Origin of the sequence: Planosporangium mesophilum, assembly GCF_016863255.1 — a bacterium.
Taxonomy (GTDB): domain Bacteria; phylum Actinomycetota; class Actinomycetes; order Mycobacteriales; family Micromonosporaceae; genus Planosporangium; species Planosporangium mesophilum.
This window is the reverse complement of the sequence record NZ_BOON01000005.1, coordinates 226311-271781: the sequence shown is the minus strand read 5'-3', so window position 1 is coordinate 271781 and position 45471 is coordinate 226311. Positions and strand designations below refer to the sequence as shown.

General features: G+C 70.5%; 43 protein-coding genes (1 of these 43 cut by a window edge). 21 read left to right on the top strand and 22 right to left on the bottom strand.

Annotated elements, in window-relative coordinates:
- On the top strand, nucleotides 1–855 hold an 855-nt coding region (locus tag Pme01_RS03755), incomplete at its 5' end, for a serine/threonine kinase C-terminal domain-containing protein (RefSeq protein WP_505868387.1).
- A 34-nt stretch (nucleotides 856–889) separates the two neighbouring features.
- On the opposite strand, the gene Pme01_RS03750 is transcribed toward Pme01_RS03755, so the two are convergent.
- Nucleotides 890–2527 (bottom strand): acyl-CoA carboxylase subunit beta, encoded by a 1638-nt coding sequence (locus Pme01_RS03750; RefSeq protein WP_168112648.1) that lies wholly within the window; start codon nucleotides 2525–2527, stop codon nucleotides 890–892.
- A 37-nt stretch (nucleotides 2528–2564) separates the two neighbouring features.
- Here Pme01_RS03750 and Pme01_RS03745 point away from each other — a divergent pair, with 37 nt between their 5' ends.
- Together Pme01_RS03745 and Pme01_RS03740 are read left to right on the top strand one after the other, a co-directional pair.
- Nucleotides 2565–3407 carry a biotin--[acetyl-CoA-carboxylase] ligase gene (locus Pme01_RS03745; RefSeq protein WP_168112649.1) on the top strand — a complete coding sequence of 281 codons (843 nt, stop codon included), beginning with the start codon at nucleotides 2565–2567 and terminating at the stop codon, nucleotides 3405–3407.
- A gap of 112 nt (nucleotides 3408–3519) precedes the next feature.
- Complete coding sequence (locus tag Pme01_RS03740; RefSeq protein WP_168112650.1) at nucleotides 3520–4062, top strand: PH domain-containing protein; 543 nt, start codon at nucleotides 3520–3522, stop codon at nucleotides 4060–4062.
- Between the two features lie 39 nt (nucleotides 4063–4101).
- Here Pme01_RS03740 and Pme01_RS03735 read toward each other — a convergent pair whose 3' ends face one another.
- Nucleotides 4102–4632, bottom strand: coding sequence for a GtrA family protein (locus tag Pme01_RS03735; RefSeq protein WP_168112651.1), 531 nt, complete (start codon nucleotides 4630–4632; stop codon nucleotides 4102–4104).
- Between the two features lie 43 nt (nucleotides 4633–4675).
- The gene (locus tag Pme01_RS03730) at nucleotides 4676–5146 is read right to left on the bottom strand and encodes a GtrA family protein (RefSeq protein WP_275408491.1); all 471 of its coding nucleotides are present in this window, start codon (nucleotides 5144–5146) and stop codon (nucleotides 4676–4678) included.
- Nucleotides 5147–5658: 512 nt separating this feature from the next.
- Between Pme01_RS03730 and Pme01_RS03725 the strand changes: the two genes are divergently transcribed.
- Together Pme01_RS03725 and Pme01_RS03720 are read left to right on the top strand one after the other, a co-directional pair.
- On the top strand, nucleotides 5659–7497 hold the full coding sequence (locus Pme01_RS03725) for a phosphoenolpyruvate carboxykinase (GTP) (RefSeq protein ID WP_168112653.1): 1839 nt from the start codon (nucleotides 5659–5661) through the stop codon (nucleotides 7495–7497).
- Nucleotides 7498–7616: 119 nt separating this feature from the next.
- On the top strand, nucleotides 7617–8387 hold the full coding sequence (locus Pme01_RS03720) for an isoprenyl transferase (protein ID WP_168112654.1): 771 nt from the start codon (nucleotides 7617–7619) through the stop codon (nucleotides 8385–8387).
- 67 nt (nucleotides 8388–8454) lie between these two features.
- On the opposite strand, the gene otsB is transcribed toward Pme01_RS03720, so the two are convergent.
- Entirely contained in the window at nucleotides 8455–9273 is an 819-nt protein-coding gene (gene otsB, locus Pme01_RS03715; RefSeq protein ID WP_373315443.1) for a trehalose-phosphatase, read from the bottom strand.
- A gap of 253 nt (nucleotides 9274–9526) precedes the next feature.
- Between otsB and phoH2 the strand changes: the two genes are divergently transcribed.
- The 4 genes from phoH2 (at nucleotide 9527) to Pme01_RS03695 (ending at nucleotide 13692) form a co-directional block, all read left to right on the top strand.
- Entirely contained in the window at nucleotides 9527–10951 is a 1425-nt protein-coding gene (phoH2, locus tag Pme01_RS03710) for an RNA 5'-3' helicase PhoH2 (RefSeq protein WP_168112656.1), read from the top strand.
- 258 nt (nucleotides 10952–11209) lie between these two features.
- Complete coding sequence (locus Pme01_RS03705; RefSeq protein ID WP_168112657.1) at nucleotides 11210–11887, top strand: aggregation-promoting factor C-terminal-like domain-containing protein; 678 nt, start codon at nucleotides 11210–11212, stop codon at nucleotides 11885–11887.
- Between the two features lie 80 nt (nucleotides 11888–11967).
- On the top strand, nucleotides 11968–12630 hold the full coding sequence (locus tag Pme01_RS03700; protein WP_168113368.1) for a rhomboid family intramembrane serine protease: 663 nt from the start codon (nucleotides 11968–11970) through the stop codon (nucleotides 12628–12630).
- 93 nt (nucleotides 12631–12723) lie between these two features.
- Complete coding sequence (locus tag Pme01_RS03695; protein WP_168112658.1) at nucleotides 12724–13692, top strand: NAD(P)/FAD-dependent oxidoreductase; 969 nt, start codon at nucleotides 12724–12726, stop codon at nucleotides 13690–13692.
- A gap of 28 nt (nucleotides 13693–13720) precedes the next feature.
- Here Pme01_RS03695 and Pme01_RS03690 read toward each other — a convergent pair whose 3' ends face one another.
- Nucleotides 13721–14413 (bottom strand): TetR/AcrR family transcriptional regulator, encoded by a 693-nt coding sequence (locus Pme01_RS03690; protein ID WP_168112659.1) that lies wholly within the window; start codon nucleotides 14411–14413, stop codon nucleotides 13721–13723.
- Nucleotides 14414–14535: 122 nt separating this feature from the next.
- Here Pme01_RS03690 and Pme01_RS03685 point away from each other — a divergent pair, with 122 nt between their 5' ends.
- Nucleotides 14536–15468, top strand: a complete 933-nt coding sequence (locus Pme01_RS03685) for an NAD-dependent epimerase/dehydratase family protein (RefSeq protein WP_168112660.1) — start codon at nucleotides 14536–14538, stop codon at nucleotides 15466–15468.
- A gap of 47 nt (nucleotides 15469–15515) precedes the next feature.
- Here Pme01_RS03685 and Pme01_RS03680 read toward each other — a convergent pair whose 3' ends face one another.
- The gene (locus Pme01_RS03680; protein WP_168113369.1) at nucleotides 15516–16472 is read right to left on the bottom strand and encodes a DMT family transporter; all 957 of its coding nucleotides are present in this window, start codon (nucleotides 16470–16472) and stop codon (nucleotides 15516–15518) included.
- Nucleotides 16473–16616: 144 nt separating this feature from the next.
- Nucleotides 16617–17654 (bottom strand): class II fructose-bisphosphatase, encoded by a 1038-nt coding sequence (glpX, locus tag Pme01_RS03675; RefSeq protein ID WP_168112661.1) that lies wholly within the window; start codon nucleotides 17652–17654, stop codon nucleotides 16617–16619.
- Between the two features lie 112 nt (nucleotides 17655–17766).
- On the opposite strand from glpX, the gene Pme01_RS03670 reads away from it, so the two are divergent.
- Complete coding sequence (locus Pme01_RS03670; RefSeq protein WP_275408489.1) at nucleotides 17767–18309, top strand: DUF4245 family protein; 543 nt, start codon at nucleotides 17767–17769, stop codon at nucleotides 18307–18309.
- A 52-nt stretch (nucleotides 18310–18361) separates the two neighbouring features.
- On the opposite strand, the gene Pme01_RS03665 is transcribed toward Pme01_RS03670, so the two are convergent.
- Together Pme01_RS03665 and xseA are read right to left on the bottom strand one after the other, a co-directional pair.
- Nucleotides 18362–18559, bottom strand: a complete 198-nt coding sequence (locus tag Pme01_RS03665) for an exodeoxyribonuclease VII small subunit (protein WP_168112663.1) — start codon at nucleotides 18557–18559, stop codon at nucleotides 18362–18364.
- A 128-nt stretch (nucleotides 18560–18687) separates the two neighbouring features.
- Nucleotides 18688–19914 carry an exodeoxyribonuclease VII large subunit gene (gene xseA, locus Pme01_RS03660; RefSeq protein WP_168112664.1) on the bottom strand — a complete coding sequence of 409 codons (1227 nt, stop codon included), beginning with the start codon at nucleotides 19912–19914 and terminating at the stop codon, nucleotides 18688–18690.
- A 64-nt stretch (nucleotides 19915–19978) separates the two neighbouring features.
- Here xseA and Pme01_RS03655 point away from each other — a divergent pair, with 64 nt between their 5' ends.
- Nucleotides 19979–20989 carry a 4-hydroxy-3-methylbut-2-enyl diphosphate reductase gene (locus Pme01_RS03655; RefSeq protein WP_203935407.1) on the top strand — a complete coding sequence of 337 codons (1011 nt, stop codon included), beginning with the start codon at nucleotides 19979–19981 and terminating at the stop codon, nucleotides 20987–20989.
- Nucleotides 20990–21086: 97 nt separating this feature from the next.
- Here Pme01_RS03655 and Pme01_RS03650 read toward each other — a convergent pair whose 3' ends face one another.
- Entirely contained in the window at nucleotides 21087–22268 is a 1182-nt protein-coding gene (locus Pme01_RS03650; protein WP_168112666.1) for a DNA recombination protein RmuC, read from the bottom strand.
- Nucleotides 22269–22343: 75 nt separating this feature from the next.
- Between Pme01_RS03650 and Pme01_RS03645 the strand changes: the two genes are divergently transcribed.
- Both Pme01_RS03645 and Pme01_RS03640 read left to right on the top strand, forming a co-directional pair.
- Nucleotides 22344–23078, top strand: a complete 735-nt coding sequence (locus tag Pme01_RS03645; RefSeq protein WP_168112667.1) for a hypothetical protein — start codon at nucleotides 22344–22346, stop codon at nucleotides 23076–23078.
- 94 nt (nucleotides 23079–23172) lie between these two features.
- On the top strand, nucleotides 23173–23724 hold the full coding sequence (locus Pme01_RS03640; RefSeq protein WP_168112668.1) for a hypothetical protein: 552 nt from the start codon (nucleotides 23173–23175) through the stop codon (nucleotides 23722–23724).
- Here Pme01_RS03640 and Pme01_RS03635 read toward each other — a convergent pair.
- From Pme01_RS03635 to Pme01_RS03610, 6 genes are all read right to left on the bottom strand, one after another.
- Nucleotides 23719–24339 (bottom strand): GtrA family protein, encoded by a 621-nt coding sequence (locus Pme01_RS03635; RefSeq protein WP_168112669.1) that lies wholly within the window; start codon nucleotides 24337–24339, stop codon nucleotides 23719–23721. The two genes, Pme01_RS03640 and Pme01_RS03635, sit on opposite strands and share 6 nt — an antisense overlap.
- Before the next feature lie 81 nt (nucleotides 24340–24420).
- Nucleotides 24421–26931, bottom strand: a complete 2511-nt coding sequence (gene valS, locus Pme01_RS03630; protein WP_168112670.1) for a valine--tRNA ligase — start codon at nucleotides 26929–26931, stop codon at nucleotides 24421–24423.
- A gap of 140 nt (nucleotides 26932–27071) precedes the next feature.
- Nucleotides 27072–28916, bottom strand: coding sequence for an ABC transporter ATP-binding protein (locus Pme01_RS03625; RefSeq protein WP_168112671.1), 1845 nt, complete (start codon nucleotides 28914–28916; stop codon nucleotides 27072–27074).
- The gene (locus tag Pme01_RS03620) at nucleotides 28913–30625 is read right to left on the bottom strand and encodes an ABC transporter ATP-binding protein (protein ID WP_168113370.1); all 1713 of its coding nucleotides are present in this window, start codon (nucleotides 30623–30625) and stop codon (nucleotides 28913–28915) included. The genes Pme01_RS03625 and Pme01_RS03620 overlap by 4 nt, the downstream gene beginning before the upstream one ends.
- A gap of 202 nt (nucleotides 30626–30827) precedes the next feature.
- Nucleotides 30828–31319, bottom strand: coding sequence for a methylated-DNA--[protein]-cysteine S-methyltransferase (locus tag Pme01_RS03615; RefSeq protein WP_168112672.1), 492 nt, complete (start codon nucleotides 31317–31319; stop codon nucleotides 30828–30830).
- Nucleotides 31316–32740, bottom strand: coding sequence for a DNA-3-methyladenine glycosylase 2 (locus Pme01_RS03610; RefSeq protein WP_168113371.1), 1425 nt, complete (start codon nucleotides 32738–32740; stop codon nucleotides 31316–31318). The genes Pme01_RS03615 and Pme01_RS03610 overlap by 4 nt, the downstream gene beginning before the upstream one ends.
- Nucleotides 32741–32848: 108 nt before the next feature.
- Between Pme01_RS03610 and Pme01_RS03605 the strand changes: the two genes are divergently transcribed.
- Both Pme01_RS03605 and ychF read left to right on the top strand, forming a co-directional pair.
- Nucleotides 32849–33589: a maleylpyruvate isomerase family mycothiol-dependent enzyme gene (locus Pme01_RS03605; RefSeq protein ID WP_168112673.1), complete on the top strand. Its 741-nt coding sequence runs from the start codon at nucleotides 32849–32851 to the stop codon at nucleotides 33587–33589.
- Nucleotides 33590–33641: 52 nt separating this feature from the next.
- Nucleotides 33642–34727, top strand: a complete 1086-nt coding sequence (ychF, locus tag Pme01_RS03600; RefSeq protein ID WP_168112674.1) for a redox-regulated ATPase YchF — start codon at nucleotides 33642–33644, stop codon at nucleotides 34725–34727.
- Between the two features lie 52 nt (nucleotides 34728–34779).
- Here ychF and Pme01_RS03595 read toward each other — a convergent pair whose 3' ends face one another.
- Nucleotides 34780–35931 carry a hypothetical protein gene (locus Pme01_RS03595; RefSeq protein WP_168112675.1) on the bottom strand — a complete coding sequence of 384 codons (1152 nt, stop codon included), beginning with the start codon at nucleotides 35929–35931 and terminating at the stop codon, nucleotides 34780–34782.
- Nucleotides 35932–36276: 345 nt separating this feature from the next.
- On the opposite strand from Pme01_RS03595, the gene Pme01_RS03590 reads away from it, so the two are divergent.
- Complete coding sequence (locus tag Pme01_RS03590) at nucleotides 36277–36792, top strand: hypothetical protein (protein ID WP_168112676.1); 516 nt, start codon at nucleotides 36277–36279, stop codon at nucleotides 36790–36792.
- 374 nt (nucleotides 36793–37166) lie between these two features.
- A complete protein-coding gene (locus Pme01_RS03585; RefSeq protein WP_168112677.1) occupies nucleotides 37167–38033 on the top strand; it encodes an FAD-dependent thymidylate synthase in 867 nt (288 codons plus the stop codon).
- Nucleotides 38034–38135: 102 nt separating this feature from the next.
- Here the strand turns inward: Pme01_RS03585 and Pme01_RS03580 are convergent, their stop codons facing one another.
- Nucleotides 38136–39209, bottom strand: a complete 1074-nt coding sequence (locus Pme01_RS03580; protein WP_168112678.1) for an alkene reductase — start codon at nucleotides 39207–39209, stop codon at nucleotides 38136–38138.
- A 295-nt stretch (nucleotides 39210–39504) separates the two neighbouring features.
- Between Pme01_RS03580 and Pme01_RS03575 the strand changes: the two genes are divergently transcribed.
- Complete coding sequence (locus Pme01_RS03575; RefSeq protein WP_168112679.1) at nucleotides 39505–40401, top strand: formate/nitrite transporter family protein; 897 nt, start codon at nucleotides 39505–39507, stop codon at nucleotides 40399–40401.
- A 7-nt stretch (nucleotides 40402–40408) separates the two neighbouring features.
- Here Pme01_RS03575 and Pme01_RS03570 read toward each other — a convergent pair whose 3' ends face one another.
- From Pme01_RS03570 to Pme01_RS03560, 3 genes are all read right to left on the bottom strand, one after another.
- Nucleotides 40409–42916: an NACHT domain-containing protein gene (locus tag Pme01_RS03570; protein ID WP_168112680.1), complete on the bottom strand. Its 2508-nt coding sequence runs from the start codon at nucleotides 42914–42916 to the stop codon at nucleotides 40409–40411.
- Nucleotides 42917–42925: 9 nt separating this feature from the next.
- On the bottom strand, nucleotides 42926–43309 hold the full coding sequence (locus Pme01_RS03565) for a hypothetical protein (protein WP_168112681.1): 384 nt from the start codon (nucleotides 43307–43309) through the stop codon (nucleotides 42926–42928).
- 323 nt (nucleotides 43310–43632) lie between these two features.
- A complete protein-coding gene (locus tag Pme01_RS03560) occupies nucleotides 43633–43941 on the bottom strand; it encodes a 4a-hydroxytetrahydrobiopterin dehydratase (protein ID WP_168112682.1) in 309 nt (102 codons plus the stop codon).
- 200 nt (nucleotides 43942–44141) lie between these two features.
- On the opposite strand from Pme01_RS03560, the gene Pme01_RS03555 reads away from it, so the two are divergent.
- A complete protein-coding gene (locus tag Pme01_RS03555; RefSeq protein ID WP_239087996.1) occupies nucleotides 44142–44552 on the top strand; it encodes a (deoxy)nucleoside triphosphate pyrophosphohydrolase in 411 nt (136 codons plus the stop codon).
- Nucleotides 44553–44621: 69 nt separating this feature from the next.
- Nucleotides 44622–45122, top strand: coding sequence for a DUF1990 domain-containing protein (locus tag Pme01_RS03550; RefSeq protein ID WP_168112684.1), 501 nt, complete (start codon nucleotides 44622–44624; stop codon nucleotides 45120–45122).
- A gap of 71 nt (nucleotides 45123–45193) precedes the next feature.
- On the opposite strand, the gene Pme01_RS03545 is transcribed toward Pme01_RS03550, so the two are convergent.
- Nucleotides 45194–45471, bottom strand: partial view of a succinate dehydrogenase/fumarate reductase iron-sulfur subunit gene (locus Pme01_RS03545; RefSeq protein WP_168112685.1) — the final stretch only. Its footprint extends 781 nt past the window's final position; 278 of the gene's 1059 nt are visible here — the last part of the coding sequence; its start codon lies off the right edge, out of view; the stop codon is at nucleotides 45194–45196.

The following is a 45471-nucleotide window of genomic DNA, read 5'->3' as shown; positions in this document are numbered from 1 at the left end:
CAGGCCGAGCCCGCCAAGCAGGCCGAGCCCGCCAAGCAGGCCGAGCCTGCCAAGGAGGCCGAGGCCACCGCCGTGATCAGGCCGACCGGGAGCGCGTCGGTGCCGGTCACCGGCGAGGCGAGCGCCCCGGCGGTGTCGGGCGGGCAGCGGCCGCGCGCTCTCGTACCGGCGCTGGGGCGCCGGCCGTGGCTGCTCGCCGCCGCTGCCGTACTGGCGCTGCTCCTCGTCGCCGGGGCGGTCACGCTGTGGCCCGACTCCGGATCCAACAGGGCGCAGAACCCGCCCGCCCCGACGCCGACCGCGGGTGCGACCGGCGGCGCCGCGACGCCGTCCGGCGGGTCGTCCCCCGGCGGTGCCGCGCCGGCGCCGGCTACGTCGGCTGCGCCGGAGCAGCCCGCGCCGGCCACCCCGGTGATTCCCGCCGGCTGGCACCTTCACAACGACCCGACGGGCTTCAGCGTCGCCGTGCCGGACGGTTGGTCGATCTCGCACGAGGGCACGATGATCTACTTCCGGGACGGTGCCGGCCGGGCGCTCGGCATCGACCAGACCAACGACCCGAACATGGATCCGGTCAAGGACTGGCAGGACCAGGAGCAGCAGCGGGCGAACAATCCCAGGTGGTACCCCGCCTACCAGCGCATCCGGATCGAGCCGGTGCAGTACTTCGTCGCCTGCGCCGACTGGGAGTTCGTCTACGACCAGAGCGGCACCCGTACGCACGTGATCAACCGTGGGTTCGTGACCTCGGACCACCAGGCGTACGCGATCTGGTGGGCCACGCCGGACTCCCGCTGGCAGGAGAGCCTGCAGTACTTCCAGATCATCACGGCGTCGTTCAAGCCGAAGCCCTGAGAGGGTCCGCCGACCCCCTCAGGGCTTCACCCGCTCACAGCGGGATGTTGCCGTGCTTCTTCGGCGGCAGCGTCTCGCGCTTCGTCCGCAGTACCCGCAGGCCCTTGATGATGTGCGCCCGCGTACCCGACGGCGCGATGACCGCGTCCACGTACCCGCGCTCCGCCGCCACGTACGGGTTGGCCAGGGTGTCCTCGTACTCCTGGACCAGCTCGGCCCGCATCGCCACCGGGTCCTCGGCGTCCTTGAGCTCGGACCGGTACAGGATGTTGACCGCTCCCTGCGCGCCCATGACGGCGATCTGCGCGGTCGGCCAGGCGAAGTTGAGGTCGGCGCCGAGGTGCTTGGAGCCCATGACGTCGTACGCCCCGCCGTACGCCTTGCGGGTGATGACGGTGACCTTGGGGACCGTGGCCTCCGCGTACGCGTAGATCAGCTTGGCGCCCCGGCGGATGATGCCGTCCCACTCCTGGCCGGTGCCGGGCAGGAAGCCGGGCACGTCGACGAAGGTCAGGATCGGCAGGTTGAACGCGTCACAGGTACGTACGAACCGGGCCGCCTTCTCCGAGGCCGCGATGTCCAGGCAGCCGGCGAAGTGCATGGGCTGGTTGGCCACGACGCCGACCGGTCGGCCTTCGACGCGGCCGAAGCCGACCACGATGTTCTGCGCGTACAGCGGCTGCACCTCGAGGAAGTCGTCGACGACCGACTCGATCACGGTGTGCATGTCGTACGGCTGGTTGGCAGAGTCGGGGATGATCGTGTCGAGCGCCAGATCCTCCTCCGTCACCTCCAGGTCGGCCGCCTCGTCGACCACCGGCGGCTCGTCGAGGTTGTTCGACGGCAGGTACGACAGCAGCGCCTTGACGTACTCGATCGCGTCGTCCTCATCGGACGCCATGTAGTGCGCGTTGCCGCTCTTGCTGTTGTGGGTACGCGCCCCGCCCAGGTCCTCCATGGCGACGTCTTCGCCGGTGACGGTCTTGATGACGTCCGGGCCGGTGATGAACATGTGGCTGGTCTGGTCGACCATCACGGTGAAGTCGGTCACCGCGGGTGAGTAGACCGCGCCACCGGCGCAGGGGCCCATGATCAGTGAGATCTGGGGGATCACGCCGGAGGCACGCACGTTGCGGAAGAAGATCTCGCCGTACAGGCCGAGGGAGACCACGCCCTCCTGGATGCGGGCTCCACCGGAGTCGTTGATGCCGATGATGGGGCAGCCGGTCTTCATCGCCAGGTCCATGACCTTGACGATCTTCTCGCCGAAGACCTCCCCGAGCGACCCGCCGAAGACGGTGAAGTCCTGGGCGAATACGCACACCTGCCGCCCGTCGACCGTGCCGTACCCGGTGACGACGCCGTCACCGTACGGTCTGGTCTGCTCCAGGCCGAAGTTGGTGCTGCGGTGTCTGGCGAACTCGTCCAGCTCCACGAACGAGCCCTCGTCCAGCAGCATCTCGATCCGCTCGCGCGCGGTCTTCTTCCCGCGCGCGTGCTGCTTCTCGACGGCCCGGGCGGATCCTGCGTGCACCGCCTCTTCGATGCGCCGGTTGAGGTCGGCGACCTTGCCGGCGGTGGTGTGGATGTCAGCGGTCAGCTCTGCGGTCACGTCGCGATCGTAACTAGTGCCCGGACCGGCGCGCTGTGATGTACACCAGCGATACGCCATTGACATACCGACGGAGCCGGCCACCTAGGCTGTCGGGGTGGGAGAAGGGCCGTACAGCGACCTCGAGCGCCCGCCGCTGCGCGAGGCGGCGCTGCGCCGGGCCCTGCTGGTACCCGACGGCCTCTGGACCGACGTACGGGTGGTGGCCGAGACGGGCTCCACCAACTCCGACGTCGCGGTGCTCGCCCGCAGCGGTACGCCGGAGGGGCTGGTGCTCGTCGCGGAGCGCCAGGCGTCCGGGCGGGGCCGGCTCGGGCGGGTCTGGTCCTCACCGCCGCGCGCCGGCCTCACCCTGAGCGTGCTGCTGCGCCCGTCCGACGTCGACCCCACCCGCTTCGGCTGGCTGCCGCTGCTCACGGGCGCCGCGCTGGTCGAGGCGGTCCGCCGGATCGCCGAGGTGGACGCGGTCCTCAAGTGGCCGAACGACCTCATGATCGATGAGCGGAAGTGCGCCGGGATCCTGGCCGAGGTGATCCCGCCGCCGCCCGGCGCGACCACGGGGTCGGCCGTGGTGATCGGGGTCGGGCTGAACACCACGCTGCGCGAACATGAGCTTCCCCGCCCGGACGCCACGTCGCTGGCCCTCGCCGGCGCGGCCTGTACCGACCGGGCCCCGATCCTCAACGCGTTCCTGCGCTCGCTCGCGGACTGGTACGGCCGGTGGCGCGCGGCAGGCGGCGATCCGGACACGAGTGGCCTGCGCGAGTCGTACGCGTTCCACTGCGCGACGCTGGGCCGCGACGTGCGAGTCCAGCTGCCCGACGGCTCTGAGCTGCGCGGACGCGCCGACGGGGTGGACGCCGACGGTCGCATCGTGGTCGACGGCAGGGTCCTGGCCGCCGCCGACGTGACACACCTGCGAAGCGACCGAAGCGGCTGACAAGAAGCGATCGGCCCAGCTGACCGAGAGCGATCGAGGCCGCTCACTACCCGTGCGCTCCGGTACCCACTAACCTCGCTCCGAATTCGCGATGGATTTCTAGGAGGCTGGGGTGGGTTTTCCGGAGAGTGTGCTCACCAGTGACGAGCAGGTGGTCGCCCACCTGCACCCGCATTGGAAGGCGCTGATCCGCCCGATATTCGTGGCACTGGTCGCGATCGCGGCGGTGGTCGTGGCGGCGGTTTTCCTGCCGGCCACCTGGTCGATGGTGGGGCTGTACATAGTCGGCGCGCTGGCGCTTCTGGCCGTCATCACGCTGGCGTTCTGGCCGTGGCTGGTATGGCGTACGACGCACTACGTTCTCACGAACGAGCGGGTGATCCTGCGTACCGGCGTCTTCTCGCGCTCCGGCCGGGACATCCCGCTCGGCCGGGTCAACGACGTGTCGTTCTCGCACGGCATCGTCGACCGGATGCTGGGCTGCGGCACGCTGACCATCGAGTCGGCGGGGGAGCGAGGTCAGGTCGTGCTGACCGACATCCCGCGGGTGGAGAAGACCCAGAGCACGCTGTACGAGCTGGTCGAGGCCGACCGGGCCAAGCACACCTTCGACGACGAGGATCGGGACGCGATCGTCAAGAAGATCGAGGGTTGATCTCCGCGGTCCTGGACACCTGGCCGGCCGATGGGCCGGTCAGGTGTCCAGGATCTGCGCGAGCCGGGCGGACTCGTCGGCCTCGACCGGCGGGCGGTGTCCGGGTACCGGCACCGGCATGCCCTCGGCGGGAGCGATGGCCGGCGCGGGCTCGGGAGCCACCACCTTCGTGGTCGCCGGCTCGTCCTTGAACACGAAGGTGCGGTACGTCCAGAACCGGAACAGCGTCGCGGCGCAGATGCACACGGTGGTGGTGATGTTGAACGCCAGCCGATCCTGCCGCTCGCTCATCCCGAAGCCGTACTTGAGCAGGCCGGTGCCGGCCGACTGCATCAACAGCCCGACCATGTTGACCGCGAAGAACAACGTGTACTCGCGGCGCATGGCGCGACGGGGCCGGTCCTTGTAGGTCCAGTGCCGGTTGGCCAGGTACGCCAGGTACGTCGTCACCAGCGTGGCAATGATCGTCGCCTTCACGGCACCGATGAAGATCAGCGCGTTGAAGATCAGAAAGTAGAGAACCAGATTGCCAAGGCCGATGGCGGCGAAGGCTATGGCTTCAGGCGCCACGTGCTGCAAGCGCTGTGGCAGAAATCGGACGAGGCGCACCACGTCACCTTACGTCACGCGTCAAGGGGTCGTGTCGGGCGTCATTATCGGAGCTCGTCAACTTATTTGTCATCAACTCCGGCGCCGCTGCGATTACGCTGTGTGTCCGAAATACGAACCTGCGGTAAGACCAGAAGCGGAAAAGTGTGCCACCGGCCATACCGACCACGTTGGCGCTGATCACATCGGCAAGCTGGGTGGTGAACACCGGCCACACCCGTCCCAGGACGTAGTGGCTGATCCCCAGGCACCCCAGACCGATACCCAGTCCGACGACGTTGAACACGAAGTAGAGGACGTACTCCCGATGAAGACCGGAGCGGGCCCGGTCGCGCCAGGTCCAGTACCGGTTGCCGACGAACGCCGCGGTCGCGGCGACCGCGGTCGAGAGGGTCTTGGCCAGTAGCGGGTTGACCCCGGCGGACAGCGCGAGGTTGAGGATCGTGGTGTCCAGCACGTACGTGACGGCGCCCACCGTCCCGAACTTCCCCAGCTCGTGGACGAGTCCTCCGAGGCGGGCGCGAAGGGCGCGCAGCCCGCGGGGCTGCGTCCCCGGGGATACGTAGGATCCGGTGGCTGGCTGGTCGGGTTGTACGCGAGATGCGCCGGACACCGGCCGAGCGTACGACACCCTCCGCCGTCCCGAGTGTCCGACGACGCGATCACCCTCCCGCCGTACATCGATCTACTTCGATGGATTTGATCGGGCGGTTCGGGCGCCCCAGCGGGTGGCTCGGCGCCATTCCTTTGAACTATTGCGTGAAACTGCTTAATGACGGGGATTAACGCGCCGCAGTGCGCGCGACCCCGGAAAATTTCGATTGCTTGTGCAGTTTTTCACAAGGCACCGCGATGCTCCGGCCTGCCAGGCGGTTTAACCTGAGGTCAACTTCCCGTACCCAATTCTTCGCATCGGACCGTCGCCTCCCGTGGTCACCGGTGCCCTATTCGGGTACGTGGGCAGAGTCGACCGCAAGGAGATGAGTGATGAGCGCTCCGGCCACCGTCCCGGGGCTCGACCGGGCCCCGACCTCCCACCCCCGACTGCTGCGCTGGGTTCGCGAGGTAGCCGAGCTGACGACTCCCGACCGGGTGGTCTGGTGTGACGGCTCCGACGCGGAGTGGCAGCGCCTGACCGACGAACTGGTCGAGGCCGGCACCCTGGTACGCCTCAACGACGAACGCAAGCCGAACTCGTTCTGGGCCCGCACGGACCCGTCGGACGTGGCCCGGGTCGAGGAGCGGACGTTCATCTGCTCGGTTGACGAGGCCGACGCCGGACCGACCAACAACTGGATGGCCCCGGCCGAGATGAAGCGCACCATGACCGAGCTGTACCGGGGGTGCATGCGCGGTCGCACGATGTACGTCATCCCGTTCTGTATGGGCCCCCTCAACGCCGAGAGCCCGATGTTCGGCGTCGAGCTCACCGACAGCCCGTACGTCGTCGCGAGCATGAAGATCATGACCCGGATGGGCACCAAGGTGCTCGAGGTCATGGGCGACGACGTCGACTTCGTGCCGGCGCTGCACTCGATCGGCGCGCCGCTGGAGCCCGGCCAGTCCGACGTCGCCTGGCCGTGCAGCGAGACCAAGTACATCTCGCACTTCCCGGAGACCCGCGAGATCTGGAGCTACGGCTCCGGGTACGGCGGCAACTCGCTGCTGGGCAAGAAGTGCTACTCACTGCGCATCGCCAGCGTGATGGCCCGCGACGAGGGCTGGCTCGCCGAGCACATGCTCATCCTCAAGCTCACCAGCCCCGAGGAGAAGGTCTACTACGTCGCGGCGGCGTTCCCGAGCGCCTGCGGCAAGACCAACCTCGCCATGCTGGAGCCCACCATCCCGGGCTGGAAGGTCGAGACGCTCGGCGACGACATCGCCTGGATGCGGTTCGGCTCCGACGGCCGGCTGTACGCGGTCAACCCGGAGTACGGACTGTTCGGCGTCGCTCCCGGTACCGACTGGAAGACCAACCCCAACGCCATGCGCACCCTCGACCAGGGCAACTCGGTCTTCACCAACGTCGCGCTGACCGACGACGGTGACATCTGGTGGGAGGGCATGGGCGAGCCGCCGGCGCACCTGACCGACTGGAAGGGCCGCGACTGGACGCCCGACTCGGGCGAACTGTCGTCGCACCCGAACAGCCGCTTCTGCACCCCGATCACGCAGTGCCCGATCCTCGCCGACGAGTACGAGGACCCGAAGGGCGTGCCGATCTCCGCGATCCTGTTCGGCGGGCGCCGCAAGACCACGATCCCGCTGGTGACCGAGGCCCGCGACTGGACGCACGGCGTGTACATGGGCGCCACCCTGTCGTCGGAGACCACCGCCGCCGCGGTCGGCCAGGTCGGCGTGGTCCGCCGCGACCCGATGGCGATGCTGCCGTTCATCGGCTACCACGGCGGCGACTACTTCGCGCACTGGATCGAGATGGGCAAGGGCGCCGACGGAGCCGGCGACCCGTCGCTGCTTCCGAAGATCTTCTACGTCAACTGGTTCCGCCGTGGCGACGACGGCCGCTTCCTGTGGCCGGGCTTCGGGGAGAACTCCCGCGTCCTGAAGTGGGTCGTGGAGCGCCTGGAGGGCCGGGGCGGGGCGGTGGAGACCCCGATCGGCTACGTGCCGACGCCGGACGCCATCGACGTGGACGGGCTGGACATGCCCGCCGACGACCTCGCCGAGGTGCTGAGGGTCGACGCCGAGGAGTGGAAGGGCGAGGTGCCGCAGGTCACCGAGTGGTTCGAGAAGTTCGGCGACAAGCTTCCCGGCGTACTCTGGGCTGAGTTGGACGCGCTGAAAGCTCGTCTCGGCATGGACTAGCCGCGAGCATCTGCGGCCGTGACAGGCGTCCGGCGCGTCGCGAAGGCGACGTGTCGGACGCCTGTTCACTTCGTGGTGGGGGCTCGTGTTCGTAAGGGAAGGTGGCTACTCTGCTCGCCGTGGGCCTGCGTGACCTGATCTACTCCCTGTACGAACGTCGCCTGGCGGCCAAGCTGGTCGGCACGCCACACCCCCGACACGTCGGGGTGATGTGCGACGGCAACCGGCGATGGGCTCGGGAGATGGGCTACATCGACCCCAACGACGGCCACCGGGTCGGCGCCGCCCGCATCCGCGAACTGCTGCGCTGGTGCGACCAGGCGGGGGTCGAGCACGTCACGCTGTGGCTGCTGTCCACCGACAACCTGAGCCGGCCGGCGAGCGAGCTGGACCCGCTGCTGGAGATCATCGAGAACCTCGCCACCGAGCTGGCCGAGGACGGTAACCCGTGGCGGCTGCACATGGTCGGGGCGGTGGACGTGCTGCCCGCGTCGCTCGTCGCGGCGCTCAAGGCCGCCGAGGAGCGCACCATCGACCGTACCGGCGGGGTGCAGGTCAACATCGCGGTCGGGTACGGGGGCCGCCGGGAGATCGCCGACGCGGTCCGCTCGCTGCTGTTCGAGGCGGCGAAGGCCGGCAAGTCGATGGAGGAGCTGGCCGAGACGCTCGAGGTCGACGACATCGCCGAGCACCTGTACACGAAGGGCCAGCCAGACCCCGACCTGCTCATCCGTACCAGCGGGGAGCAGCGGCTGTCGGGCTTCATGCTGTGGCAGAGCGCGCACTCGGAGTACTACTTCTGCGACGCGTACTGGCCGGGCTTCCGCCGGGTCGACTTCCTGCGGGCGCTGCGCGAGTACGCCAACCGCCAGCGCCGCTTCGGCGCCTGACCCTCTCCGCGATCTTGGACACCTAGCGGGGCTGTCGCACCGTCAGGTGTCCAAGATCGCGGACGGTTCAGAGTGCCGTGACTGCCTTCTGCAGGAACGGGGGCACCGCCGAGGGGCCCTCGAGGTGCAGATCGGCGGCGGCGGCCACCTCGGCGCCCGTCTCCGGGTTGCGGACGGCCACCCGTACGCCCAGGAAGTCGGGGTGCGTGGTGCGGCGGTCGGCCAGCGCCCGGAACGCGGCCAGGTCGCCGAGGTCGTCCCCGAAGTACCAGGCGCAGGAGAACCCCTCGATCTCCTCGGCCACGACGCTGCCCTTGTCCCGCTGAACCGACGGCTTCAGCTCGATCACCATCCGGCCCTCCTGCTCGCGCAGGCCGTGCCGGCCGGCCTGCTCCTGCGCCCAGGCGTGGACGGTGTCGCGCAGTTCCGGGGCCGAGCGGTAGTGCAGCGCCACCGACAGCCGCTTGTACTCCACCAGGACGTCGTCGGGCAGTTCCCGCTCCGCCCGGCGGGCCAGCTCGGCGATCACATCGGCGTAGGGCAGCGCCGGCGGGTAGGTGACGGTCTCGCCCGCCCCGTACTGGCTCTCCAGTCCGTACAGGCCGTGGAGCGTCAGCGGTACTCCTGGAAAGCGGCTGCGCAGGAAGTCCACCGGTCGGGCGGAGACCAGGCTCACCCGCTTCACCCGGGCGGCGAGGTCGGTGATGGCCCCCAGGACGCCCGGCGCCAGCTGTACGGCGTCCGGATCGTCCTGGATCGGTGCCAGGGTGCCGTCGAAGTCGAAGAAGAACACGCATCTGTCCGCGCGAGCCGCGGTGGTCGAGAGCGCCTCGGCCAGTGACAGGTCGCAGGGATCATCGGCCGTTTCGAGGGGGGGGCATACCACTCAGCGTAGAGGTGCATATCGGGCCGACAGCGCCCATCCCGGGTGAGTGAGAGATGAACCCTTCGAGTGTCAACGCTAGCCGAAATGGACTGGGCCGCATACCTTCTCAGGTGTGGGCCGGGGTCTTCCCGGGCCACCCGGGAGGCCCGGAACTGCGCGTGAGCTGCCACGGGGCCAACACCCGCCCCCGTGCCGGGCATACGGACGGCTGCCGAATGTGGGCGCCGGGGTGACGCCCGCCGGGAGTTGCCTCGTGACCGATCGTCCCCGCTCCACCAAGACCCCGTCCGCCTCGTCGACCGGCCGCAGGTCGGAATCGACGGGGCGATCCCGTACCTCCCGCCGGGCCGGCGCGGCCGCTCCGGACGGTGACAGACAGCCGGTACGCCGAACCTTCGTTCTCGACACCTCCGTCCTGCTCTCCGACCCCGGCGCGTACCAGCGCTTCGCCGAGCACGAGGTGGTCATACCGCTGGTCGTGATCTCGGAGTTGGAGGGCAAGCGTCACCACCCGGAGCTCGGCTACTTCGCCCGCCGGTCGCTGCGCTTCCTCGACGAGCTGCGCGTCAAGCACGGACGGCTGGACGAGGCGCTGCCGGTGACCGACGTGGGCGGCACGCTGCGGGTGGAGCTCAACCACGCCGACCACAACATCCTGCCGCACGGCTTCCGGGCGGAGACCAACGACGCCCGGATCCTGTCCGTCGCGCTCGGCCTGTCCCGGGAGGGCTCCGATGTGACCTTGGTCACGAAGGACATGCCGCTGCGGGTCAAGGCGGCCTCGATCGGGCTGGCGACCGACGAGTACCGCCACGGCCAGGCCGCCGATCCCACCTGGACCGGCATGGCCGAGCTGGAGATCGCCGCCGCGCAGGTGGCGCAACTGTACGCGGGGGAGACGCTCGAGCTGGACGGCGCCGGTGACCTGCCCTGCCACACCGGCCTGGTGCTGCACTCGAGCAACGGTTCGGCGCTGGGTCGGGTCGGTCCGGACAAGTCCGTCCGGCTGGTGCGCGGTGACCGCGAGGCGTTCGGGGTACGCGGGCGCTCGGCGGAGCAGCGGATCGCGCTGGACGTCCTGCTGGACGATTCGGTGGGGATCGTGTCGCTGGGTGGACGCGCCGGTACCGGCAAGTCGGCGCTGGCCCTCTGCGCCGGCCTGGAGCAGGTCATGGAGCGCCGCAAGCACAAGAAGGTGATCGTCTTCCGTCCGCTGTACGCCGTGGGCGGGCAGGACCTCGGCTACCTGCCGGGCAACGAGGCGGAGAAGATGTCGCCATGGGGGCAGGCGGTCTACGACACCCTCGGGGCGCTGGTGCACGAGAACGTCATGGAGGAGGTCGCCGCCAGGGGCATGCTCGAGGTGCTCCCGCTGACCCACATCCGCGGCCGGAGCCTGCACGACGCGTTCGTCATCGTGGACGAGGCGCAGTCGTTGGAGCGGGGCGTACTGCTGACGGTTCTCTCCCGGATCGGCCAGAACTCCCGGGTGGTGCTCACGCATGATGTGGCGCAGCGGGACAACCTGCGGGTCGGGCGCCACGACGGCGTCGCCGCGGTCATCGAGGTACTGAAGGGGCACCCGATGTTCGCCCACGTGACCCTGACCCGCTCCGAGCGCTCACCCATCGCCGAGGTGGTCACGGATCTCCTGGAGGACGTGCCCTTTTCGAGCTGATTAGCATGTCTTTTTCCGTGAACTAGCTCACAAGGCTACGGTACGGATTAGCCCTCCGCGCCCATCTACGCGAGGGTAGCCGTCGGCGCGTGACATCGAACGTCGGTGATTGCGACTCCGGCGGGGGTCGCCCGATCGGTTGCGGAACGGGTCCTCCCTGGTTGCCAGACGGACCCACCCGGCCGATCGGGACGAGGCCCCGCGGCAACCCGGCGACGGTAGCGTGCCGGTACCTGTCCCCGAGGAAGGGAACCGCTCGTGGCTGGACTGTGGCACCGCGTCGGCATCTTTCGGATCCTCTCCGTCGCACTGCTCGCTCTCGGTGTGGCGGCGGCGGCCGGTCTGAGCGCCACGCGCCAGTCCCAGCAGCGGGAAATGCGGCCGGCCGGCCAGGCCATCCAGGATGACCAGCGGGTGGACGCCGCGGAGCGTGAGCGGGTCTCCGCCGTCTCGCGGAACGCCCAGCGCGAGGTGCAGGCCAAGGCCGACGCCGCCGCATCGGCGGCCGCCGACCAGGCGAGGGTCGCCGAGGAGGCCGCGCGCCGCAAGGCGCAGGCCAAGCCGAGCGCGAGCGCCAGTGCGAGCCCCTCCGCCAAGCCGCCGGCGTTCGGGCCGATCCCCGCCTCCTGCTCCGAGTACACCGGCAACGTCGCGATCGGCTGTGCGCTCATGCTGGAGGCCGGCTACGGCCTCGACCAGATGCCGTGCCTGCGGAACCTCTGGATGAAGGAGAGCGGCTGGCGGACCACCGCGGGCAGCACCGGACGCGCCTACGGCATCCCACAGGCCAACCCCGGCTCGAAGATGGCCGTGTACGGATCCGACTGGCAGACCAACCCGGCCACCCAGATCAAATGGGGTCTCAGCTACATCAAGGGCAAGTACAAGACCCCCTGCGGCGCCTGGTCGAACTTCCAGTCCAAGGGCTACTACTGATTTCTCTGCCTCGACCGGTGGCGGCCGGAGGGTGGAGCTGGTAACACGGGTACGTGACTTCGAACGGCGCACCCACGTCGATGTTGCCGGCTGCGGAGCCTGACTCCGCACGGTTCGGCAGCGACGCGTTCTACTCCGCGATCGGCCGCGCGTTCGTGGCGCTGTGCGCCTTCGTACCCCTGCTGTTCCTGGTCCAACTGATCGACAACCTCACCGGCCAGGTCCTCCAGCGCGACGGCGGCATCCAGCCACACGTCGTACAGGGGCTCGACGGGGTGGTGCTGGCGCCGTTCCTGCACGCCAACTTCGAGCACGTGATGGCCAACAGCGTGCCGCTGATCCTGCTCGGCACGTTCGTCCTGGCCGCGGGGGCCCGGCGGTTCCTGGCAGCGACGGCGTTCATCGCGGTGGTCAGCGGCGCAGGGGTCTGGCTCATCGGCGACCCCCGAACCGTCGTGGTGGGCGCCAGCGGCGTCATCTTCGGGTACTTCGGACTGCTCGTGGTGCGCGGTGTGGTCGAGCGGTCCTGGTGGAACATCGCGGTCGCGCTGCTGATCGGTCTGCTGTACGGCTGGCAGCTCGTCGGCGTACTGCCGGTGGTCGACTCGAACATCTCCTGGCAGGGCCACCTGTGCGGGCTCGTCGCCGGCATGATCGCGGCCGTGCTCTTCCGCCGCCGACGGTCGGGCGCACCGGTGGCGGAGACCTCGACCGGCGACGAGCGGACCCTGCCCGTTTCCTGAAATCCCGCTAATGCGGGTGTGACCTCCATTGCGAGCGGGGAAGGGTGGCCGTACGTTCTACAGCATCGACCACGCCTTGCGAGGAGCCGTCCGATGCGCGAGATCGACGTGGCCATTGTCGGCGCCGGTCCCACCGGTCTGTTCGCGGCCTACTACGCCGGATTCCGCGGCCTGTCGGTGGCGGTGATCGACGCGCTGCCCGAGCCCGGTGGACAGGTCTCGGCGATGTACCCGGAGAAGGTGATCTACGACGTCGCCGGCTTCCCCGCCATCAAGGGTCGTGAACTGGTTGCCAACCTCGTGGAGCAGGCCGCACAGGCCGATCCGGAGTACCTGCTCGGTACCCGCGCCGAGGAACTGTCCTATGTCGACAGCAAGCCGGTGCTCCGGCTGTCGACCGGCGAATCGCTGCACTGTGGCGCCGTCATCATCACCGGTGGCATGGGCAGCTTCACGGCCCGCCCGCTGCCCTCGGCCGCCGAGTTCACCGGGGAGGGCGTGCTCTACTTCGTGCCGCGCCTGGCCGAACTCGCCGGGCACGACGTCGTCATCGTCGGCGGCGGCGACTCCGCCTTCGACTGGGCACTGTCGCTGCACCCGATCGCCAAGTCGGTCACCCTCGTGCATCGCCGGGACAAGTTCCGCGCCCACGCCGGTACGGTCGCGAAGGTCCAGGCGCTGGACATCCCGATCATCGTCAACGCGGAGGTGTCCAAGCTTCGCGGCGGCGAACGGGTCGAGGGCGTCGAGGTGACCCTCCGTGGCGGCGAGGCCCGGGAACTGCCCGCCGACACTGTGGTGGCGGCGCTCGGCTTCACCGCCGACCTGGGCCCGCTCGGCGCCTGGGGGCTGGACCTCGACCGGCGGCACATCCTGGTGGACTCCACCACGGCCACGAACCTGCCGCGCGTCTTCGCCGCCGGAGACATCAGCGAGTACCCGGGGAAGGTCCGCCTGATCGCCACCGGTTTCGGCGAGGCGGCGATCGCCGTCAACAACGCGGCCGTCGCGATCGATCCGGGCGCCCACCTGTTCCCCGGTCACTCCTCCGACAACGGCTGAGCCTCCCGCGGTACGGCGGCCATGCCGGTCAGCCTTCCAGGCCGACCACCCGTGCCGCTGTCCTCATCTGGTACTCGAAGAACGTCCCGCGGTCTTCGATCATGTTGTTGAGCTGGCCGAACAGCTCGAAGCTCACCGCGCCGAAGAGCTGGATCCAGGCGGTCATGCCGCGGGCCAGCAGCGGCTCGGGCACGCCCGGTACCAGCTGGCCGACGAGGGCCGCGAGCTCCGGCCGCAGCGGCTGCGGCACCGGCTGTCCCTGCTCGGCCGCCAGCTTCCCGGCCGCGAAGCCGTCGGCCAGGATGGCGGTGATGAGCAACCCGACCCGGCTGGCCGGCGGGACGGTGTCCGGGGGAGCGGCGTACCCGGGGACCGGGCTGCCGTAGATCAGCGCGTACTCGTGCGGGTTCGCCAACGCCCACTCCCGTACCGCCCGGCAGGCGGCCAACCACCGACCCAGCAGGTCGGCCCGGTCCACGCCCGCCTCGGCCCGTTCGGCGGCCGCGCCGACCGCGTCGTACGCGTCGACGATGAGGGCGGTGAGCAGCTCGTCCCGGCTGGCGAAGTACCGGTAGATCGCGGACGAGACCATGCCCAGCTCGCGGGCGACCGCGCGCAGCGACAGGTTGGCGCCGTCGGTGGCGAGGTGGCGCCGGGCGGCGGCCTTGATCTCCTCTGTCATCTCGGCGCGGACCCGGGCGCGGATGGAGGCGGCGGTCATGGTCCAAGTTTTGCACACAATTCGGAGCGTCGCCATTTTTAGAGAGCACTGCTCTTGACTTTTGTGGCGGCGCGTGGGACGGTGTCTCCAACAGAGAGCACTGCTCTAGAAGGAGAACAGAGATGTCGCTTCACGTGGTCGTCGGCGCCGGACCGGTCGGGACCGGGGTCGCCAGGATCCTCGCCGAGCAGGGCGAGTTGGTCCGGATCGTCACCCGTCGCGGTGGCGGCCCGGCGCACCCCGCGATCGAGCGGGTCGCCGCCGACGCGGCCGACGCCGGTCGGCTGCGCGAACTGAGCGCGGGCGCGGTCGCCCTGTACAACTGCGCCAACCCGCCGTACCACCGCTGGCCCACGGACTGGCCGCCGATCGCGAACGCGATGCTCGGTGCCGCCGAGGCCAGCGGTGCGGTGCTGACGATCACCGGCACCCTGTACGGGTACGGGCCGGTGAACGGACCGATGACGGAGGAGACCCCGCTCGCCGCGACGAGCCGCAAGGGCCGGGTACGGATCGGCATGTGGCGCGACGCCCTCACCGCCCACCGGGCCGGGCGGGTACGGGTGACCGAGGTGCGTGGCTCGGACTACATCGGCGCGGGGGCCGCGTCCATCTTCTCCGCGATCATCCTGCCCGCGATGGCCAAGGGGCGAACCGCCCGGGTACCGGCCGACGTCGACGCGCCACACAGCTTCACCTACACCGGCGACATGGCACGAATGCTGGTCACCGCGGCCCGCGACGAGCGCGCCTGGGGCCGGGCGTGGCACGCGCCGACCAGCCCGGCGCTGTCGGTCCGCGACCTGGCGCAGCGGTACTTCCGGGTGGCCGGGCACCCCGGGGTGAAGGTCACCGCCCTGCCGCGCGCCGCGCTGTACCTGGCGGCTCCGTTCAACCCGTTCGTCCGGGAGCTGATCGAGATGGACTACCAGTTCCGGGCGCCGTTCGTACTGGACTCATCGGCCGCGACCGGGACCTTCGGGCTGACCGCGACCCCGCTCGACGAGACGCTCGCCGAAATTGCGACGGCCGCCCGGTCTCGCCCTCGTTCATGATCACCGAGAGTTGTGGCCGTCATAGCGCCCACAACTCTCGGTGATCATCAGGAAGGTCGGCGCCGGGTGGGCAGCGCGGCGATGCCCACGGCGACCAGTGTGAGCGCGATGCCGAGCAGCGTGTTGGCCCCCGGTCCGCCGGCGCTGCCGGGGGCCAGGAAGTCGATCAGGGTGGCCATGAGCAGTTGACCGGCGATCGTGGCCAGGCCGAGCAGCAGCACGCCGGTCCAGCGCACGACCGACGCGGAGACCGCGATGAACAGGACCCCGATCAACCCACCCACGTACAGCCAGGGCTGGTGCGGCAGGGCGCCGGTCGGCCAGCCGCGTACGGCCACATCGACGGAGAACGTGATCAGGAGCGCGGCCATCCCGGCGGCGAAGTTGACCAGCGTCGCGGGCAGGGCCGAGCCGGCCCACTGCCGTACCCGCCCGTTGACCGCCTGCTGCCAGGAGGTGCCGATGCCGGCGAGCGCCGGCAGCGCGGCCAGGGCCAGCAGGCCCGGCCGGCCGACCTGGTTGGAGACGGCCACCAGGACCGCCCCGACGGTGAGCACCGCCCCGATCACCCGGGCCGGGGTGAGCGGATGGTGGCCGGTGGGGCCGATGCCGAGCCGGTCGACGGCCAGGCTGCTGACCGACTGGCCGGCGACGATCGCGACGCTGAACACCGCGACGCCGATGACCGGTACCGTCACGCCCTGGCTCAGTACGAGCAGTGCGCCGCAGGCGCCGCCCAGCAGGTGCCACCAGCGCAGACGGCCGGTGCTGACGGCGTCGCGGACCGACGCGAGGCCCGACCGTACCGACGGGAGCACGGCCGCCGCGACCGCGAGGACGATCAGGCCGATGCCGAACGAGATCACGGCGGCGGCGATGCCGTCATGCAGCCGGGCGGCGAGGTCGCCGTTGACCCGCGACTGGACCGCGACGAGCGCACCGCACCCCAGCGCCGCGGCCAGGCCGGTCGCGCGCTGGGCCGGGGTGGCGGCCGCGGTCCCCACGGTGGCGGCGTTCGTGTCGGTAGCGTTCGTGTCGCTGGCGGGCGGGCACTGCGAAGTGGTCACACCGAAGTCTTTCCCGCGACCGGCGCCCGGTGCCGCGATTCGTCGTCGAACCCGGGGTGACGCCTGTCTCAGGCGCCCGCCTCAGGCGTGGTCGATCGGCGAACCGTCGAAGTCGACCACCGAGTACAGGTTGAGCTTCTCCAGCCGGTGGTAGGAGTCGATCACGCGGATCGTCCCGCTCTTGGAGCGCATCACGATCGACTGGGTGTAGGCGCCTCCGGAACGGTAACGCACACCCTTGAGCAGGTCACCGCTGGTGACACCGGTCGCGCAGAAGAAGATGTTCTCGCCCTTGACCAGGTCGTCCGTGGTCAGTACCCGGTCCAGGTCGTGCCCGGCGGCGAGCGCCTTCTCCCGCTCCGCCTCGTCGCGCGGCCACAGCTTGGCCTGCATCGCACCGCCCATGCACTTGAGCGCGCACGCGGCGATGATCCCTTCAGGGGTACCGCCGATGCCGACCAGCAGGTCCACCTCGCTGGCCTCGCGGGCGGCGCTGATGGCGCCCGCGACGTCGCCGTCGGAGATGAACCGGATCCGGGCGCCGGTCTGGCGGATCTCGTGGATGAGCTTCTCGTGGCGCGGCCGGTCGAGGACGCAGACGGTGACATCCGACACATTGCCGCGCTTGGCCTTCGCCACCCGGCGGAGGTTCTCGGCGATGGGCGCGTTGATGTCGATCACGTCCGCGGCCTCCGGTCCGACCGCGAGCTTCTCCATGTAGAAGACCGCGCTCGGGTCGAACATGGCGCCGCGCTCGGTCACGGCCAGGACGGCCAGGGCGTTGGGCATGCCCTTGCTCATCAGGGTCGTACCGTCGATCGGGTCGACCGCGACGTCGACCTCGGCGCCGGTGCCGTCGCCCACCTTCTCGCCGTTGTACAGCATCGGGGCGTTGTCTTTCTCACCCTCGCCGATCACGACGACACCGCGCATCGGCACCGAGTTGATCAGGCGTCGCATCGCGTCGACGGCGGCGCCGTCGCCGCCCTCCTTGTCGCCGCGGCCGACCCAACGCCCCGCGGCCATGGCCGCGGCCTCGGTGACGCGCACCAGGTCAAGGGCTAGGTTGCGGTCGGGCTCCTGCGGCGTGCGGACTGGTGGGACATTTGTTCCGGTCATGCGGCGCCTCCTGGTCCGTGGGCGGCAGCGATGCCGCAATCCTGGCAGATCGTGGGAGTGAACGGTCGTTCGGGTGGCCTGGGTCCGCCATTGATGTCTTCGATCGGGGAGTATGGGGAGCGTGCAGACAGCCAGCCCCACCGCAGCGCCCCGGCGTCTTGGCCGGTCACCCCGTGACATGGCGCTGTCCCTGCTTGTCCTTCTGGTGCCGATCGTAGTCCTGCTGGGGATGTACAGGTTTCTCGGCGGCGAGAGCCCGACGGTGGTCGACCCCTCCACCGCGTACGCGGACGCCCGCGCCGCCCGCGCCTTCCCGGTGGCAGAGCCCGCCGTGCCCGCCGGCTGGCAGCCGGTCAGCTCGGCGTTCCGTCGCGGCGACGCCGGTTCGGTGCTGCGGGTCGGTTTCCGAAGCCCCAGCGGCGGCACCGCCCAGCTCGTGGAGAGCAACGTGAGCGCGGGCGCCCTGCTCACCGCGGAGCTGGGTGCCGGAGCGCGCGACGAGGGCCCGGCCGGGCTGGTCGGCCAGGAGTGGCGCCGCTACACCGCGACCCAGGGCGACCGCGCGTACGTGCTCAGCCAGCAGGACCGGACGGTGATCGTGATGGGCCGCGCCGCCGACGCGGAGCTGACGCAGCTCGCGACCTCGCTGCGCTGACAGCGTCCTCGCTGAGACGGTGTCCTCGCCCCGCCGGGCGAGGACACCGGTGCTACTCGGACTCGGTCCGCGCGGCGTCCAGCCGGGCTCGGGCACCGTCGAGCCACTGTTGACACACGGTCGCGAGGCGCTCGCCACGCTCCCACAGCGCCAGGGACTCCTCGAGGGTGCTGCCGCCCGCCTCGAGCTTCTCCACCACCGTGGCCAGCTCTGCGCGCGCCTGCTCGTAGCTCAGTTCAGGGGTACTCATGACGCTGTCACCCTACGGGAAAGGAAGACGATCTCGTCGATCGTGGTGAACCCGGCGCGGCGGTAGATGCCCGCCACATCCCGATTCTCGGGCGTGCCGGGTGATTCTTACATGATCACAGCGGGTCTTCAGCCCTCGACCGTCGCCGTCAGTTCCCCGCCGGCGAGCCGGACCCGCAGCCGGTCGCCCGCCCCGACCTCGTCGGGGGACCGGACCACCGCGCCGTCCGGGCGCTGCACGATCGCGTACCCGCGCTGCAGCGTCGCGGCGGGGGACAGTGCGCGGAGCCGGGCGAGAGTGTGCTCCAGCTCGCCGCCGGCGCGGTCGAGCCGGTGGCTGAGGCAGCGGGTACCCCGCTCGCGCAGCGCTCTGACCTCGGTCTCCCGCTGGTCGACCATGGCCTCGGGGCGGGCCAGGACCGGCCGGCTGCGGATCGCGTCGAGTCGCTGCTGTTCGCGGTCGAGCAGTTGGGTGACGCGGCGCCGCAACTGCTGACGGGCACCGCCGATCAGGCGTACCTCCTCGGCCAGGTCCGGGACGATGCGCTTCGCCGCGTCGGTGGGCGTGGACGCGCGCAGGTCGGCGACGTAGTCGACCAGCGGTACGTCAGTCTCGTGTCCGATCGCGGAGACGACCGGCGTACGGCAGGCGAACACCGCCCGGCACAGCGCCTCGTCGGAGAAGGGCAGCAGGTCCTCGACCGAGCCGCCGCCGCGGGCCAGCACGATCACGTCCACGCTGTCGTCGGCGTCGAGGACGGCCAGCGCGTCGAGGATCTGCGGTACGGCGCCGGGGCCCTGTACCGCGACGTTGACGATGCGGAAGTCGATCGCCGGCCAGCGACGGCGGGCGTTGTCCCGCACGTCCCGCTCGGCGGCGCTGGCCCGGCCGGTGATCAGGCCGATCCGCCGGGGCAGGAACGGCAGCGGCCGCTTACGTGCCCGGTCGAACAGCCCCTCCGCGCGCAGCAGCTTCTTGAGGTGCTCGATACGGGCCAGCAACTCGCCGATTCCGACCTGGCGGATCTCGTCGGCCCGCAGGCTCAGCGTGCCGCGGGCCGGGAAGAAGTCGGGCTTGGCGTGGACCACGACGCGGGCGCCGTCGGCCAGGTTCGGCGCGCCGGAGTCGAGCACGTCGCGGTTGGTGGTGACGGTCAGGCTCAGGTCGGCGGAGGGGTCCCGCAGCGTGAGGAAGACGGTGCTGGCCCCCGGCCGCCGGCTGATCTGCGCGATCTGCCCGTCCACCCAGATCCAGCCCAGCCTGGCGATCCACGACGCGATCTTCTGGCTGACGACCCGTACCGGCCAGGGGTTCTCGGGGGTCGTCGATGGAGGTGTCGTGGCGGCTTCAGTCACGGGCCTCAGCGTACGGTGGCCCGGCTCGCGAGGTCCGTTTACCACAGCCTCGTACCATGGGCGGGTGACCGATACCCCGAAGCGTGTCCTGCTTGCCAAGCCCCGCGGCTACTGCGCCGGCGTCGACCGCGCCGTGCAGACCGTGGAGGAGGCGTTGAAGCTGTACGGCCCGCCGATCTACGTGCGCAAGGAGATCGTGCACAACCGGCACGTCGTCGCCACGCTGCAGGCGAAGGGCGCGATCTTCGTGGAGGAGAACGAGGAGGTCCCCGAGGGCTCGACCGTCGTCTTCTCCGCGCACGGGGTGGCCCCGGAGGTCCACGAGCAGGCCAAGCAGCGCTCGCTGAAGGCGATCGACGCGACCTGCCCGCTGGTGACCAAGGTCCACCACGAGGCCCGTCGCTTCGCCGCCGAGGACTACGACATCCTGCTCATCGGTCACGAGGGGCACGAGGAGGTCATCGGTACGACCGGCGAGGCCCCCGCGCACATCCAGCTCGTCGACGGTCCGGACTCGGTCGACAAGGTGACCGTACGGGACCCGTCGAAGGTGGTCTGGCTGTCCCAGACGACCCTGTCGGTGGACGAGACCCTGGAGACCGTCGACCGGCTCAAGCGCCGGCTGCCGCTGTTGATGTCGCCGCCCAGCGACGACATCTGCTACGCCACGTCCAACCGCCAGGAGGCGGTCAAGTCGATGGCGCCCTCCTGCGACGTGGTGATCGTCGTCGGTTCGGTCAACTCGTCGAACTCCCAGCGGCTGCGGGAGGTGGCCGTCGACGCCGGTGCGCGGGCGGCGTACCTCGTCGACTACGCCAGCGAGATCCGCGAGGAGTGGCTGGAGGGCGCGTCGACCGTCGGCCTGACCTCGGGCGCGTCGGTCCCCGACGAGCTGGTCATGGAGGTCCTCGACTTCCTGGCGGAGCGCGGCTTCGGTGAGGTGGCCGAGGTGACCACGGCGGACGAGAAGCTGACCTTCTCGCTGCCGCAGGAGCTGAAGCGGGACATGAAGGCCGCCGCGGCCGCTCGGGCCGGCCATGCCGCCGTGCTCGCAGCAGGCGCCACCCAGGCCTGATCGCCCGTCTCTCAAGATCCGCGCGCTCGCCCGTCGCCGTCGCACGATCCGCAATGTCGCGCTCGTTGCTGCTTCGGAGCGCCGAGGCAGCAACGGCTCACATATTGCGCGGATCTTGAGAGAGCAGTGACGCGTACTCGCTGTCGACCAGCTCCGGTGCCTGCAACTGGCGGGGCGCGACCTCGACCTGGGCCGGGGCGTTCAGCTCCTCGGCGGAGACGCCCAGGTCACCGAGGCGCCGCGCGCTGACCAGTACCCGTGCCTCGAGCGATCCGATCGCCTTGTTGTAGGCGGTCACCGCGCCCGACAGCGAGGTGCCGACCTTCGCGAGATGGTCGCCCATGGTCGACAGCCGCGCGTACAGCTCCTTGCCCAGGGTGTGTACGGCGACCGCGTTGCGGGCCAGGGAATCCTGGCGCCACGCGTACGCGATCGTGCGCAGCAGCGCGACCAGCGTCGCCGGCGTGGCCAGCACGACGTTGCGTGCGAAGGCGTACTCCAGCAGGGCCGGGTCGCGCTGGAGGGCGACGTCGAGGAACGGGTCGGCGGGCATGAACAGCACCACGAACTCGGGCGCCTGCTCGAACGCCGACCAGTAGGCCTTGGCAGACAGGCTGTCGATGTGGGCCCGTACGTGCTTGGCGTGCGCGGCGAGGTGACCGTTGCGGATCGCGTCGTCGCGCGCCTCCATCGCGGACAGGTACGCCTCGAACGGCGCCTTGGCGTCCACGACCACGTGCCGGCCGCCGTGCAGGCGTACCACCAGGTCGGGGCGGACCCCACCGGCGTCGGTGACGCCGGCGACCTGCTCGGAGAAGTCGCAGTGCCCCAGCATCCCGGCGGCCTCCACGATGCGGCGGAGCTGGTGCTCACCCCAGCGGCCACGCACCTGCGGCGCCCGCAGCGCGGCCACCAGCTGCCGGGTCTCGGTACGCAGTTCGCTGGAGACCTCGGACATGCCCCGTACCTGCTGGCGCAGGGCCTCGTACGCGCCGACCCGGTCCCGCTCCAGCTCGGCCACGCGCTGCTCGTACCGCAGCAGCGCCTCCCGCAGCGGGGCGACCGCGTCCGCCACCGCGTCCTGGGTCTGCGCGCTCGCCTCGAAGCTGAGCGCCCGCAGCGACTGCTCCAGCCGCGCCTCGCCCTCCTTGGTGGCGCGCAGCGTGGCGTCCAGCCGCGCGATGTCCGCCGCGGATCGGTTACGGGCCGCCAGCCAGCCGAGGGCGGCACCGACGAGCAGGCCGACGATGAGAAGGAGAAGCGCCACGATCGTTAGCATGCCGTACTCGTGTACGAGACACGGGTAGGTAACGTCTAACTGATAGTCGAGTCCTCGGCGTAATGGGGGTTCCTCGTGGTTTTCTCGTTTTTCGGACGTAAGCGGCGCGAGCGGGAGCTCGCGGACGCGCGGGAGGAGGCCCTGCGCTGGTACGAGCGGCTCGGTGGCCAGGTCATGAACCTCTCCGGCGGTGACGACCCGGCAGCCAAGCAGGCCCTGGTCGACGCGGGGGAGCGGTACAACGCGGCCGGGGCACAGCTCGACCGGGCCACCAGCCCGAAGCAGTACGAGCTGGCCCGGGAGACCGCCCTGGAAGGCCTGGCCTACGTGCGTGGTGCCCGGACCGCGTTGGGGCTCGACCCCGGACCCGAGCTTCCGCCGCTGGCCGGCCAGCGCGCCGCCGGGGCGCTCACCAGGGAGCGCGAGGTGGAGGTGCAGGGCCAGCACATCAAGGCCGGCCCGCGGCCGGGCAGCGACACGCCGTACTACTACCCCGGCGGCATGGTCGGCGGCCGGCCGGTGCCCTCCGGCTGGTACTCCCAGCCGCTGTGGAAGACCGCACTGGCCGCAGGGGCCGGAGCCGTCGGCTCGATGCTGCTCTTCGACGCACTGTTCAGCCCGGCCTTTGCCGACCCCGGCTTCGAGCAGGGCCTCGACTACGCCGACCAGCACGGCTGGGACCCCGGCGGTGGCGACGGCGGCGGCGGTGACTGGGGCGGCGACGGCGGCGGCGGTGACTGGGGCGGTGGCGACTTCGGCGGTGACTGGGGCGGTGGCGATTTCGGTGGGGACTTCGGCGGCGACTTCTGACGACGCCTGCCGGTTCTGACGACGTCTGCCGGTAGTTGTCCACAGCTGCGGATTCGGTGTTGTGCGCCGCCACCGAGGCGGCGCACAGTCGATTGTGCTGCTGACACAGGACGGTCTCGTCCGCCACGACCAGTTGACCCTGCTCGGCGTCACCCGCGCCGGGCTGCGCTGGCGGCTGGATACCGGCGCCTGGCGTGAGGTGCTGCCGTCGGTGTACGCCTCGTTCGGCGACCCGCTCAGCCCTCGCCAGCGCTGGATCGCCGCCTGCCTCTACGCCGGTCGCGGAGCCGCGCTCACCGGCCGGGTGGCGCTCCAGGTCCACGGCGTCCGGAGCCTGCCCGCCGACCCGGCGGTACGGGTACTCGTGCCGCACGCCCGTCAGGTCCGGTCGGTCGAGTTCGTACGGGTGCACCGCACCCGGCGGCCCGATCCGGGCGACGAGGTGGCGCCGCCGATCCGGACCTGTTCGCTGAGCCGGGCCGTGGCCGACGCCGGCCGGTGGTGCCACGACCTCGCCGCGATCCGGGCGATGGTGGAAGAGGTGGTCCGGGAGCGCCGGGTAGGCGTCGAGGCGCTGCGGCGCGAGGTGGAGCAGGGGCCGACGGCCGGCAGCGGGCTGCTGCGACTGGCGCTGAACTCGCTATGAGGAGGCGGTGTCCGAGTCCCGGGCGCCGCCGGGCCGGGCGGAGACGGCGGAGTCGGCCGGAACCGGGTGACCGGTGACGCGGGTGTCGCCGTTCCCCGGGGCCGACGCGCGGCCGACCCGGTCGGGCCGTACGTTCTCGTGCGGGAACACCCACCGGCGGAACGCCCACAGGCGGAAGACCATGCCGAGCAGCGTGCCCAGGATCATGCCGAAGACGAAGTCGGACAGTTCCTGAACGGGTCGCGAGACCGTCGGCACCTTCAGGTCGAACACGTAGCGCGACATCAGCAACGGAATGTCGGTCAACCCCACCGCGACCGCGCTGATCAGGAAGAACAGTGTGGCCTCGTGGTGGCGGCGGCGGCCACCACGGGTCCGGAACGACCACTCGCGGTTGAGGAAGTAGGAGATGATCGCGGTGATCACGGTGGCGATCGTCAGGGCCGTGACGGGCCGGTGGGGCAGCACCGTGAACTTCAACCCATAGTTGATCAATACGGCGAGCACGTAACAGAAGCCGCCGACCATGAGGAACTTAACGGACTCGCGGCGCTTGATCAGTATCGAACGAAACGGTTGCGGCACGACGGCCAGCACGCGATCGACCAGGGACACCGGACGGACTATACCGGGCCGATGTTGCCCATGGCCGTGACCGGAGAGCGGGGCCGGTCACGGCCATGTCAACCGATACGTTCAAAATGCGCAGGCGACCACGAGCTCGTCGGTACGCCCGGGCAGCAGGTCGACCCGGCCGATCCCGCCGGCCGCACGCAGGTCCGCCTCGGCCAGCGCCAACAGGTCCAGCTGGCTCGCCGGGCCCAGCACCTCGGCCAGCGGTACCGCCGTCTTCATCGACATGCGCCTGTCCGACTTGGCCCGGCGCACCTGATGCAGCGCCGCGCTGGTGACGGTGAGCACGTCGCGGTCACCCACGGCGTCGGTCAGTTCCCGCGCCGACGGCCACGGCGCCCGGTGCACCGAGCCGTACCGCCACCACGACCAGACCTCCTCCGTCACGTACGGCAGGACCGGCGCGAACAGCCGCAACTGCACCGACAGCGCGAGCGCGAGGGTGGCCCGCGCCGACGGCGACCCGGCGTACGCGCGCTCCTTCACCAGTTCGATGTAGTCGTCGCAGAACACCCAGAAGAAGCGCTCGGCGGCCGTGAGGGCTCCCGTGTGGTCGTACCCGTCCAGGGCTGCCGTCGCCGACTCGACCGTCGTCGCGAGGTACGCGAGCAGCGACCGGTCCAGCGGCTCGGTCACGGCCGCGACGCCGTCGCGCAGCGCCGAGGCGGCACCCAGGCCGAGTACGAACCGCGACGCGTTGAGCAGCTTCGTCGCCAGCCGCCGGCCGATGCGGATCTGCGCCTCGTCGAACGTGAGGTCGGTGCCCGGGCGGCCGGTGGCGGCCCAGTACCGCACCGCGTCCGAGCCGTACCGCTCCAGCGTCTCCAGCGCCGGGTTGGCGTCGAACGCCTTGGACATCTTCTTTCGGTCCGGGTCCAGGATCCAGCCCGAGATCACCGCCGTCTGCCAGGGAAGCGAGCCGGCCTCCAGGTGCGAGCGCACCACCGTCGCGAACAGCCAGGTACGGATGATCTCGTGCGCCTGCGGCCGGTGGTCGAACGGGAACACCCGCTCGTACAGGTCCGGATCGCGTTCCCAGCCACCGGCGATCTGCGGGGTCAGCGACGAGGTGGCCCAGGTGTCCATGACGTCCGGGTCGGCGACGAAGCCGCCCGGCCGCCCGCGCTGCCACTCGTCGTACCCCTCGGGCGGCTCGGACGCGGGGTCGACCGGCAGCCGCCACTCCGGCGGGGTCAGCGGGCGCCCGTAGCTGATCGACCCGTCGACGCGCACGGGGTACCACACCGGGATCGGCACGCCGAAGAAGCGCTGCCGGCTGATCAGCCAGTCCCCGGTCAGGCCGCGCACCCAGTGCTCGTACCGGTGGTGCATGTGTTCGGGCACCCAGCGCAGCTCCTCACCGCGTTCCAGCAGCTTCTCGCGCAGCGCGAGGTCGCGGCCGCCGTTGCCGATGTACCACTGGCGCGAGGTCACGATCTCCAGCGGCAGGTCACCCTTCTCGTAGAACTTCACCGGATGGGTGATCGGGGCCGGCTGGCCGACCAGGTCGCCGCTCTCGGTGAGCAGCTCCACGATCCGCCGCCGGGCCTGGGCGATGGTTCGGCCGGCCAGCTCCGCATAAGAGGCCGCGTCCACGCCGGTTGGCGGCTCGGGCAGCAGCCGGCCGTTCCGGCCGATGACCGTACGGGTCTCCAGGTTCAGCTCGCGCCACCAGGTCACGTCGGTCACGTCGCCGAACGTGCAGACCATGGCGATGCCCGTACCCTTTCCGGGGTCCGCCAGCGGGTGCGCGTGGACCGGCACCTCCACGCCGAACAGCGGGGTACGCACGGTATGCCCGACCAGGCCGGCGAAGCGGGCGTCGTCGGGGTGGCAGACCAGCGCGACGCAGGCCGGCAGCAGCTCGGGCCGGGTGGTGTCGATCTCGACATCGGAGCCGAACCGTAGCCGGTGCATGGCGCCCGGTCGTTGCCGGTCCTCCAGCTCGGCCTGGGCCACCGCGGTCTGGTACGTCACGTCCCACAGCGTCGGCGCCTCGGTGAGGTACGCCTCACCGCGGGCGAGGTTGCGCAGGAACGCCCGCTGGCTCGCCACCCGGGCGTCGTGGCCGATCGTCGTGTACTGGTACGACCAGTCGACCGACAGGCCGAGCCGGCGCCACATCGCCTCGTACGCCTGCTCGTCCTCGGCCGTCATCCGCTCGCACAGCTCGATGAAGTTACGCCGCGAGATCGGCGTCCACTCGCCGGTCGGGATGAACGCCGGGTCGTAGGGCAGCGCCGGGTCGCAGCGGACCTTGAAGTGGTTCTGCACCCGCCGCTCGGTCGGCAATCCGTTGTCGTCCCAGCCCATCGGGTAGAACACGGCCTTGCCCCGCATCCGCTGGAAGCGGGCCACGATGTCGGTGTGGCTGTACGAGAAGACGTGCCCCATGTGCAGGGCGCCGGATACGGTCGGCGGAGGCGCGTCGATCGCGTAGACGCCCGCCCGGTTCCTCGACCGGTCGAACGCGTACGTACCCTCCTCCTGCCAGCGGCGCGACCACTTCTCCTCGAGCCCGTCCAGGGTCGGACGCTCGGGGATGCGGCGCGCGGTGCGCTCCGTATCCGTCATGGACCGATGCTAAGTAGGGCGGGCGCGCCGCGCCGCCCTATTACGAGCGGCTGCGCAGATCGGCAAGGTCATCACAACGTCCGGGAAGTCGTGGCCCCGGTCGTCACCGGAGACCACGACTTCAGGCGGGTTGTGCCGGTCTAGACGAGGCTGTCGCGCCATTCCTGGTGGAGCGTCGCGTACCGGCCGCCGTCTGCCACCAGCCCGTCCGGCGGCCCGTCCTCGACCACTCGACCGGCGTCGAGGACGAGCACCCGGTCGGCGATCTCCACCGTGGACAGCCGGTGGGCGATGACGATGGCGGTACGGTCGGCGAGGATCGTTCGCAGCGCCCGCTGCACCAGCCGCTCCGACGGGATGTCCAGAGAGGACGTTGCCTCGTCGAGGATCAGCACGGCCGGGTCGGCCAGGAACGCCCGGGCGAACGCGACGAGTTGGCGCTGGCCGGCGGAGAGCCGCCCACCCCGTTTGCGGACGTCGGTGTCGTACCCCTCGGGGAGCGCCCGGATGAACGCGTCCGCGCCGATCGCGCGGGCCGCGTCCTCGACCTCCTGGCGGCCGGCGTCCGGGCGGCCGAACCGGATGTTGTCGGCGACGGTGCCGGAGAACAGGAAGTTCTCCTGGGTCACCATGACCACGGCCCGGCGCAGGTCGTCGTCGGTGAGGTCGCGCAGGTCGACGCCGTCGAGCGTGACCGTACCCTCGCTCGGGTCGTAGAAGCGGGCGACCAGCTTGGCGATCGTGGACTTGCCGGCACCCGTCGCGCCGACGACCGCGACCGTCTGGCCGGACGGGATGTGCAGGTCGAGCCGGGAGAGTACGACCCGCTCACCGCGGTAGGCGAACCGTACGCCGTCCAGGCGCAGGTCTCCGCGGGCCGCCGGTAGCGGCTCGGGCCGGGCCGGCTCCGGTACGGACGGGGGTTCGTCCAGGACGCCGGCGAGCTTCTCCAGCGCGGCGGTCGCCGACTGCAACGAGTTGTAGAACTGGCTGAGCTCCTGCATCGGCTCGAAGAACCGGCGCAGGTAGAGCAGGAACGCGGCGAGTACGCCGACCTCGGTCTGCCCGTGCAGGGCCCGGTAGCCGCCGTAGGTGAGCACCACGGCGATCGTCACGTTGCCGACCAGCTTGATGCTGGGGGAGTAGGTCGCGATCAGGCGGTTCGCCGTCAGGTTGGCAGCCCGGTAGTCGTCGTTGACCGCGTCGAAGATCTCCTGGTTGCGAGGCTCGCGCCGGAACGCGTGCACGGCCCGCATGCCGCCCATCGACTCGACGAAGTGGACGATCACCAGGGCGACCGCCTCCCGGGTACGCCGGTAGGCCCGCGCCGAGGCGCGCTGGAACCAGCGGGACAGGATCAGCAGGAACGGGAACGACGCCATCGTGACCAGCGCCATCGGCCAGTCGAGCCAGAGCAGGATGGCGGCCACCGAGATCACCGACAGGCCGGCGAGGACGAGGTCCTCGATCCCGCCGTCGAGCAGTTCGCTGATCGAGTCCATGTCGCTGGTCAGCCGGGCCACCACCCGGCCGGAGGTGTACCGCTCGTGGAACGCGACGCTCAACCGCTGGAAGTGGTCGTACACCCGGCGCCGCAGGTCGAGCAGGATGGCCTGGCCCACCCTGCCGGACAGCGCCAGGAAGCCGCGCTTGGTCGCGAACTCGGTCACGATGGCGACGGCGAACGCGACCGCCACCGCGACGAGTACGGTCGGGTCGTCCCGCCCGCCGGACAGCGGCGGGATGCCCCGGTCGATGCCGAGCTTGACGAGGTACGGGCCGGCCATCGCGGCGGCGTTCTGGGCCAGCAACAGGGCCACGACCACCCGGAGCGCGCGGCGGTGCGGGCGCAGCAGCGAGCCGAGCAGCCGCCGGGTTCTGGCGCGCAGCCGTACCACCGACGCCTCGTCGGCGGCCTCCGCCGCCGTACGCTCGGCGTCGTCGTCCGGTGCGACCCCTCGCCAGGCCTTGAGGTCGACGCTCATGCCGCTCCCTCCTCGAGCAGGTGGCCGGACGAGACGGCGTCGGTGGAGGCGGACAGCACGGCGCGGTACTCGGGCACGGTCGCCAGTAGTTCGGAGTGCGTTCCGACGGCCGTGATCTCCCCGTCGTACAGGAGCGCCACCCGGTCGGCGAGCGCGACCGTGGACGGCCGGTGCACCACGAGCAGTGCGGTCGTCCCCTTCAGCACCCGGGCCAGGGCCTCCTCGACGAGTGCCTCGGTGTGCACGTCGAGGGCGGACAGCGGGTCGTCCAGGACCAGGACCCGCGGCTTGCCCAGCACCGCGCGGGCGAGCGCGAGGCGCTGCCGCTGGCCGCCGGAGAGCGACAGCCCCTGCTCCCCGACGCGGGTGTCCAGGCCCCACGGCAGGTCGTACACGAAGTCGGCCTGCGCCACCGCCAGCGCCTCGGTGATCTCGGCGTCGCTCGCGTCGGAGCGGCCGAGGGCGAGGTTCTCGCGCACGCTCATCGAGAACAGGGTGGGCTCCTCGAACGCGACGCCGACGATCCGGCGCAGGGAGCTGAGCCGGTAGTCGCGGACGTCGCGCCCGTCGATGGTGATCCGGCCGCCGGTCACGTCGTACAGCCGGGGCACCAGCGACACCAGTGAGGTCTTGCCCGAGCCGGTGGCGCCGACGACGGCGAGCGTCTCGCCGGGCCGTACGTCGAGGTCGACGCGGTGCAGCACCGGGGTCTGCGCACCCGGGTACGCGAACCGGACGCCCTCGAACCGGACGTGGCCCTCGACGTCGCGGGGCGTGACGACGGCCGCCGCCGGGTGGTCGACGATGGACGGCTCGGTGTCGAGCACCTCGTAGACCCGGTCGGCGGCGGTCATCGCCTCCTGGCCGTTGGCGATGATCCAGCCCAGCGCGTCGATCGGCCAGACGAGCATCACCTGCAACGACACGAACGCCACCAGGCCGCCGAGCGACAGGGCGCCGCGGGAGACCTCCAGAGCGCCGACGACCAGTACGAGCGCCAGCGTCACGTTCGGGATCAGGTCGAACTGGGACCACGTGTTGGCCAGCATGCGCGCCTTGCTGACCCCGGTGTCGTGGACCCGCCGCGCGCCGTCGGCGAACCGGGCGCCCTGGTGGCGGCGCCGGCCGAAGGACTTGATGACCCGGATGCCCTGCGCGGACTCCTCGACCTGGGTGGCCAGGTCACCCAACTGGTCCTGCATGGTGCGGGACGCCTTGAAGTACTGCTGGGTGAACCGCTTGCTCACGGAGAACAGCGGCACGGCGCTCGCCGCGACGAGCAGCCCGAGCGGCCAGTACAGATGGATCAGCAGCGCGACGACGGTGACGTAGGTCCCGGTGTTGACCACCAGGAAGATGAGGCCGAAGGAGAGGAAGCGCCGGATCACCGAGAGGTCGCTGGTGGCGCGGGACAGCAGCTGGCCGGACTGCCACCGGTCGTGGAACGCGATCGGCAGCCGCTGGAGGTGCGCGTACAGGTCGCGGCGCAGTTCGGCCTCCATGCCGAGCGCCGAGGCGGACTGGGTCCAGCGCCGGATGAAGATGAGCAGCGCTTCCACCACGCCGAGCGCGAGGGCGAGTGCGCCCAGGGTGAGCAGGCCGGTCGCGTCGCCGTGGCGCACCGGGCCGTCGACGACCCGGCGCACCACCAGCGGCACCACGATGCCCGCGCCCGTCGCCGCTCCGGCCGCGATCAGCAGCCAGACCATCTGGTTGAGGTAGGGGCGCACGTAGTGGCGGACTCGCCACAGGTTGCGTAGCCGATGGGGGACAGTCAGAGGATTGTCAGCGGTCGGCACGCCTCGAAGCTACCGGGATGGTCTGACGTTCCCCACCGCTTTTCGCCATATGATGATCTTGATTGAATCGCCCCCAGGGGAGTGATCAGCGTAGATAGGATGGGGAGCGGATTCAGGCCTCGTGGTCGAGCAGCCACCGTTTGACCGGCAGCCCCCACCGGAAGCCGCCGAGCGTCCCGTCGGTGCGCAGCACCCGGTGGCACGGCACGAACAGCGCCGCCGCGTTGCGGGCGCACGCCTGCGCCGCCGCCCGCACCGCCGCCGGCCGCCCGGCCAGCGCCGCGAACCCGGTGTACGTGACCGGGTGGCGCACCTCGCGAAGCACCTGCCACGCCTGCTCCAGGAACACCCCGGACCGCTGGCGCACCGGCACCTCGTCGACCGCCGCGAGGTCACCGTCCAGGTAGGCCAGCACGGCCTTGGTGACCGGGCCGAGGTCCGCGCGCGGCTGCGGGTCCGTGGCCGGTTTCAGGGTCGAGTGTACGAGGGGAGCCAGCACTGCCGGGTCGGTGGTCCAGCCACTCGCCAGCACCGTGTCGTCGTCGGCCAGCAGGATCGTGAACGGGCCGGCCGGGGTATCCATCGTGGACGTATACCAGTTCATGCGTGCCTCCAGAGTCTGATCAGCGCATACGAGCGCCAGGGCCGCCAGCGCGTGGCGTACGCGGCCAGCGCCGTCGGATCATCGGGCAGGCCGAGCGCCGCTGCGCCCCGGCGTACGCCCAGGTCGGTCGGGAGAAAGACGTCAGGGTCGCCGAGCGCGCGCAGCGCGACGTAGCCGGCGGTCCACGGGCCGACCCCCGGAAGTTCGAGGAGCCGCCGCTCGGTCTCGGCGCGGTCCGCGCCGTCGTCGAGTACCAGATCACCGTCGGCCACCACGGTGGCGAGCGCCCGGATCGTACGGCGGCGGGCGGCCGGCATGGAAAATGCCTCGTCCGGTGCGGCGGCGACGGTGGCGGCGCCCGGGAAGAGCATCTCCTCGCCGCCGTCGACCGCGCAGGCCCGGACCAGCTTCGCGAGCACCGTCCGGGCCGCGGCGACCGACACCTGCTGGCCCACGATCGCCCGGACGGCGAGTTCGAAGCCGTCCACGGTACGCGGTAGGCGTACCCCCGGTTCTTTCTCGATCGTCTCGGTGAACGCGGGGTCCATGGCGAGCGCGGCGTCCACCGCCTCGGGGTCGGCGTCCAGGTCGAGCAGGCGGCGGCAGCGCGCCACCGCCGGGGCGAGATCACGGACGTCGGTCAGCCGGAGCGTGGCCTGGATGTAGCCGTCGCGGGGCGCCAGCGACGCGGTGCCGGACCCGTGGGGCAGGCGCAGCGTGCGGTGGTACCCGTCGCCGTCGACCGTTTCCACGCCGGGGATCGCGCGGGCGGCCAGGTAGCCGACCAGTGCCTCGGCGTGCAGCGGGCGCCGGTACGGCAGCCGCAGCGTGATTGTGCCGGGTGTCGCGGTCCGGTGCGCCGCCGACGCTTCCCGCAGCGCCGACGGCGGCCGCCCGTACACGTCCCGGATCGTCTCGTTGAACTGCCGTACGCTGCGGAATCCGGCCGCGAACGCGATCTCGGCCAGGCCCAGGTCGGTCGTCTCGACCAGCACCCGCGCGGTCTGGGCGCGCTGCGCCCGCGCCAGCGCCAGCGGCCCCGCGCCCAGTTCGGCGTGCAGCATCCGGTGCAGGTGCCGCTCGGTGTACCCGAGCCGGCCGGCCAGGCCGGGCACGCCGTCCCGGTCGACGACCCCGTCGCCGATCAACCGCATCGCGCGGGCCACCACGTCCGCCCGGTTGTCCCACTCCGGCGAGCCGGGCGCCGCGTCCGGGCGGCACCGCAGGCAGGCGCGGAAACCCTCGCGCTGCGCCGCGGCCGGGGAGGGCAGGAACCGGACGTTGTGCCGCTTCGGCGTGACGGCCGGGCACGACGGGCGGCAGTAGATCCGCGTCGACGTCACGGCCGTGACGAACCAGCCGTCGAAGCGCGGGTCCCGGCTGTCGACCGCCCGGTAGCACCGTTCGAAGTCCAACTCCACGCCTTCGATCCTGCCCCTGTCGGGTACCGGATGCTCGCGGTTTTCGGACATGGCCGTGCGCGTCACCGTCGGCGGATTTTGTCGCCGGTCGATGGCATGCTGACCGGCATGCGCATCGCTGACCACATCGCCGTACTGGACCACGATGGCCGACGGATGGCGGACGCCGCCGAGCGCGCCGGTGTGGACACCGAGATCCCGGCCTGCCCGGGCTGGCGGATCCGGGACCTGCTCGGCCACCTGGGCGGCGTGCACCGGTGGGCGGCCTCCTACGTCACCACGGGAAGAAACGAGCCGTTCAGGCGGGACGGGCTGGCGGAGTTCGCCGCACCCGATGCCGACGACGCGCTGGTGGGCTGGTTCCGGGAGGGTCATCGGGCGCTGGTCGACACGCTGGCTTCCGCCGACGAGTCGGTAACGTGCTGGACGTTCCTGCCCGCCCCGTCTCCGCTGGCGTTCTGGGCCCGCCGGCAGGCGCACGAGACCGCGATCCACCGCGCCGACGCGGAGTCGGTGACCGGCGGCGTCCCCGACTGGGACCCGGAGTTCGCGGCCGACGGCGTCGACGAACTGCTCAACGGCTTCGTGAGCAGGCCACGTGGCCGTCTGGTCGCCGACCCGCCCCGGAGCATGGCGGTGGCGGCGACCGACGTCGACGCGGCGTGGACGATCATGATCGGGCCCGACAGTCGCCGCGTGGACCCTGGTGCCGACGCCGCCGACCTGACCCTGACGGGGCGTGCCAATGATCTGTACCTGATGCTGTGGAACAGGCGGGGTGCCGACGGTCTCGACGTGCGCGGCGACCGGGCCGTCCTTGACCTGTGGCGCCAGCAGGCCAGGATCTGACGCACAGCAGTCGCCCGGATCTTGGCGCTGACACCGCGTAGACTCGGCGCACGTGAGTCTCAGCATCGGTATCGTCGGCCTGCCCAACGTCGGCAAGAGCACCTTGTTCAACGCGTTGACCAAGAACAACGTGCTCGCGGCCAACTACCCCTTCGCCACGATCGAGCCCAACATCGGCGTGGTGGGCCTGCCCGACCCCCGGCTGGAGAAGCTCGCGGAGATCCACGGGTCAGAGAAGATCATCCCCGCACCCGTCTCGTTCCTCGACATCGCCGGTCTCGTCCGTGGCGCCTCGAAGGGCCAGGGCCGGGGCAACGCGTTCCTGGCCAACATCCGCGACGCGTCCGCGATCTGCCAGGTCGTACGCGCGTTCAGCGACCCGAACGTGGTGCACGTCGACGGCAAGGTCTCGCCGTCCGACGACATCGAGACGATCAACACCGAGTTGATCCTGGCCGACCTGCAGACGCTGGAGAAGGCGATCCCGCGGCTGGAGAAGGAAGCGAAGCTGCGCAAGGACCGGGCGCCGCTCGTGGCGGCCGCCAAGGCTGCGGCGGAACTGCTCAACACCGGCACCACGCTGTACGCCGGCGCGGAGAAGGCCGGCATCGACGTCGCCGAGCTGCGCGAGCTGCACCTGCTCACGACCAAGCCCTTCCTGTACGTCTTCAACGTCGACGAGGAGGAGCTGGCCAACGAGGCCGTCCTGGACGAGCTGCGCGCCCTGGTCGCGCCCGCCGAGGCGATCTTCATGGACGCGCAGGTCGAGTCCGAGCTGATCGACCTGCCCGAGGACGAGGCGCGCGAGCTGCTCGAGTCGATCGGCCAGCACGAGCCCGGCCTGCACCAGCTGATCCGGGTCGGCTTCCGTACGCTCGGCCTGCAGACCTACCTGACGGCCGGTCCGAAGGAGTCGAGGGCCTGGACGATCCCGATCGGGGCGACCGCCCCGGAGGCCGCCGGCGTGATCCACTCCGACTTCCAGCGCGGGTTCATCAAGGCCGAGGTCGTCGCGTACGACGACCTGATCGCGACCGGTTCGATGGCCGCCGCGAAGGCCGCAGGTAAGGTCCGCATCGAGGGCAAGGAGTACGTGATGCAGGACGGCGACGTGGTGGAGTTCCGCTTCAACGTGTAGCGCGACGCACTCACCGGCCGGGGATGCGACGGCTTGACTCGCCGGGGTCCCGCTAGTCGTCTTCGTCACCCGCGTCGTGACGACCCCGCTTCTTCGGCCGCATGAACCCGGCAAGGCCCGCTCCGAGGTTCTTGGCGCCGTCGAGGACGCCCTTTGCGGCGGTCAGCGCCTGCGGCTCGTCCGGGATCCCGTCTCCGTCGAGGTCCACGCTACGGAACGGCCGGGAGACGGTACTGGCGGCCGTGGTGACGCCGCTGCCCACGGCGGTCGCGGCGCCGCCGACCCAGCCTCCGGTCGCCTGCGCGGCGCTCTCGAGCGCGAGCAGCGCGCGGTTCGGCTCGTCGCCCTTGTCCGGCTTCTCCTTCACCTCAACGGCCAGGTGGTCCGGGAATGCTTCGGGAGCCGGAGGGAAGGCGCCCTGAGCCGCGACGACGACTTCACGTCCGAAGACGAACCGCGACGCGCCGCTCAGGACGGCCCCGACGCTGAACTCGACGGCCGTCTGCCCCCGTTTGCCGAGCTGCTCGCGGAGGTCTTCGAGCTTGCCGCCCTGGATGCTCTGTATCAGTGACTTCGCCCCGTCGCCGGGCAGTGAGCCGGCCAGCGTGCTCGCCCAGTGGGACCAGTCACCACGTCCATCCGCAATACGCTGCCCCATGTCGACCGCCGACGATGGCGAAGCCTTGGCGAGGTCGGTGGCGAAGGAGGTGATCTGGGCCTGGCTCACCCGGCTGTTCGAGAGGCCGTACACGAGCGCCTTCGCCTGATCCTGGTCGTAGGTGATGCCATGAATGTCCGCGAGGGCGAGCCCGAACATCGCGGTGATCTCGAAGTGCAGTTGCTCGTCCGCGGCGGGCAGAAGATTCGTCGCCGCCGCGGTCTTGGCCAGACCGATCGCCGCGGCCTTGACACCGGCCTTGACGCCGGTTTTGGCGGCGCCGCCGCCCGGAATGAAGCTGACTGCGATGCCGCCGGCCGTCACGATCCCGCCCGCAACACTGATCGCGGTCAGGTAGTGCCGCTCGAGCGCCTTGATGATCTCGGCGGGCGTGGCGTCCGGGTTCCGTCGGCGCACCCAGCGGGCATACTTCCGAGCGATCGCCTGGCGACCGCTGACCGCTTTCGCGATCTCCCGCTCGGCGTCCTCGTCGACGAGTTCCGCCTCGAGCGTGATCTGCTCGAGAGCCTGGCTGGGCTCGGTCATCGGACTCCTTCGCGTGTTCGGCAAGCTACTGCAGGATATTCGGCCTCACGATCGAGGTCGGGATGCTGGCAGTGCCAGCCCGCGAGACCCTGCGCGTCGCAGTCGTCCATCCGCGCCTGGAGCCTTGCCTGAGTCGCCCGATCACATGATTACCGGCGGTGGAGTTCCGACTCAACATTTGGCTCCCGATTCAGCCGCGCGATGTACAGCAACCCAGCCGTACCGCGCCGGCCTGCACAAGACCGAGGGGAGCCGTCTGGTCTCGCGTCCGACCACAGGCGACCTCACTGCCTGTATTCGGAAGGTTGAGGGGGCACTGTCCGGCGGGCGGTAGCGTTCTGCCTCGTGAGCGATGTTGCCGCAACGGCTGCACTTGTACGTGGCCTCCTTGGGCGGAGGCTGCTCGCGGTGACCGAGGCTCGCCATTGGTACGAGGGCGAGAGGGGCGGTGGCGCTGCCAGCCTGATCCACTTTTGGCTGCACTTCGAGGGCAAACCCTTCCTCATGGCTCACGGAACCGGCGACTATCTGCGTCTGGAATTCAGTGAGCCCTACGCGTCGTATGACATGCAGGAACATGGGGAGACCCGGGTGGAGCCAGCGCACGCCCCTGATCTTCTGTCCGCGTTCGTCGGCCAGCGATTGGTCGACCTCGCTCTGATCCAGGGCTATGTGTCGGAGCCTGCGGTAGGCGGCCTACGGCTGCGTTTCGAGCGCCAGGTCCTGGTGGTCGCATCGCTTGCCGATGAGTGGGTCCTGTCAACAGGGTCGATCCCGGCTGAGCTGGGGTCGTACCTGCGTGCCGGTCCTTGGTTAGGCGGTACTTCCGTCGAGCAGCCATCCGAGCAGCCAAGCCACTGAACAGTGGCGGACGATGGTGGACGTCGGCCGCAGGTCGACGACGACCAGAAACCCCACGACTACTGGTTGGCCGAGGACTCGTAATGCGTAGGTCGGCAGACGCCTTGGCTGACCTCGGGCAGGCTCGCGGAGTACAGCAGCGGAGTACAGCAACCGTGCCGGCCGCACCCGACCGCGACGAACCCCGACAAGCCCCGTGACCTCGGACGACGCCGAATCTGACCGCTCCGCCGGTAGTTCGCATCGAGGGATCAGGCCGGGCCCGTAGTTGTCGACAGCAACGGAACTAGGCCATGTGTCTTGAGCGCCAGACCGATCTCCTACGGCTGGTTTGCCGTACTCTGTCGCCGCTGTCGGCGGCAGGAGGGCCTCACGTGTACGACGCACGGGTCATTGTGGACTCGATCAGTCCGCTCCGGGTGCGGCTAACGACGATGCAGGTGACGTTCCCGCGGATCATCCTGCCTGAGTGGAACACCCACCGGGCACTGTCGCGTAACAGCCAGTCCAGCCGAGCCCGGCCGCTGGCAAAGACGATCGACGACGTGCTCGCCGATCCGTTCATTCCCGACGAGTGGGGCCGCAACCAGTCTGGGATGCAGGCCGGTAGTGAGATCGATGACCCGCATGCTGCGGAAGCGCAGTGGCGTGCAGCGCTCGCCGACATGGTCGGGCACGCGCAGGTCCTCGGGGAGCTCGGTGTGCACAAGCAACTGGTGAACCGGCTCCTCGAGCCGTTCATGTGGCACACCGTGCTGTGCACGGCGACCGACTGGTCCAACCTGTTTGCGTTGCGGGTTCACCCGGACGCGCAGCCGGAGATCCGCCGTGCCGCCCGCCTGGCGTTGCGCGCGTACCTGGACTCGTCGCCCCGCCCGGTCGGGTACGACCAGTGGCACCTGCCGTTGCTGTCAGCTGACGAGCTCGCCGAGGCTCGCCACGATCCTCAAAGGTGGCTGCCGGTCAGCACGGGCCGCTGCGCGCGAGTGTCGTACCTGACCCACTTGGGGACACGGGACCCCAATGCGGATGTCGAACTGCACGACCGGCTACTGGACAGTCGCCACCTAAGCCCGTTCGAGCATGTCGCCCGGCCGCTGCACCCGGCCGAGGGCGGCGCGGACGGGATGTCGGGCAACTTCCGCGGCTGGCACCAGTACCGCAAAGACGTCCCGTTCGAAGGCGACTACGCCGCAGCGCTCGGCCTCGACGACCTCACCGAGTTGTTACTGGCCGCGTAGGCGGCCGCGCACGCGAAGCAGCCCCGTGCCTCGACGGGAAGTCCATCGAGGCACGGGGCCGATTCACGTTCAGGTCCGGCGCCGCCGGCCCGGTGGCCAGGCCTAGCGGTCCAGCGTCGGGTAGTCGATGTAGCCGCGCTCACCCGGCGTGTAGAACGTGTCCGAGTCGGGCTCGTTGAGCGGAGCGCCGAGCTCCCAGCGGCGGGGCAGGTCGGGGTTGGCCAGGAAGGCGCGGCCCACGGCGACCAGGTCGGCCAGGCCGTCGTCGAGGATCTCCTTCGCCGCGTCCTGCGTGGTCACCGACGCGAAGCCGTCGTTGGCGATGAACGGGCCGCCGAACCGGCGGCGCAGGTCCACCACCAGGTCGCTCGCCGGGTCCGCGAGCGCGTGCAGGTATGCCAGGCCGAGCGGCGCGATCGCGTCGATGAGCGCGCCGTACGTGGCCGCCACGTCGGCCGGGTCGGTCTCCAGCACACCCTGGATGTTGTGCGCCGGGGAGATCCGGATACCCACCCGCTCCGGGCCGATCGCCTCGGCCACGGCGCGCGTCACCTCGACGACGAAACGGGCCCGGGCGGCGGGGGAGCCGCCGTAGGCGTCGGTGCGGGTGTTGCTGGACGGGGCGAGGAACTGGTGCAGCAGGTAGCCGTTCGCGGCGTGCAGCTCCACCCCGTCCAGTCCCGCGTCGACGGCGTTGCGGGCCGCGGTCACGAACTCCGCCACCACGTCGGGCAGCTCGTCGGTGGCCAGCTCCCGGGGCACCGGGTACGGCTGCATCCCGTTCGCGGTGAAGATCTCGTCGGGCGCGGCGATCGCGCTCGGCGCCACCGACTCCAGGCCGCCCTTGTTGTCCGGGTGGCCGATCCGCCCGGCGTGCATGAGCTGCATGATGATCCGACCGCCACGCTCGTGTACCGCGTCCGCGACGGCCCGCCAGCCGCGCACCTGCTCGGCGGAGTGGATGCCGGGGGTGTTGGCGTAGCCCTGCCCCACGGCACTCGGCTGGGTGCCCTCGGTGATGATCAGGCCCGCCGAGGCGCGCTGCGCGTAGTAGGTGGCGGTGATGTCCTGCGGTACGCCGTCGGCGCCCGCCCGGTTGCGGGTCATCGGCGCCAGCGCGATCCGATTGGCCAGCTCGATCTTGCCCAGGGTGAACGGGTGGAACAGGGTGCTCATCGTCTCTCCGGTCGTCTCGGCTGCGGGGCGCCCAGGGGGGGTGGTGCGGCGCCCAGTGTTGATCAACTCTGCGTGTGGTGTGGCCATTCCCCGGCACGCATCCGCGTGGCCTACGTCATGCCGATCCGATCGGGCATGCCGTCGGCGGAGACGGATTGTGAGGGCCAACACGCTTGCCCGAACCATCGCCGGATGTAACCTTTTGCCGTTTCTGGGTAACTGAAAGTTACGTGTACAGAACGCGGCGGCGAAGGGATGTCCTCCGGCCGGCAGAGTCAGGACATACAGGGGAACGATGAGCTTCAAGACACCAGACCAGATCGCGACGGCAGCGGTGAACGCCGGCGTCGCGAAGGCAAACCTCACGCCCGACCGCATGCTCGCCGGAGGGATCCTTGCCGGCGCCTACATCGGCTTCGCCGGGCTGTTGAGCGTCGTCGTCACGGCCGGGCTGAAGACCGAAGCCTGGGGCAACCTGCCCACGCTGATCTTCGGCGCGGTCTTCGCGACCGGCCTCATCCTGGTCGTCATCGCCGGGGCGGAACTGGTCACCGGCAACATGGCGCTGTTGCCGCTGGCGCTGACCTCGCGCCGCGTGAGGGTCGGACGGGCCGCGATGAGCCTGGTGATCGTCACTGTCGGCAACCTGATCGGCGCGTTGCTGGTCGCCTACCTCCTCGCGGTGAAGACCGGAGTCATCGGATCCGCACACTCGGCTGCCGGCACTGCGGGTGCGCTCACCTTCGCCAAACTCGCCGCCGTCGCCAAGGGCAAGGCGGTGGCCGAGAACGGTCTGCAGATCTTCCTTCGCGCGATCGGCTGCAACTGGCTGGTCTGCCTTGCGGTCTGGATGGCCTACGCGGCCGAGGACATCGCGGGCAAGATCCTGGCGATCTTCTTCCCGATCATGGCGTTCGTCGCGCTCGGCTTCGACCACGTCGTCGCCAACATGTTCTTCCTCCCGGCGGCGATGTTCGCCCACGTGCCGGGTGTCAGCGGCGGGGAGGTCGTACACAACCTCGTCCTCGCCTTCCTCGGCAACGCGGTGGGCGGCGGGTTGTTCGTCGCCGGGTTCTACTGGTTCCTGTACCTGCGCGGCCGGCCGCGGGTCACGACTCCCGAGGGTGTCGAGGTCACACCGGCTTCGGAGGCGCGCAGTGAGGCCGGCGCGCACGCCGCCGGTCCGCGCTGACGCTCAGCTACTCACCATCCGGTTCCGGTGGCGTCCAGCGCTCGCCCGCGAAACGGGCGAGGGCGTGTTCGAGCTCCGGCGGGACCGGACCCTCTCCCAGTGACCAGATCGGGAACCAGCCGGAGCGGTTGACCCGGATCCGACGGCCCGCAGCCGAGGTCGGCGACAGCCGCAGATGCAGCATGCGTTGATCGCTGCGGGGACCGCCGATCGGGGGTTCGAAGTCGCGTACCGCCACCTGCGCCACGTCCGACCATGGCAATTCGAAGTGGCGCCGTCTGGTCGTAACCCGGATGGACTGTCTGTCGAGGTACATCTCGGCTCTGCGCCGGGCAGTTGGCGGCGCGACGAGGTCGAGGATCAGGGGCAGGATCACGAAGAAGCCGACGGTCAGCCACGCCCCCTGCTCGCCCCAGCCATGCTCCGTCGTGATGATGATGATCCATATCAGGGCGAAGGACCACGGTAGGACGTAGTTCCTGGGCTGGCCCCGGCGCAGCAGCATCCCGGTGTATCCGTGGAACCGGACCGCCTGCGGCTCCTCCTCCGGTGCCAGGGCTGACGTCACGGGTGCTGCGCTTTGCTCGGCGATACCCGACGTCGCGGCGAGCCGCGCCTGCAACCGCGCGTGCCGGAACTGGTACACGCCGCCGACCTGCCGCAGCACGCCGGCCCGCCGGGCGTCCTCGAGGAACGTCAACACCGACCACGGCAGGCGACCGGTGCCGGCCAGCGCGACCTTCGCCAGCAGCCAACGACTCCACGGGCTGAGCAGCAGTACCACCGCGGTGGCGCCGGCGCCGCCCACCAGGACCGTCCCCAGCGCGGACGGCAGACCGGCGATCGGGGCGATGAAGGCGGCCGCGATCGCCCCGACAGCCGGGCTGACCAGTAGTACCCCGAGTACCGTGCTCGCCTGCTCGCCCCGCAGCAGTGCCCGGGGGCCGGCCACCCGCGCGCTGTTACCGGGCATGCCCACCAACAGCACCAGCAGCCCGGGGAGGGTGAGCCCCAGCGCGAGCGCCGGCTGGTCGCGCAGCAGGAACATCACCAGCGGCGCCAGCAGGAAAATCAGCGCCACGGGACCCGGCACGTGCGCTCGCCGCCGGCCGAACAGCCTGGCGGGTCGGCGTGGCAGGTCGCCTTTGCCCAGCAGCGCCACCTGGGCGATCATGCCGCCCATGAGCCCGAACATCAGGGCCATCGTCGAACCGACGGCGACCGTGAACGCCTGGAACGGGTCCGATCCGGCGTACCAGGTCGTGAGCGTGTTCATGGCCCACATCAGCAGGAAGTAGGTGACTATCAGCACCGGCGCCTTGAGTACCGAGGGGAGCTTCGCCCGGTGCAGCTCCCACCAGCCGAGCTCCCTGGTATGCAACCGGGTCAGGTGGGCGGCCAGGAACCCCAGCCACCGCCGCGCCCGGTCCGGTCCCCAGTCGCGTACCGGCCGTGGCTGGTCCGGTGAGGGTGGACCGGTTCGGAAGACGGCCGGGATCAGGGCATCGAGCAGATGCCGCTCGATCGTCGCCGGATCGGGGAAGAGTGCCTCGTCGACGAGCTCGGCTGGATTCGCCGTCGGTTCGCCGTACGCGGTCCGGGCCAGCCAGAGCATCAATGGTGACGACAGCGCCGTGGCCAGCGGGCCGTCCGGGTGGTCGGCGAGCGCGGTCAGGACCGGCTCCCACCGGCCGGACCGCTGTGGATGGGAGGTCGCCCGCAGATGCTCCGCGGCGGTCGCCGCGGGTACGGGTTGCGCCCTGATCACCGCCGCGGACCGCAGGACGTCGTGATCGGTGACCACCTCGGCGTACTCGGCGGTCCGCGAGGTGAGGATCAGTGGCGTGCCGTCGGTGAGTGCCCGGTTGAGCCCGGTCAGGGCCTCGGCTCTGACCGGTTGCGGCAGTTCGTCCAGACCGTCGACGACCGGGATCAGACGGCGGTCGCGGACCAGCTCGCGGATGCGCTGGCGGTCCAGCGCGTCACTCTCACCGGCGTACTCCTCCCGGACGCGCCGGGCCAGCCAGGTGTCGAAGTGCTCTCTCCGCGGATCCCAGGACGCCGCCAGCAGGATGACCGGGACCGGTTGCTCGGTTCCGCGGGTACGCAGGAGCTCCAGGGTGAGCATGACCGCCAGCGACGTCTTGCCCGCTCCCGGACCGCCGAGGATCACCAGCCGCCGCTCCGGCAGGGCGCGGAAGGCCGCGGCCAGGTCGGCGAGCCCGTTGCCGGTACCGCTCAGATCGCCGCCGACGTTCTGCCGGTGATCGGCCAGGCCCCAGTCGGCGACCCAGCGCACCGCGAGCTTCGCCGTACCCGACAGCCCGCGCATACCGGCCTCGTCCCGCCACTGGGCATGCACCACCCGAGCCAGTTCGCGGGCGGCGCGATCCTGCGGCGTCTCACCGGGAACGCCGTGGAAGTGGATGTCACCGACGTCGCGGGCCTGGATGACGTACGTCGCCTGGCCGGAGAAGACGTTGTGGACGCCCTCCTGTTCCCCGGGCATGACCATGGCCGGCCGCTAGGAAGTGGTCGGCGGTGGGGTGGGTGTACCGATATTGATGTCGCCCACGTCCCCGGCCATGATGACCGTGGTCGCCGTACCACCCTTGAACTCGTTGTGTACGCCGCCGGTGGACTGAAGCCGGGCCGCCCGGGTTCGCCATGCGGCCAGTGCGGACGCGAAGTCCGGGTCTGACGCGCTCTGTTCCGCCAACAGCCGGGCCAGCCGTCCGGCGGTCGCGCGATCCGTCGGGGTCGCCTCCAGAGCGGCGAGTTCGGTCGTACCGGAAGAGCCGGGGATCCGCCGCACCAGCCTGGTCAGGGCGGTCCACACCTGCCGGCCCAGCTCGCCGCTCGCCGCGCTGGCCGCCGCGACCAGGACGGTTACAAGCGTCGGATCCATGTGACCTCCGCCGATTCAAGGTGTGCCGAGACCGCCACCCGCCGTACCAAGGTATACATGGATCGCCGTCGTTGGTTGCCCGCTGCAGGAAGGCGACTCCGGCCCACCACAATGGGATCTCGGTGATCGCGAGCCATCCAGTGGGCGCCATGAAGAACAGGCACATGACCGTCAGGGCGACCGGATCGTTCCGGCGGCGCAGGCGGTAGCGGGCCACGTTGACGGCCGCCTCGCGTGCTCGCGGGTCGTCGGACGGCTACACCGGTCGGCGGCCCGCACCGCGCGTACCGCTCTTTGCCGGTCAGCGGCTGCTCGGTTTGCCCTCAGGCCGTTTTCTGGATCGTGCGGTACATGGCCTCGATCCGCGCCGCGAGCGTGACCTCGCCGTTGGAGAGCGCCTCGCCCTCGGTCGTACACAGTTTGATCTGCGTGTGCCCGTCGAGCCGGCGGATCTGCGGGCGCAGTTGGAGCGTGTCAGCCACGATCTTGATGTGCTCGGCGAGCGCCGCGTGCTGCGTGTCGTCGAGTCGGAGCGTGCGATGGAACTCCCGGCCGGACCGGGTCCACCCGTCGAGCAGGCTCAGCGCATCGTCGAGATAGTCGACGCGATTGGCGCCCCGGCGAACGCGCATTATCCCACCTCTCGGGCTCCGAAACCGGCTCGTGGCCGAATTGAAGCCTGCTCGTTGCTTTTTGTGTCTGCAAGTCTGCCCGTGGCCACATGGTGTGTCGACGGCCACACTTACCCCGTGCGTTGTCCTACCGGACCGTACTTTTGCCCGATCAGACGACGCGTCTGGCACTCTTGATGCCCGTGACCAACGAACGGCCCATGCAACTGGTTGTGGTCGGAGCGGCCATCATCTCCGGCGGCCGGGTACTCGCCTGCGCCCGCTCCGACCAGCCGGAGTCGGCCGGTCACTGGGAGTTCCCAGGCGGGAAGGTCGAGCCGGGGGAGGACGACGTCTCCGCACTCATCCGCGAATGCCGGGAGGAGCTGGGCGTACGGATCGACGTGGGACCCACCGTCGGGCCGGAGGTACCGCTGCCGGGTGGTCGGGCGGTGCTGCGGGTGTACACCGCTCGGCTGTGCGGCGACGCCGCGCCCCGGCTGACCGAGCACGCGGAGATGCGGTGGCTGGCCGCCGACGAGCTGTCCGACGTGGCATGGATGCCGGCGGACGTACCGATCGCGGAGGCGCTGCGGCCGCTGCTGGCAGAGGGCGCGTCCCCTTCCCGCTGATCACGAACTTCCTCCGTACCCCGGCGCGGAGAACGTTCCGCGATCATGGAAGCGGGGAATGATCAGCCTATGACGGACCTGACGTACCCGGAGGTCGGCGCGACCCGCGGCGACCGGTTGCCGCCGGGGTACCGGCACGTGCGGCGGCACGAGCGGCTGGGTACCGGCGCCGAGGCGTTCCGGCTGGTCGTGGCCGGCCTGCGGACCTGGGACATGCAGCGCCTGGCCGGCCTGCGGGTACGCCAGTCGCCGCCGCCCTCGGTCGGCCTACGGGTGACCATGTCCCTGCCCGGCCTGCGCATCCCGTGCCAGGTGGTGTGGGTACTCGAGGAGGAGCGGCGGTACGGGTACGCGTACGGCACGCTGCCGGGGCATCCGGAGAGCGGCGAGGAGGCGTTCGTCGTCCACCTGGACGAGGCCGACCAGGTGTGGCTCGATCTGCGGGCCTTCAGCCGACCGGCCCGCTGGTACACCCGGCTGGCCGGCCCGGTGGGCTGGCTGGCCCAGGACCTGGCCACCCGGCGGTACGTGGGGGCGCTGCGGCGCCTCGCCGGCGGGCCTTCCGCATGATCACGGAGACTTTTCCGTGCTCCAGGACGGAAAAGTCTCCGTGATCATGGTGAGCGGGTGGAGTGCCCCGGTCAGTGCTCGTCGGGGCGGTTGGGGTGCTGGTAGTTGATGTCGGTAGCCGGCATCGGGAACTCGACGTCGTCGCCGAACGGCGACTGCGCTCCGGCGAGCTGCCCGGTGAACTCGGTGACCGGCAGCTTGCCGTCCGGACCGACCGGGGCGGCATGGCCGGCCGCCGCCTCACGGTGCCAGTTCGCGCTGATGTCGCCCTGGGCGCCGTGTGCCGCGGCCTGTTCGACCGGCGTGTCGGCGGTGCCCGCGTTCGGCCGGGGGGCGGTGGCGACGCCCG

Coding starts and splice junctions, on each gene's coding strand:
- Pme01_RS03750 (WP_168112648.1), bottom strand. CDS start 2,527: ATGGCGTATCGCTGGTGTACATCACAGCGCGCCGGTCCGGGCACTAGT.
- Pme01_RS03725 (WP_168112653.1), top strand. CDS start 5,659: ATGAGCGCTCCGGCCACCGTCCCGGGGCTCGACCGGGCCCCGACCTCC.
- Pme01_RS03700 (WP_168113368.1), top strand. CDS start 11,968: ATGTTGCCGGCTGCGGAGCCTGACTCCGCACGGTTCGGCAGCGACGCG.
- Pme01_RS03695 (WP_168112658.1), top strand. CDS start 12,724: ATGCGCGAGATCGACGTGGCCATTGTCGGCGCCGGTCCCACCGGTCTG.
- Pme01_RS03690 (WP_168112659.1), bottom strand. CDS start 14,413: ATGACCGCCGCCTCCATCCGCGCCCGGGTCCGCGCCGAGATGACAGAG.
- Pme01_RS03685 (WP_168112660.1), top strand. CDS start 14,536: ATGTCGCTTCACGTGGTCGTCGGCGCCGGACCGGTCGGGACCGGGGTC.
- glpX (WP_168112661.1), bottom strand. CDS start 17,654: ATGACCGGAACAAATGTCCCACCAGTCCGCACGCCGCAGGAGCCCGAC.
- Pme01_RS03670 (WP_275408489.1), top strand. CDS start 17,767: ATGGGGAGCGTGCAGACAGCCAGCCCCACCGCAGCGCCCCGGCGTCTT.
- Pme01_RS03665 (WP_168112663.1), bottom strand. CDS start 18,559: ATGAGTACCCCTGAACTGAGCTACGAGCAGGCGCGCGCAGAGCTGGCC.
- Pme01_RS03650 (WP_168112666.1), bottom strand. CDS start 22,268: ATGCTAACGATCGTGGCGCTTCTCCTTCTCATCGTCGGCCTGCTCGTC.
- valS (WP_168112670.1), bottom strand. CDS start 26,931: ATGACGGATACGGAGCGCACCGCGCGCCGCATCCCCGAGCGTCCGACC.
- Pme01_RS03625 (WP_168112671.1), bottom strand. CDS start 28,916: ATGAGCGTCGACCTCAAGGCCTGGCGAGGGGTCGCACCGGACGACGAC.
- Pme01_RS03620 (WP_168113370.1), bottom strand. CDS start 30,625: ATGGTCTGGCTGCTGATCGCGGCCGGAGCGGCGACGGGCGCGGGCATC.
- Pme01_RS03615 (WP_168112672.1), bottom strand. CDS start 31,319: ATGAACTGGTATACGTCCACGATGGATACCCCGGCCGGCCCGTTCACG.
- Pme01_RS03605 (WP_168112673.1), top strand. CDS start 32,849: ATGCGCATCGCTGACCACATCGCCGTACTGGACCACGATGGCCGACGG.
- Pme01_RS03595 (WP_168112675.1), bottom strand. CDS start 35,931: ATGACCGAGCCCAGCCAGGCTCTCGAGCAGATCACGCTCGAGGCGGAA.
- Pme01_RS03580 (WP_168112678.1), bottom strand. CDS start 39,209: ATGAGCACCCTGTTCCACCCGTTCACCCTGGGCAAGATCGAGCTGGCC.
- Pme01_RS03575 (WP_168112679.1), top strand. CDS start 39,505: ATGAGCTTCAAGACACCAGACCAGATCGCGACGGCAGCGGTGAACGCC.
- Pme01_RS03570 (WP_168112680.1), bottom strand. CDS start 42,916: ATGGTCATGCCCGGGGAACAGGAGGGCGTCCACAACGTCTTCTCCGGC.
- Pme01_RS03565 (WP_168112681.1), bottom strand. CDS start 43,309: ATGGATCCGACGCTTGTAACCGTCCTGGTCGCGGCGGCCAGCGCGGCG.
- Pme01_RS03560 (WP_168112682.1), bottom strand. CDS start 43,941: ATGCGCGTTCGCCGGGGCGCCAATCGCGTCGACTATCTCGACGATGCG.
- Pme01_RS03555 (WP_239087996.1), top strand. CDS start 44,142: ATGCAACTGGTTGTGGTCGGAGCGGCCATCATCTCCGGCGGCCGGGTA.
- Pme01_RS03550 (WP_168112684.1), top strand. CDS start 44,622: ATGACGGACCTGACGTACCCGGAGGTCGGCGCGACCCGCGGCGACCGG.